The sequence below is a fragment of the Erythrobacter sp. SN021 genome (assembly GCF_021864455.1).
In genome coordinates this window covers 1-55766 of record NZ_JAKKUW010000004.1, presented here as the reverse complement: position 1 = coordinate 55766, position 55766 = coordinate 1, and the positions used below count along the sequence as shown (strand labels likewise).

Here is a 55766-nt window from a genome sequence, read left to right as displayed (position 1 = left end):
TCGTGCGCGGGCGAGAGACCCTGCGCGAGGCCGGCATTGTTCACCAGCAGATCGATGCCCGCGAACGCTTCGGGCAATGCCGCAATCGCCGCGTCCATGGCTTCGGTGTCGCGGACATCGAAACAAGCGGCATGGACCTTGTCCGCGCCAAGCTCCTCCACCAGCGCGTCGAGCCGTTCCTTGCGCCGCCCGGTCGCCACGCAGCGCCAGCCGCTCGCCACCAGCGTGCGCACGGTGGCTTCGCCGATGCCTGCGGTGGCTCCGGTGACAAAGGCAGTCCTTTCGGCTGGGCTCAGGACAGGTTTCATCCGCGCAACTCCGCACCCTGCCTGGCGGCGCTCGCGACCACCTTGTCCGAGATCGCCTTGATCTCGGCGTCGGTGAAGCTCTTCTCACCCGGCTGAAGCGTAACTTCGACCGCGACCGATTTCTTGCCTTCGGGTACGCCCTGTCCGGCGAACACGTCGAACACGCGCGCCTCGACGATCGCTTTCTTGTCTGCGCCACGCACCGCCTTCACCAGGTCGCCCGCCGCGAGATCGGCGGGGACCAGGAAGGCGAAATCGCGCGTGAGCGACTGAAGCGCGAGCGGCGCGTAGTGGGCGCGCGCGAAGCCTGCTCCCTTCTTCGCCGGGATTGAATCGAGGAAGATCTCGACCGCCATCACCGAACCATCGATGTCGAAGGCCTTGAGCGTCTTGGGATGCAGCGCGCCGAAGCGGGCCAGTACGTTCTTGGGGCCGAGGCGCAGCGTGGCCGACTGGCCGGGGTGGAACTGGTCGCCCGCCTCGCCCATCACCATGAGGTTTGCGACCGGCGCACCGGCGGCTTCAAGCAATGCGACGGCCTCGGCCTTGGCGTCATAGGCATCGAAGCCCTGCGCCTTGCCATTGGCCCAGCCGCGCGAAGTCTTGTTGCCCACGAGCACGACGCCGAGCGTCGGCTTCTCATCGCTGGCACCATCCTTGCCGCGGAAATAACGCCGTCCGATCTCGAACAGGCGGCTGCCATCCGCGCTGCGATCGGCGTTGCGCTTTGCCGCCGAAAGCAGGCCAGGAATGAGCGAGGGGCGCATCGCCTTCATGTCTTCGCTGATCGGGTTGTCGAGCACCCATAGCTGCGCACCATCGGCGAAATACTCCGCTTCGGATGTGGGCAGGAAGGACCAGGTGATCGCCTCGTTCAATCCGCGCGCCGCAGCAGCGCGGCGCAGTTTGCGCTCGAGCTTCTGCTGCGGGCTGGCGGTCGGACGGGCCACGCCTTCGACACGCGGCAGCGCCACGCTCTCCACATGGTCGAGTCCGTGGATGCGCACCACTTCCTCGACGAGGTCGGCAGGGCCTTCGATGTCGTGGCGGCGCAGGGGGCAGGTAACCTGCCAGTCCTCGCCGACCTGGAAATCGAGCGCTTCGAGGATCGCGCGCTGCTCGTCCTGCGCCACATCGATCCCGCCGAGGTGCGAGGTGAGGTGCGGGTCGAAGGCGATGACCTTCGGCTCGGCCGGGGCCTCGCCCGCCCGCGCGACCTCAGTGGGCGTGCCGCCGCAGGTCTTGAGGATCAGCGAAGTCAGGATCGCGAGTCCATCGTCGAGGAAGTCCGGATCCACACCACGCTCGAAGCGTGTGCGTGCGTCCGAGGCGAGGCCAAGCTCGCGGCCGGTCACGCCGATCCGCTCGGGGTCGAAATAGGCGATTTCGAGCAACACGTCGGTCGTCGCCTCGGTCGCGCCCGAATGCTCGCCGCCCATGATGCCGGCGATGTCGTGCACACCGTTGTCGTCGGCGATCACGGTCATGGTCTCGTCGAGCGTGTAGGTCTTCTCGTTGAGCGCCTCGACTGTCTCGCCGTTCCTTGCGCGCCGCGCCACAACGGGACCCGACAGCTTGGCGAGGTCATAGACATGCGCCGGACGCCCGAAGGCGAGCATGAGGTAGTTGGTCGCATCGACCAGCGCCGAAATCGGCCGCTGACCCGCCGCGATCAGGCGGCGCTGCATCCATTCGGGCGAAGGCTTGGTATTGTCGACGCCGCGGATGACGCGGCCGTAGAAAGCTGGGCAGCCTTCCGCATCGTCGGTGCGGATTTCGACGGGGCACGGATCGCGCGCCTCTATTTCGGAAACCTCGACCGGCTTGAATGTACCGAGGCCCGCCGCCGCGAGGTCGCGCGCGATGCCCTGAACGCCCATGCAATCGGGGCGGTTGGGCGTGATCGCTACATCGAACACCGGTGAGGCATCGTGATATTCGGCGAAGGTCTGGCCGATCGGGGCATCCTCGGGCAGCTCGATGATGCCATCGTGCTCCTCGCCCAGTTCGAGCTCGCGCACCGAGCACATCATGCCGTTCGATTCGACACCGCGGATCGCGCTCTTGCGCAGCTCCATGCCATTGGCCGGGACGACCGCGCCGGGCAGGCCCAGCACACCCTTCATCCCCGCACGCGCATTGGGCGCGCCGCAGACAACCTGCAGCGGATCGCCCTCGCCCGTATCGACGGTCAGCACCTGCAGCTTGTCGGCATCGGGATGCTTGTCGGCGGTCAGCACCTTGGCAACGCGGAAACCGGCCAGCCTGTCCGCCGGATCCTCGATGCCTTCGACCTCGTGGCCGATCCGGTTGAGCGCGGCAGCGATGTCCGCCACGCTCGCATCGGTGTCGAGGAAGTATTTCAGCCATTCGAGCGAGAACTTCATGCGCTTGCTCCCACACCGGCGGAAAGGGTCGGCTGGTCGAAAGGCGAGAAGCCGTAATGGTCGAGCCAGCGCTGGTCGCCGTCGAAGAAGGCGCGCAGATCATCCATCCCGTATTTGAGCATGGCGAGGCGATCGACGCCCACGCCGAAGGCGAAGCCCTGCCATTCGTAGGGATCGAGCCCGGCGAACTCGATCACGCGGGCATTGACCATGCCGCTGCCGAGCAATTCCATCCAGCCGTGGCCCGGCGCATCGCCGTCACCGCCGAGAACCCGGCGACCCTGCACGTCCTGCCAGCCGACATCGACCTCGACCGAAGGTTCGGTGAAGGGGAAGTAGGAGGGGCGCAGGCGCAGCACGATATCGTCCCGCTCGAAGAAGGCCTTGAGGAAGGTCTCCAGCGTCCATTTGAGGTGGCCGAGGTGGATGTCCTTGTCGATGACGAGGCCTTCGACCTGGTGGAACATGGGCGTGTGCGTCGCATCGCTGTCGCTGCGATAGACGCGGCCCGGCGCGATGATGCGGATCGGTGCGCCCTGCTTGACCATCGAACGAATTTGCACTGGCGAGGTGTGCGTCCTGAGCAGCATGCGCCGCCCGTCGCTGTCGACTTCGGGGAAATAGAACGTATCGTGCATCGCCCGGGCAGGATGCGTCTCGGCCATGTTGAGCGCGGTGAAATTGTGCCAGTCGTCCTCGATTTCGGGACCGGTCGCGACCGAGAAACCGAGGTCGGCGAAGATTTCCGCCAGTTCGTCCATCACCTGGCTGACCGGATGGACCGATCCTTTCGGCACTTCGGGCGCAGGCAGCGTGAGGTCGAGGCTTTCGGTTGCAAGCCGCGCTTCGAGTTCGGCGTCCTCGAGCACTGCCTTTCGTGCGGCGATGGCGTCGGTGGTTTCGGTCCGCAACCCGTTCAGCAGCGGCCCCTGTACCTGCCGCTCTTCCGGAGTCATCTTGCCGAGCGTTTTCATCAGCCCGGAGATCGAGCCCTGCTTGCCGAGGAATTCGATCCGCAGCGCTTCGAGGGCGGCGACATCGGGCGCATTTTCGATCCGCGTCAGCGCATCGGTCTTGAGGTGTTCGAGGTCGGTCATTCTGTCTGGCTTGATATGTCGGGAAGGGATGCCCGCGCCCTCTAGCCGCTTAGGCGCCGCATCCCAAGCCCCGATTGGCCGGGCCGCTCGCTCGAGATGGAGGCAAATGGACCAACGAAATGCGCCCGGTCACAGCGACGGAAGCTTCGAGGACCGGCCCCCTAATCTTGTCGGATCGCGCGCGGGGGCAGAACGAAACTTCGCAAGGCGCGCTGGCGGCGCAGGAAGATGCGCTGCAGGAACCCGGATCGCGGCACGTGTCGCTCATTCACCGCCAAGTGGCCGGGAAGACTTGTGTAGAACCTGCATCGCTTCGCCCGCAATGGCCGCACGAGCATGGGCGGCGGCCATCAGAACCGGATGCGGCAAGCTGGCATATTCGCTGGGCGACATGATCATAAACCGCCTGAAATCGCGAACGAAATGGGCCTGGTCGTGATAGTGAGTGTCGAGCGTGTCGATCCATTTGAGCGAAGGGTCGAGCATGAACTTGGCGAGACTGCGGACGAATCGCTGGCGGCGCAGCAACAGTTGCGGGCCGAAACCGAACACCCTGCTGCAAAACCGCTCCATCGTGCGCGTGCTCATGCCGAGTGTCTGAGCGAGTTCGGTCACGCTATGGAACCGCGGATCGGTAATCGCCTCTTCGATCCGCAGCAATCTCGCCTCACGCTTGCCCTCACCCGCAGCAGGATCGGCCAGCAGCGCATCCAGCTCGCCGACCATGGCGTCGCGCTCGGCGACGAGATCGCCATCTCCATCGAGGACGCAGGCGCACAGTTTGCGCAGACGCTCGAGAGCAGGATCGGTTTCTACGTCGGCGTAGCGATCGGCATAGGCGTTTGCCGGAGCACCTATCAGCCGAACCCAGCCGAGCGGCAGAAAGCCAATACCCCAAGACCTTCCTTTGCGGGCGCGGAAATGCGTGGTCACGCTGGTAGGCCCCGCCATGACCGCCCGGGGTACGCGTTCGAGAGGTCCGTCTCCCATTCCCGCCTCGATCGTGCGATCCGGAATCAGCCGCAGATTGGCCCATTCGGGATGTAGCCAATCCTCCACCGCATCGTCTTCCCCACCGCCCGAGATTTCGAGATGATAAAGCGTCGTGACGAAGGGGCGAAGATGCTCCGGCGGGAGGAAAAATCGCAAGGCAATCGCTGGAGATGCGCCCCCGATCGTCATCATCGCATCACCCCGAGGGCGAGGCGCGCAGCACCCTGATTGGCCGACTTTGGGAACAGATCGTTCATCCTGTCATCATTGCAGATCTGAAGTGTGTCATGATTTTGCTCATGGTGAAACCAGGGTTTGCGCCGGTGCCCCCCAGACCCGTTTGCGATCCGCCATGAATGCAGCCATCACCGGATGTGGTTTAGCCGCATATTCGCTGGGCGAGCAGCGCATGAAAGCGTGGAATTCATGCACGAAATGCGACTGGTCATGATAGTGACCATCGATCACGGCCGACCAACTCGTCCGCGGTTCAAGCATGAAGGCCGCAAGGCTGCGCATCAGCCGCTGCCGCCTCAGCAGCAGGCGCGGGGAAAATCCGAAATGACGGGCACACAGGCGTTCAAGCGTTCGCTTGGACATGCCGCTACGCTGGGCGAATTCATCGACATGGAGCAGGCGCGGATCGATCATGACCTCGTGCACCTTCTGGATCCGCGCACTGTCGCGCGGAGGGTTGGCAAGCTTGCGGAAGAAATCCGTAAGGAATGCAAATTGCTCCTCGTCCGAGTGCTCGCGCGAGCACATTGCCTCGCACAGCGGTGCGAGGCGCGAGAAATGCGGACTCGCTTCGCCATCGACAATCGTATTGGTGTGATCGGCGGCGTGCGCACCCACGAAGCGCGCCCAACCGTGCGGGAGCAGGCCCACGCCCCACATGCGCGTTCTGCCGAGCAGAAAATGTGTTGGGCAGGAAGTCGGGCCGGTTGCCAGAAATCGGGCGCCGGACACGCTGGGTCCTTCAGGAAATTCGGCCTTCGGTGGATTTTCGGCGAAGAAGCGCAGATTGCACCATTCGGGCTGAAGCCAGTCTTCGAGCACCTCGCCTTCGGGCAGGCTCACTTCAAGCCGGTAAACCATCGTGAAGCATCGCGCCAGATCATCCGGCGGTGCGAAAAACCGCACATCAATACAGTTCTGATCGATCAATCGCCCCCTCCCAACATGTAGGGGAATATACCTAGTTGTGGAGCGACGACAAGCGCTTACGAAACAAAAAGGGCGCTCCTCGCGGAGCGCCCTTTGGAATTAGCGGCAGATTGCGCGCTTAGGCGGGCAGTGCCTTCTTCGCCTGCTCGACGATTGCCTTGAAGGCAGCCGCTTCGTTCATGGCAAGATCGGCCATCACCTTGCGGTCGAGTTCGATCCCGGCGAGTTTGGTGCCGTGCATGAACTGCGAATAGGTCAGGCCTTCCGCGCGAACCGCAGCATTGATGCGCTGGATCCACAGCGCGCGGAAGTTGCGCTTCTTAACCTTGCGGTCGCGATAGGCGTACTGGCCCGCCTTTTCGACCGCCTGGCGGGCGATGCGGATCGTGTTCTTGCGACGGCCGCGATAGCCTTTCGCCTGATCCAATAGACGCTTGTGCTTCTGGCGCGTGGTGACGCCGCGTTTGATGCGAGGCATTTCGTATTCTCCTTAGTTCGCGCTCAGTCGAGGCCGTAGGGCGCCCACTTCTTCACCGTTTTGCTGTCGGCTTCCGACAGGACGGTGGTGCCGCGGTTCTGGCGAATATACTTCGCATTGTGGCTGATCAGGCGGTGGCGCTTGCCGGCGACACCATGCTTGACCTTACCGGTTGCGGTGATCTTGAAGCGTTTCTTCACACCGCTTTTAGTCTTCAGCTTGGGCATTTTCATCTCCTACTCGGATATCGGGTCAGAGACACGTACAACCAGCCCTGGCAGCCCTTACGGCCAGACCGGCAGATGAATCACGTGTCGGTGAAGGGCGCGCATCTAGCGGTTCCGCGCGTAAAAGCAAGTCAGAAGTGGGCCAGATAGCCCCCATCGACCGCCAGCGTGTGGCCGGTGATGTAACTTGCCTCGGGTGAGGCGAGGAAGGCAACCGCGCCGGCGATTTCGTTCGGCGCTCCCCAGCGACCGAGCGAGGTGCGGCGTGCGAGATGCTGCGCGATATCGGGATCGGCGACCATCTGCGCATTCGCTTCGGTCGCGAAATAGCCCGGCGCGACGGCATTCACGGTAATGCCGGCAGGTCCGAGTTCGGCGGCAAGCGCGCGGGTGAGCGCCGCCAGCCCGCCCTTGCTCGCGGTATAGAGCACGTCGCCGCGCGCAATATCGGCGGCGATCGAGGTGATGTTGACGATCCGTCCATATTTGCGTGTTCGCATCAGCGGCACGGCACGCCGCGCAAGATCGAACGGGGCAACCAGATTCGTGGCGAGCATCGCCGCCATGTCCTCGCGCCGGAGCTGATCGAGCGGGCGCCGGTCGCGCTGCCCGACATTGTTGACGAGAATGTCGAGCCCGTCCTCTGCCAGCAGAGCGAAGGCCTCTTCGGTTGCGGCAGCGTCGGCAATGTCGAAGGGCAGCGGCCGCGCGCCATCGCCGATCCGCTTTGCCGCCTCTTCCAGCGAAGTTCGGTCGCGGCCGTTGAGCCAGACGGTCGCGCCGTCTTCGATCAGTCGCTGAGCAATTTCGAAGCCGAGCCCGCGCGCCGCTCCGGTAACCAGCGCGATCCGCCCCTCAAGCGTGTCGGTCACACAAGGCACCGGCGCATCAGACAGGCATGGCAGAGACGCTGCACATCTGCTCGAGTCCGTGCTTCATTGCCGCTTTGACGACGAGCAGTGCCAGCGGATTGGGCCACCCCAGTTGAGTGACAAGCAATCCGGCGAGTAGAGTGAGGACCTTCTCGAGATCCCCGCTCTTCGCAAGTTGATCGTATGTGCCGCATACGAGATTTTTCGCCTCGTTCCACAGCTTATGAAAGATCGCCTTTCCCTTTGCCACCACGTCGCTCCACAGGCCCGCGGCGTGCATCTCCCCCATCATCTCCGCCTTCGTAGCGAAGCCACCATTAGCGACACCGGCAATCCCAAATTGCGCGGCAGCGGATGCATCGTGAAGCGCGATGTTTGCCATGAGCTCTTCTTCGCTAAACGACAATAGCTTCGCACGATCCGATGCGCTGATCTCGATCTCGCTCATACCCCGTCTCCTCCCAGCGGCGATCTTTTCATCCGCCTTTACCTCACCCCATCGCTTCGAGCACGTCCTCCAGTCGCGCGGAATCCCCCAAAGCGATCACGCGGCCGTCGCTGTTCGCATCCAGGGGATTGCCCTGCCAGTCGCTCATCACGCCACCCGCACCCTCGACTACAGGAACCAGAGCCGCGAAATCGTGGAGCTTGAGGCCTGCCTCGACGACTACATCGACATGGCCCGATGCGACCAGCGCGTAATTGTAGCAATCGCCGCCATAGATGATCTTGCGTTCGGCCACCGACTTGACCACGCCCATGAAGGCATCGACATCATCGCCTGCAAACTGGTGCGGGGTGGTGGTGGCCAGCACTGCGTCGGACAGCTCTTTGCAGGCCGCGGCCCGCACCGGCTTGCCATTAAACGTCGTGCCTTCTCCAATGCGGCCCACCCACCGCTCTTTGGCGATGGGCTGATCGATCACGCCCAGCACCGGCCAGCCATCCTGCATCAGCGCGATCAGCGTGCCGAAAATCGGTCGACCGGCGATGAAGCTGGTGGTCCCGTCGATGGGATCGAGCACCCATTGGCGGCCTGCGCCTTCGTTCCGGGTTCCGTATTCCTCGCCGATGATGCCGTCATCCGAGCGCTCGGATTCGAGAAGCGCGCGCATCGCCGCCTCGGCGGCACGGTCGGCCTCGGTGACGAAACTGCGATCGGCCTTCTGTTCCTGCGACCATTCGCCACGGAACAGCGGTCGGATCGCTTCGCCCGCCGCCTCGGCCAGGCGGTTAGCCAAGGCAAGATCGGCTGCGGTCGTCATTTCAGTCGAACAGTGAACTGACCGAACTTTCATCGGCGATCCGCCGTACCGCCTCGCCGATCAGCGGAGCGATGGTGAGGATGCGGATGCGGGCGGAATCTTTGGCCGCGTCGGTCGGGCGAATCGAATCGGTAATGACCAGTTCCTTGAGCGCTGACCCGTCGACGCGCGCCACCGCGCCACCCGAAAGCACGCCATGGGTGATATAGGCGGCTACCGATGCCGCGCCCTGGTCGAGCAGCGCTTGCGCGGCATTGCACAGCGTCCCGCCGGAATCGACGATATCGTCGATCATGATGCAATGACGGCCCGAAACATCGCCGATGATGTTCATCACCTCGCTTTCGCCCGGGCGGTCGCGACGTTTGTCGACGATGGCCAGCGGGGCGTTGTCGAGCCGTTTGGCGAGTGCACGGGCGCGAACCACGCCGCCGACATCGGGCGAAACCACCATCAGGTCCTGATCGCCATAACGCGCCTGAATATCCGCCGCCATGACCGGCGCGGCGAAGAGGTTGTCGGTCGGGATGTCGAAGAAGCCCTGGATCTGCCCTGCATGCAAGTCCACCGCAAGAACCCGGTCAGCCCCGGCCTCGGTAATGAGGTTCGCCACCAGCTTGGCCGAGATCGGCGTGCGCGGGCCGGGTTTGCGATCCTGACGGGCATAGCCGAAATAAGGCACCACTGCCGTGATCCGCCGCGCCGATGCGCGTTTGAGCGCATCGATGCAGATCAGCAGTTCCATCAGGTTGTCGTTCGCCGGATAGCTGGTCGACTGGACCACGAAAACGTCTTCGCCGCGCACGTTCTCGTGAATTTCGACGAAAATTTCCTCGTCGGCGAAGCGGCGTACCTGCGCATCGACGAGGGGCATCTCGAGATAGCCTGCAATCGCGCGAGCAAGCGGCAGGTTCGAATTGGCGGCCATGATCTTCATGCGGCGAATCCTTGGGAGTGGCTGGGCTGCCCCCGCCTAGCCGAGCGTCATGGGATTGCAACACGGCGGTGAGGGTTTTGAAGAGTCTTTAGCCCGTGTGTGCTGCCGACACCCGCGACCAGCACGCACCACGAAAACTACTTCGTGTGATGTTCACCCTTGATCCAGCGCACGGTGCCGCTCGATGCACGCATCACCACGCTTTCCGTCGTCATGCGGCCACCGCGCAGATATTTTACACCTTCGAGCAGGGAGCCCGACGTCACCCCGGTAGCGGCGAAGATGCAGTCGCCCTTCACCAGATCGTCACGGGTATAGATACGATCGAGATCGTCTATGCCCCATTTGGCGGCACGCGCCTTCTCATCGTCGTTGCGGAACACAAGGCGGCCGTTGAACTGCCCGCCGACGCAGCGCAGCGCTGCAGCAGCGAGGACACCTTCGGGGGCGCCGCCCTGGCCCATATACATGTCGATCGTCGTATCCTCGTCGGTCACGGCGATCACGCCCGCCACATCCCCATCGCCGATCAGGACCACGCCGCACCCAAGGCCGCGCAATTCGGCAATCAGCTCAGCATGACGTGGGCGGTCGAGAACGCAAACGATGATGTCGGAAGGCTCCACGCCCTTCGCTTCGGCAACCGCCTTGACGTTTTCGGTTGGCGTTTTTGCCAGATCGATAATGCCTTCGGGATATCCCGGGCCGACCGCCAGCTTGTCCATGTAGACATCGGGAGCGTTGAGCAGGCAGCCTTCTTCCGCCGCCGCAAGAACCGCCAGCGCATTGGGGCCGGCCTTGGCGGTGATGGTGGTGCCCTCCAGCGGGTCGAGAGCGATATCGATCTTGGGGCCGCGGCCCGGCGCGCCGCCGACCTTTTCGCCGATGAACAGCATCGGGGCCTCGTCGCGTTCGCCCTCGCCGATCACAACCGTGCCGTCCATGTAGAGCGTGTCGAAGGCCTTGCGCATGGCTTCGACCGCAGCGGCATCGGCGGCCTTTTCGTCGCCGCGGCCGATAAGCTTGGACGCGGCGACCGCCGCAGCCTCGGTCACGCGGACCATTTCGAGTACCAGAACGCGGTCGAGCGGGTTTTCGGCAGGCGAGTTCATAATCGGTTCAGTCCCTCACGTGAGTTTGGCGCGACAGATTGCCGACGCGAGAATTCGTTTGCGGGGCGCGGATAGACAGGGAGCCTTGCATTGTCGAGACGCTGGTGGGTGGCAATTACTACAATCGGCGCGGTCGCATTGCCAGGCGCCGGAGCCGCGCAGCAAGGCCCCGAGCCGCCCGAACGGATCGACATCCTGATCCCGCAGGGCGACTTCGAAGGCCCGCTGGAGGATTGCAGCGCGGAACAGGAAGCCGCGACCATATCGGGAGAAATCATCGTCTGCCGCAAGCGCCGCGACAAGGCCGAATACGGATTCGACGCCGAGCGTGCCCGGCAGCGCTTTGCCGAGGAAACGATGAACAAGGGCGATATCAGAGCGCCCGACGTGGCAGGTGCGGGGATTTTCAGAGGGCCCGCAACTGTCAGCGGCGTATGCGGGATCGGCCTGAACCCCTGCCCGCCCCCACCCGCCTATATCGTCGATTTTTCGGCTCTTCCGGAAGCACCACCGGGATCGGATGCGGATCGCATGGCCCGCGGTCTTGCACCGCTCGGCAATGCCTCCCCCGCCCCGCAGCAACGCAAAGAGATCGACCTCGGCTTGCCGCCCGTCCCGACACCGGACCAAGACGGCGACATCAGTCCTTCAGAATCGGCATCACCAGAGGTGGAGCCGTCAGGCTAGGCGAACCATCGAGCAGGTCGAGCGCCTTGGCCACGCAGCGCTCGGGTCCCTCATGCGTGACCATGGCCACCAGAACTTCCCCACCCTCGTGGTCGCGGCCCCGCTGGATCAGGCTTTCGATCGAAACCTCCGCATCACGCATGGCGGCGGTGATTTCGGCGAGCACCCCGGGGCGGTCGTTCACGGTGAAACGGATGTAGTCGCGGCCTATGCGATTGCCCGGGTCGGCAGGAGCGAATTGTTCGAGCTGTTCCACTGGGACCGAGAACGGAGCGCCGCTATCGCCGCGCGCAATATCGATGAGATCGGCAACCACGGCGCTCGCGGTAGGCCCGGCCCCGGCGCCGGCGCCCTGGAATAACAGGCGTCCGACGAAATTACCCTCGGCGACAACGGCATTGGTCGGCCCGGCGACCGCTGCCAGGGGATGGCCGCGCCCAACCAGACAGGGGCGAACCCGCTGGAGAAGCGTAGGCCGCTTCTCGCTTCGGTCGAGCGAGGCGATACCGACCAGCCGGATGACATAGCCGAGCGATTCTGCCTGGGTGATGTCGGCCGCGCGGACTTCGCCGATACCCGTAGCCGCGACATGATCGAAATCCACGCGCGCGCCAAAACCGATCCCAGCGAGAATCGCCAGCTTGTGCGCGGCATCGACCCCTTCGATATCGAAGGTGGGGTCCGCCTCGGCATACCCCTTTTCCTGCGCCGCGCGCAGCATGTCGCCGAAATCGGCACCGGTGCGCTCCATCTCGGACAGGATGTAATTGCAGGTGCCGTTCAAAATACCGTGGATTCGCTCGATCCGATTGGCCGCGGCGCCTTCGCGCAAGCCCTTCACCACCGGAATTCCGCCAGCAACCGCCGCTTCGAACTTGAGCGGCACACCGCGCAGGGCGGCCTGTTCCGCCAATGCGAGCCCATGATGCGCGATCATCGCCTTGTTCGCGGTGACGAACCCCTTGCCGGCATCGAGTGCGGCCCGTGCCAGAGTGAGTGCGGGACCATCCGATCCACCGACCAGTTCGAGCACGACATCGACATCGCCGCGCTCGGCCATGGCCTGCATGTCGTCGACCCAGATATAAGGGGACAGGTCGATACCGCGATCGCGTGAACGGTCCCGTGCATTGATCGCAACGATCTGGAGTTCACGACCGGCACGGCGTTCGATGGTCGACCGGTTGGTTTCGAGCAATTCAATCACACCGATTCCGACGGTGCCGAGCCCGGCAAGGGCAATGCGGAGAGGTTCAGCCATGGCGCTCGCCTAGCGCAGCCACTGGCGTGGGGGGAACCAGTTTGTCTTGTGGAAGGTGAAGCGTCGCCTGTCAGTCGCGGGTGCGGGGGCAAGCCCCCAACGCCTCGCGAACCAGCGCATAATCCGCGCTGGCAAGAGCACGCGAACGCGGGTCGCGCGACAGGTTGGCGCTGCCGGGCAACGTATCGGGCAACGAACAGGCAAGCCTATACCATTCGAGCGTATCAGGCCGCGGAGCGCGTGCCGACTGATCGACGATCTCTGTCCACGAGACACCCCAGCGCGGAGCCTGCCCCGGACGCCGCACGATGGTGACCGAAACCGGTCCGTCGTTTTCGGTGTCGAGGAAAAGCTGGGTTTCGGATTCGCCAGCAAGGGTACCCTCGACCGCGAGGGCATCGCGGATGCCGATCACCCGCGGAGGTGCATCGGGCGAGAGGAGCGCGGACAGAACCGGCCGCAGCCGCGCCTCGAAAGCCTCGCTGTAGGAAAACTGGGCTCGCGGATCGACCAGCTGGATCTGGTCGGGTCGGTCCGGGACAGGGCGCGCGAACAGGATCACCTCCTGCTTCTTCAGCTTGGGCGCCCTACCCCGTTCGTCCAGCGGCACGTCGACCAGATAGTGCAGCGATTCCCCTACCGGCACATTTCCGGCGATCAACGCCGAAGTCCGCGCCTCGACATAGAGCCGGACGAATCCCTGTTCCAGGCCGGGCGACCGCTCGAGCTCCACCGTAGCTTGACGGCGAATCTGCGCACGCAAGACGAGCGGAGCGCCATCGGCGAGGTCGACGATATCGGCATAGGATAGATTTTCGGCTCCCGCGCGATCCTGCGCCGTACCCGGCACCGATACCGAGATCAGGACGGCGCAGGCGAGCAGAGTTTTCGCTGAATATCGTGTGATTTGCATGATGATGGGCACTTCTGCTTGCGTATGTGGGAGGCGATTCGGTCAACCCATGACCGCCCCCCAAGGTTCCTCCGCACGCGGCACTGAATCCCCGGTTAACCGATAAAGGATTTGCGGTGAAAGGGCATCGTAGCTAAAGGGTCGGGCCGGACCCGAGCGGATGATACATTGTTGCTTGGGGAGAGGTGTCCGGGTTCTAATTGGGAACTTTGGTGCGCCTTCGCCGCTGAGCCTTTCGTAGGCCCTAGCGGCGAGAATGCGTAAACGATGCCCCATGTCACGCCAATCGGGCGGGTCGCAAGTGGGTGTCAAATGGCCCCGGGTTAACCGGGGCGACCGATGGAGTGATGCAACCGAATGGCTTATGCTGACCAACAGATGAGCGGCAATCGCATCGTCGCGATCATCATTGTTGCCCTCATTCATGTCGCTCTCGGTTACGCTCTCATCACCGGCCTCGCATACAATGCGGTGCAGCAGGTGGTCGAGCGCGTGACGACGATCGATATCGAGGAACCACCGCCCCCCGAGGAAGAGCCGCCGCCGCCGCCGCCGGAGAACGTGCCCGACACGCCGCCGCCGCCGGTCGCGCCGCCGCCGCCGCCGTCCAAGGCTCGTAGCGCGACTCCCAAAGGCCAGAATGGCTGGGCTCGTCGCATTCAGAGCAACTACCCCCGTCGCGCAGAACGCGAAGGTACCGAAGGCTCTGTCGGCGTGACAGTTCAGATCGGGGCCAATGGTCGCGTATCTTCCTGCAGCGTGACGCGCTCCAGCGGATCGAGCGACCTCGATTCAGCCGCCTGTGACGGGATGACCCGCTATGCACGGTTCAACCCTGCGCAGGATGCCGCAGGCAATGCGATTTCAGATACCTGGTCGACCACAATCGTCTACCAGCTGAACTAACTCTCCAGGGCCTGCTGCGGCAGGCGGACCACGGAATACTCAAAAGGACCACTCGTTATGACCTTCGAACTTCTTGCAGCTGCCGCCGATGCAGCCCCGCAAAGCTCCTTCGGTTTCATGGAAGCCATGGAACAGGGCGGCTTCGTCGCCTGGTTCATTCTCGGCGTGATGGTGATCATGTCGGTCGGCTCGTTCTACATCCTGTTCACCAAGCTGTTCGAACAGCGCAAGGTGCTGGCCCAGTACAAGGCCGTGCGCACGCAGTTCTGGAAAGCCGGCTCGCTCAAGGACGGCGCAACCAAGCTCGACAAGAACAGCGCATGGCGTCAGCTCGTCGATGATGCGATCCTCGCCGAAAACCAGCACGCCAAGATGACCGACAAGCTCGAAGCGCACGACTGGATGCACGGTTCGCTGCAGCGTTCGGAAGATACGATCAACTCGAAGCTCGCGGGCGGCCTTCCGTTCCTCGCGACGGTCGGCGCAACCGCACCGTTCGTCGGCCTGCTCGGCACGGTTATCGGTATCTACCGCGCACTGATCAACATCGGGATCGCCGGTTCGGCTTCGATCGACAAGGTCGCCGGTCCGGTCGGCGAAGCGCTGATCATGACCGCAATTGGTCTGTTGGTCGCGGTTCCGGCCGTGTTTGCCTACAACTGGCTCCAGAGCCGCAACAAGCGGATCGCCGAGCTGATGCACGCTTTCTCGAACGATCTTCTGGCCAACATAAACTCGAACGGTTCGGTCAAGCCGACCTACATGACCGCGACCTCGACACAGGCTGCCGGCCAGGCCGCCCGTACCGCTCCGGCAGCAAAGCCGGCCGCGACGACCACCACGGTCAAAAAGTAATCGATCGGAATCGGGGGCGGCCATCGGCCGTCCCGGATTTCTCCGCATCGAACCCAAGAATTTCGAACGTTAGGAACTGAACCATGGCGATTTCGACAGGAGGTGGCGGCGAGACGCCCATGTCGGACATCAACACCACGCCACTCGTGGACGTGATGCTGGTGCTTCTGATCATCTTCCTTATCGCGGTTCCGGTCGCGATCCAGACTATCGAGAAGCTGGAAGTCCCGGTCTTCGAATCGCTCGAGTCGAAGGACAAGGTCGAAAACCTCCTCCTCACCGTCAGCACCACCGACGACAATGGTGTGAGCGCTGGCGAGCCCGGTTTCCAAGGTGCATCGCGTAACGGCGAATGCCGCGTCTATTTCAACAATATCGCACCGGTCACCTCAGAAGAACTGTACGATCAGGCTTTCGAGCGTCTCGACGCCATTGTGCAGCGTGCCGGCGGCCCCGAGGCGATCATGGAAGACCCGGAAAAGATTCCGCAGGTGCATATCCGCGGTGACGTAAACGCACCGTGGTCCTGTGTTGCGGGTGCGATCTACAACGTCCAGGCGGCGGGCTACCCAACCGTCGGCTTCATTTCGAACCCGGTCGATCCCAACGCGTGATCGCACGGTTCGGCAAAGAAGATTAGGGAGTAACCCACTATGGCAATGTCAGGCGGCAAGGATGATGGCGCGCCGATGATGGAAATGAACATGACGCCGCTTATCGACGTCCTGCTCGTTCTCCTCATCATGTTCATCATCACCATTCCGGTCGCGACCCATGCGGTAAACATCGATTTGCCGCAGCCCAACCCGACACCGCCCGATGTCTTCGTCGAGCCCGACAAGAACAAGCTCGTGCTCACGGTAGACAACCAGATCCTGTGGAACGGGAACGCGGTCGATATGGGTCAGTTGCGTACGCTGCTCGAGCAGTCGAAGAGCATCAACCCCGAGCCCGAACTGCAGTTCGAGCCCGAGGCGCAGGCCAGCTACGATCTGGCCGCAAAGGTCCTGCAACTGATCAAGGCCAGCGGTGTGACGAAGTTCGGCTTCGTCGGAAACGAACGCTATCGGACGTTCGGGAAGGCCGGCTAAAGCGGTTCCCGGCACGATCGAACGTAAGAGAGGGGCGGAGAAATCCGCCCCTTTTTTCGTTCACTCGCCGTCGGTGTCGGGCACGACTTCCACACGCATCGCAGCGCCTGCGAGACTTTCCGCCTCGAGTAGCAATTCGTCGTCGACCGCCCCTTGAGGTGTCGCCTCGCGGCCGATCATGACCATGACCGGCACGGCGAGCGGGCTGACCCGGTCGAGTTCGACATGCACCAGTTGTTCCGCCGATCGGTCGAGCAGGGCGCCCAGACGGCCGACATCGGTCAAGCGCGTGCGCGCATCGGCCCATGCCGCCTCCAACAGGACGTGATCGGGTTCGTATTTGCGAAGGACGTCGTAAATGAGGTCGGTCGAGAAGGTGACCTGCTTGCCGGTCTTGCGCTTTCCGGGATGCTGCCGTTCGACCAGACCGCCGATCACTGCGACTTCGCGAAACGCGCGGCGCAAGAGGTGCGAACTCTGGACCCAATCGATGAACTCGTCCTGCAGAATGTCGGGGGAGAGAAGCGGTGCCGGGTCGGTAACCGGCTTGAGACCCCAGACCGCGAGTGAATAATCGTTGGCCACGAAACCGCCGGGCAGAAGGCCCCTATCCTCCATCCGCCGCGTAATGAGCATGCCGAGGCTCTGGTTCGCGTTCCACCCCTCGAACGTGTAGTAGACGCTGTAATGCCGTTTGGCGTGGGGGAAGCTCTCCACCAACAATTGGCCCGGCCCTGGCATTTTCGAACGCCAGTCCTGCACTTCCAGCCATTCACGCACATCGTCGGGGAAACGAGCCCAGCCGGCGCGGTCGACCAGCATTTCGCGCACCCGTTCGGCCAGATGCGTGGTGAGCGGCATGCGTGCCCCGCCATAGCTGGGAATCATTGCACTGGTTTTGGCTGCCGTGACCACGACTTCCATGTCCTGAAGTTTGACAACCTCGAGGCTCATGCCTGCGAAGGCGAATGCGTCCCCCGGGCTGAGCGTGGCTGCAAACCGCTCCTCCACCTTGCCGAGGCTGCGTCCTCCCCGCCCTCGTCCCGCATGGATCCGCACATCGAGCATTTCGGAGTCGATGATGATCCCGGCATTCATCCGGTGTCGCTGCGCTTGTTCGGGGTGGGTAAGCCGCCACACACCTTCGCGATCACGGACGATCCGCTTGAACTTCTCGTAAGCCTTGAGCGCGTAGCCGCCGGTCGCGACGAAGGTGAGCACTCGCTGCCACACCTCGCGGTCGACCCAGGCGTAGGACAGGCTCGTGCGAATTTCCGCCAGTAGCTCATCTTCCTGGAACGGTGCCGCGCAGGCGCAAGCCATGACGTGCTGCGCCAATACGTCGAGCCCGCCCGGACGAAATTCCTCGCCATCCCGCTTGCCTTCATCCACCGCTTCCTTGGCGGCAGTGGCCTCGAGGAATTCGAAACGATTGCCGGGAACCAGCAAAGCTCGGCTGGGCTGATCGAGCCGATGGTTGGCGCGGCCGATGCGCTGAAGGAGCCGCGAGGATCCCTTGGGCGCACCCATCTGAACCACCAGATCGATATCGCCCCAGTCGACACCGAGATCCAGGCTTGCAGTTGCAACGAGCGCCCGCAACTCGCCCCGCGCCATCGCCGCCTCGACCTTGCGCCGCGCCTCCTTGCTCAAGCTGCCGTGGTGGACGCCGATCGGCAGGTTGTCCTCGTTCACATCCCACAGGTTCTGAAAAACATACTCGGCCAGAAAGCGCGTATTCGTGAAAATCAGGGTAGTACGGTTGGTCCTGATCCGTTCGTAAAGCTGCGGAATTGCCCAGATCGCCGCGTGGCCGCCCCATGGCACGCGTTCTTCGTCAGGCAGCAGGATCTCGACCTCGGCTGCCGCGCCCGCCTCGCCCTCGACCAGCTCCACGGCATCGACCTCACCCTGTTCGCCCGTAGACAGCGGAGCAAGCCATTCGCGAAAGCCCTGCGGGTTGGCGAGCGTCGCGGACAATGCCGCACGCTGCATCCGCGGCGCGATGGCCTGCAATCTGGAAAGCGCCAGAGCCAGCAGATCGCCGCGCTTGCCGGTGGCAAAGGCATGGACCTCGTCGATGACTATCCGTTTGAGCCCGCGAAACAGCTCGAAACTCTCGGGATAGGAGAGCAGCAGGGAAAGACTCTCGGGCGTGGTCAACAACACATGCGGCGGACGGATGCGCTGACGCTTCTTGCGATCCGAAGGCGTGTCGCCGCTGCGAGTCTCCACGCGGATGGGAAGGCCGATTTCCTCGATCGGAGTCAGGAGGTTGCGCTGCACGTCATGCGCCAGGGCCTTCAGCGGCGAGACGTAGAGTGTGTGAAGACCTTCGGGCGGCTCAGTCCCGTCCAGGCGCGAGGGCGTGAAGTCGGCCAGCGTCGGCAGAAAACCCGCAAGCGTTTTGCCCGCCCCGGTATCCGCGACCAGCAAGGCGTGTCGGCCCGCGTCGCTGGCCGCCAACATGTCGAGCTGATGGCGGCGCACATGCCAGCCGCGCCCGGCGAACCAATCTTCGATTTCGGGAGGAACTGCGGCCATGGAAGGTCAGCGTAGCGCAACCCGCGCGGTTCCCGCTAGAGGCCGACGAACAAGGTCATGGGCGCATCCTCCGAGCAGTCGAGTTCGGCCTTCCGCGCCACATACGCCGCACGGATTTCATCCCTGCACTTGGTCTCGGCGATACCGAGTTCGGCCCAGGGCCAGTCAGTAAAACCGGCTCACCTCCCCTATTCAGAACGGCGCGTCCTTCGCATCCTGCTCCGCGACCTGTCGCATGCCCACTCGCAGGTCTTCTTCGGTGAGGCCGGTCAGGGAGAGGATCCGCTGGCGTTCGGTAGCACCCAGCGCCTCAAAGTCTTTCTTTTCCGGAAGGTCCGCCATCTCCGCCTTCATGTTCTGGCCCATCTCCTCGAAAGTCGCGACCATCTTGGGAAGTTCGCTCATCGCGGCGTGCATGATGCGCGGGTCAGACGTAAGCTGGTAGGACTTGCGCGCATAGGTCGCGCCGACTTCGGTCGAGAAGAATGCAAAAATGCCCTCGAGTTCGGCTTGCGTGAAATTGGCAGCGTATGCCTCCGCCATGCCTCGTTTCATCGCCGGCTCCATAGCGGTCATAAGCTGGCCCATCATAACCTTCGTCAGGTCCATAGTCCGACGCTGGCGCTCGCGCCACTCTGGATCGATGATGGCGGCAATCTCGGCCACTGCCTCGTCATCCAATTCGAGCTCGGTCTCGTCATATCCGATGAAGGTCGAAAGGCTTGGACCTGCCTGATCGGCAAGGTCCATGATCGGACCAAGCATACCATCGAACATCGACTCCATGATCTCGTCCATCGTGCCATCGGGCATGATTTGCTCGATCAGCGAAGCGGCAAGCGGCAGGCGGGCCTGCTGCTCTGGAGTCAGTGGCTCGGCCGGGAACATCTCGGCTATCATGGCGATCGCCTCGGCCTGCTTGTGAGCCTTGGCGTCCTCTTTTTCGTCAGCCACAGCTGGCTGACCAATCAGTGCCAGCGGCGCAGCTATCGCCAGCATCCATTTCTTCATCATGCGAACCCTCCCTTACAAATTCAGTGTCCGACGCTTTCGCCACGCTCGAGGCCCGAGGCGGCCAGTTGCTCGTCGATCTGCGCGACCAAGCGGTCGAGGCCTTCTTGGCTTTCGCTTTCCGCGCGCGCGACGAGGACATCCTGCGTGTTCGAGGCACGCAGCAGCCACCACCCATCGTCGGTCGTCACACGCACCCCGTCGGTCGTGTCCGCAACCGCATCGCTGGCGGCGATGCGTGCGGCGATCTCCTCGATCGCGGCGAACTTGCGGCTTTCGTCGACCTGAAACCGCATTTCGGGCGTATTGACCATCGGCGGCATGGCGCTGCGCAGCTCGGTCACCGACTTGCCGATCCGCGCGGCCGCAGCAATCAGGCGGACACCGGCATAGAGCGCGTCGTCATACCCATAATATTCGTCGGCGAAGAACACGTGGCCGCTCATCTCCCCGGCCAGCGGCGATCCCGTTTCCTTCATTTTGGACTTAATTAGCGAGTGGCCGGTCTTCCACATCAGCGGTTTGCCACCATGCGCCGCCACATGGTCGAACAGGGCGCGACTGGCCTTGACGTCGGCGATGATCGTGACGCCTTTGCGGCGCGCGAGCAGATCTTCGGCATAGACCATCAGGAGCTGATCGCCCCATATCACGCGCCCTTCACCGTCGATGGCGCCGATCCGATCGCCATCGCCGTCGAAGGCCACTCCGAAGTCGAGCGACTTCTCCACGACGAGCGCGCGCAGATCTTCCAGATTCTCCTCGACCGTAGGATCAGGATGATGATTGGGAAAATCGCCGTCGACATCGGTGTAGAGCAGGTGGTGTTCACCGGGAAGGCGCGCGGCGAGCCTTTCGAGTGCCGGCCCCGCTGCGCCATTGCCCGCGTCCCAACCGACCTTGAGGCGATCGAGCACTGCGGTATCGATGCCGTCGAGCGCTTCGAGCATCCGGTCGATATACGCATCGAAGACATCGCGTTCCTCGACCTGGCCCGCACCATCGATCCATTCCCCCGCGGCAGCGCGGCGACCGAGTTCCTGGATATCCGCGCCAAAGAAGGGGCGGCCCTGAAACACCATCTTGAAGCCATTGTAATTGGCGGGATTGTGGCTGCCGGTTATCTGGATGCCGCCATCAATGTCCTCGGCTGAGGCCTCGGCATAATAGAGCATGGGCGTCGCCCCCATGCCGACCCGGGCCACATCGATACCCGAAGCGGTCAGGCCTTCGATCAAGGCATGTTCGAGCATGGGCGAGCTGACCCGACCGTCATAGCCGACCGCGACCTTCTTGCCGCCCGCCTCGGCAAGCATCGAGCCGAAACCCCGGCCGATCGCGCGCGCATCCTCCGCCCCAAGGGTTTCTCCGATAATGCCCCGAATGTCGTATTCGCGCAAAATAGTGGAGTGAAATCTGTGGCTCATTCGGAACGCTCCGTTCGAATACGGGAAAGATGGTCGAGCAAGAGATCGCGCGCCGCGTTCGCTTCCTGCAAGGTGGCGCTGCTACCCCCTCTATCCGGGTGATTTATTGTAGCAATGCGACGGTGCGCCGCGCGAATTTCATCGGCGGTCGCATTTCGGGAAACGTCGAGAATGGCGCGCGCACGCGCAAGCGAGCGATCGGCTGCGCTTTGTGCCCTCAGATACTCCCACGGCCATTTGCCGAAGATCAGGCGGCAGGCCACCGAAACCAGAAGGACGAGGGCAAGCAGGCGGATCACTGTGCGGCTTCCGGAACAATTTCGACGGTATTGTCCGGCAGGCGCAAGCTGGCGACCAGGCCGCGCAGCTCCTGTCGCGCCACGAGGTGGCTGGTTCCCAAATCGCCCAAATGCCCCTTGTCGAGCAGAGTAAGACCCGAGGGGAAAAGCTCGCGATAAATGACGCGCTCCGACAGGCCTTTCGCCACGCGGAACCCGACTCGTTTGGACATTTCGGCCAGAGCCTGGTTGATCCGCCCCATATTGCGCGCCTCGGTGTAACCGGTGCGGTTGCGCACCACGACCCAATCCATCTGGGCGCGGTTCTGCTCGATCGATGTCCGGCTACGCTTGATGCGCGCCTCCCAGATCAGCTCGGCATAGAAGGACAGTTTGCGGACTTTGAAGCTTTCCCCTTCCACCTGTCCGATGAGATCGAAATCGACAAAGCTGTCATTCATCGGCGTCACCAGCGTATCGGCCGTCGTGGCGGCATGGCGAGCCAATGGATCGTCACGGCCGGGTGTATCGACGACCACGAAGTCCGCACCGGCAGTCCGCTCCTCGACAAATCTCTCCATCGCAGCTTCGTTCATGCCTTCGACGACATGGCATCGGGCAGTGGGCAGATCGATGCCGCGGCGCTGCATCGTTTCGGCGCGGTTTTCGAAATAGCGGCACATCGTGCGCTGTCGATGATCGAGATCGAACGCGGCGACATTCGCACCTCGATAGGCAAGCGCCACCGCGACATGCACTGCCGTGGTGGATTTGCCCGTTCCGCCCTTCTCGTTGGCGAACACGATCCTGTGCGGCCGGGACATCATTGGTATGTGACGGTGTAAATCATGCTGCGCTCGTCCCTATCCAACCCGCTGCTCCACGGCAACGCAGGGCCATGGGGCGCACGTTGGTTTTTCCCACAATGGCGGATGTATACTAGCCTGCATTGCAACTTTTGATATTGTGCAGCTCATCCGGGTCGCATTTGACCGGCGAGAAACGACAGCAGGTCGACCGCCGCGAAATGTTCACAGAGGGGGATCCCGGATAATGAAAAAGGTACTTTTCACAGCTCTGGCTGTAATTTCGATGACAGGCATGGCGGCCGAGCCGGTGCTCGCACAAGGGCGCTCATCGGGCCGCAAGGCGCAGGACCGCGCGACAATGGAAATTCCGCGCTGCAACACGAACCTCGGCGCCATCGCGGTGGTCGAGCCCGATGACAAATGGTGGCGCGAACTCAATCTCGGCAGCCCCGAACAGATCATTCGTGTATTTGTCCAGCGCTCCGGTTGTTTCACCATGGTCAGTCGCGGGCGCGCGATGCAGAGCCGGGCGATGGAACGCGCGCTCCAGGAGCAGGGCGAGCTGCAGGATGGGCAGAATGTGGGCTTGGGCCAGGTCCGGACGGCTGATTACTTCCTCCAGCCCGACATAGTCAGCGCGAACAGCAATTCGGGCGGCGGCGGCGGGCTGCTGGGCGGCGTCGTCGGCGGACTGTTCGGGCGGACCGCAGGCGCGATCGCCGGTGGTATCCGGGTCAAGAAAGGCGAAGCGAATGTTGTCCTTTCGCTGGTGAATGCCCGCACCACGGTGGAAGAAGCCCTGGTCGAGGGATATTTCCGCAAGAAGGATCTCGGCTGGGCGGCCGGGGGCGGATTGTTCGGTGGGGGCGGCGGTGCTGCGGGCGGCTTTGGTAGTTATGAGAATACGGCGATCGGCCAGATCATCGTGCTCGCCTATCTCAACGCTTATACCGATCTGGTGACGCAGCTTGGCGGCCTGCCGGTCGATGCCGCGGCGGCGGCGCCCGAAGCGCGCTGATATCGGACGGCTTGCAAGAAGTGGGGCGGGGCGGCACAGATCGCCCCGCCCTTTTCGTTGGCGGAGTGCGAGCGCTGGACACGATCACGACATTGAACGAATTGCGCGGCGCCACCGCCGCCTTGCGCAAGACCGGGTCGCTGGCGCTGGTACCGACCATGGGCGCTTTGCACGAAGGACATCTGACGCTGGTGCGCGAGGCCCGCAGACTTGCGGACCATGTCGCCGTGTCGATTTTCGTCAATCCGCGTCAGTTCGGGGCGAATGAGGATCTCGATGCCTATCCCCGGCAGCTTGCGCGCGATTCGGAGCTGCTCGATAAGGAAGGGGTTGCCCTGCTCTGGGCGCCGCCGCCGAGTGAGGTCTATCCCGAGGGCTATGCGACCAACATATCGGTTGCGGGAGTGAGCGATGGCTTGTGCGGCGCTGACCGGCCGGGCCATTTCGACGGTGTCGCGACCGTGGTCTGCAAGCTCTTCAATCAAGTGCGCCCCGACATGGCCTTTTTCGGCGAGAAGGACTGGCAGCAGCTTGCGGTTATTCGCCGGATGGCACGCGATCTCGATCTTACATCGCCTCATGTCGATGCGATTTACGGCGTGCCCATCATACGCGAGCCGGACGGGCTCGCGATGAGCAGTCGCAACGCCTATCTTTCGACCCAGCAGCGCAATATCGCGGCCGTCCTGCCACACGCCATGCACGAGACAATTGCGCGCCTTTCAAGAGGAGAGGCAGCAAAAGCGGTTCTGGCCGATCTCGCCCGGCGTTTGATCGATTCCGGCTTCGATACAGTGGATTACGCCGAATTGCGGCAGGGCGACAATCTTGTGCCCGCCACCGTTGCAGCTCCTGGAACGCGGCTGTTCGTTGCCGCCCGGATCGGCGGAACGCGCCTGATCGACAATATGGCGGTCGACTGAAACCGGTTGCAGGCCGCCGCTCGGGCAATGGCCACCAAGGATAAACGCGAGTCCGCTGGAACGTCTATCGAGCAGGGTGCCTCCGGGCAGGCGCCCTTCGCTTGGCAAGGGCCGGGTGCGGGGCGCTGTCTGCGGAAGGCATCCGCTGCGCCCGGCCTTGCGCTACCGATAGGGCCATGCACCCCTGCGCGTCGCTTCGTTCGTTTATGGTCGGAAGTTTGGAGCGGGTAAGGGGAATCGAACCCCTCTAGCCAGCTTGGAAGGCTGGAGCATTACCACTATGCTATACCCGCTCGGGCGATGCGCCAATGCCATCGAAGACACGTCGGCGTCAACACGCTATTCTTCGGTCTCGAGGTCTTCTTCCGAACCCTCTTCCCCGGCCGAAGCAAGGCTTTCGGCGAGCGTAGGCTGTTTGCCCTCAGCAGGCTGTTCTTCGCTGCGCACTTCTATTTCCACACGGCGATTGGCGGCCCGCCCCTCTTTATTGGGCGAGCCGTCGGGCAAGGCATTGGGAGCAGCGGGGTTTTGTTCGCCGAATGCAATGACCGTGATCCTCTCGCTCTCTATCCCGTTCTCGACCAGCCAATCGCGCACCGCCTCCGCCCGGGCCTGAGAGGCGCGCAGATTGCCGTCATCGCTGCCTCCGCTGTCGCTGTGCCCCCGCAGAATGATTTCTCCGCCCTCGGCGATCTGAGGCGACGCCAGGACCGTTGCCAGTTCAGCGAGAGCATCCTCGGTCAGTTCGGCTCCGTCTGGAAACAAAACCCGTGTTTCCAGAGTGCCGAGCGTGTCCAGGGTTTCGATCGGCTCGACCTGGAATTCGGGCCTGAAGATCGAACGCTTCTCGCCAGCATCCCCCGAATCCCCGGCGTCGGTGTCCGCCGGGCGCTGCTCGCTGCAAGCCGAAAGAACGAGCGATGCCGCAGCAATCGCGATGATGATTGTCAGCCGGTGGTTCATATCATGTCCCCTGTTCGGCGGCCTTGTTGCGCTTGCGCTCGCGTTTCGCCGCAGCGTCCTGGGCGCTGCGTTCCTGTGGCGGGGCGAAACTGACAATGATGTCCCCTGCCCGCGGTTCAGGCCGCGCCGCATGGGTGAAGAAGCGGAGCGTGCCGCTCTCACGGACCAGCAACAACATTGACGCTGCGTCGGGCAGGCGTTCCTGCGCGGCCTCGAAATCGAATTCTTCCGACAGCTTCGTCTTGCGGAAGACCCAGCCCCGCGCGAGCCGCTCGTTGACGTCTTCGACACCGAAGCCCGATTCGAAAAGGGCGCGGCCGCGGATGCTGCTGGGCAGGGCATGTCGGTCGTCATCGTCGACCGCGTCGCCAAGCTGGAATACCGTATCGCGCCCGATTTCATACGCGAACTCGTTACAAACCAGCGCGTTATAGGCCTCGTTCTCGGTCGCGGCGACCAGCACCGCATAGGGGGTCAGATCGAGATTGTGCTCGGTCGCCTCGTTGAGAATTTCGCCGTGATAAAAGGGCAGACCTTTCTGACGTGCGAGAGCCAGGCGTTGCCAACTGGGATCGACGATCATGACCGGCGATTTCAGTTCCTTCATCATCAGCGCGAGCGAGATCGTCCAGGGCGTGCTTCCGACGATGATGACGCCGGGCCGCTTGCTGCCCTTGAGGTCGAGCAGGCGTGCGACAAGGTCGATCGTGAATCCATGGGCGACGATCGTTGCCACCACCACTGCGAAGCTCAGACCGATCAAGGCCGTGCCATCGTACCCAATGTCCTCAAGGCGCAGGGCAAACAGACCCGAGATAGCGACGAGAACGATACCGCGCGGGGCGATCCAGGCGAGGAACAGCCGCTCGTTCCACGGGACAGAACTGCCGAGCAGACTGAGCAGAATGGTTGCCGGGCGCACGAGAAAGAGCAGCGCGAGCAGGAACAGCCCGAAATTCCAGTTGAGATAGGCCAGTTCCTCGAACTCGAGGCTGGCCGACAACAGAATGAAAATGCCCGAAATCAGCAGGACGGCGATATTCTGCTTGAACGGATGGATGCTCCGAATCGACGTGATGTTCATATTCGCCAGAGCGATGCCCATGACCGTGACCGCGACCAGACCGGCTTCATGTTCGATCTGGTTGGAGAGCACGAACACCACGATGACCGATGTCAGAAGGACGGGCACTTTGAGGTATTCGGGAATGGCCCCGCGCGGAAAGGCCCAGGCGATGGCGGCAGCGGCGACATATCCGATCAGACCGGCGATAATCGCCGCAATGACCAGGGGCGGGACGACCTCTATCAGGCCCGAGCCCGGTGCTTCGGCCACCTTACGGAAATATTCGTAGGAAACGACTGCGAACAGCGCGCCGATGGGATCGTTGACAATTGCTTCCCATTTAAGAATCGCCGCCGGTCGGGCCTTGACCGAGGACTGGCGCAGCAGCGGCATGACGACGGTCGGCCCCGTGACCACCAATATCCCTGCAAACAGGATCGCGACCGGCCATTCGAGTCCGCCGATCGAGTGCGCCGCGAAGGCGCCGAGTACCCAGGCAATCGGCCCGCCCAGCAGTACCAGACGCCAGACGCCGTCGCCGGCATGGCGTAATTCACGAAAATCGAGGCTTAGGCCGCCTTCGAACAGGATCAGGGCGACACCGATGGCTATCATCGGGTCGAGCAGGTCGCCAAAGGCATGTTCGGGATCGAACAGGCCGAGGACCGGCCCGGCCAGGAAGCCCGCCGCCAACATCAGAACGATGGCCGGCCATCCGGTGCGCCAGGCCACCCATTGGGCGCCGATGCCCAATATGCCGACCATCGCGATGACTAAAGACTGTTCCATGCCCCTCCCCGACTGAGCGACGATCCGCTGCTCAAGGCGCGAGTTCTATAAATGCCCGAAGCGGCGAATATATCCAGCCCCGGCTCGGACAGCTCAATCGCCCGCGAATTCCATCAAGGCACGGACGTCCACTGCTTCATCGGCGAGGCGCTTGCTTCCACCGAGATCGGGAAGGCCGATCACGAACGCCGCCCGGCTGACCCGGGCACCCGCCTTGCGAAGCAGTGCGGTCGCAGCCAGAGCGGTACCTCCCGTCGCGAGCAAATCGTCGACAATCGCCACCTGCTGTCCATCGGAAACGGATTGAGGATCCATCTCGAGACGGTCAAGTCCGTATTCGAGCTCGTAATCCACGCCAATCACCTGACAAGGGAGCTTGCCGGATTTGCGGATCGGCAAGAAGGGCAGGCCGAGCCGCGCAGAAACTGCTGCTCCGAAAATGAACCCGCGTGCCTCCATTCCGGCGATGGCCTCGGCCCCGCGCACCTCATCCGCCAGCCATTCGACCGACGCGGCAAACCCCCGCCCGTTACCGAGCAGAGTCGTAATATCGCGAAACTGGATGCCCTTTTTCGGAAAGTCGGGAATGGTCCTGACCAAGGTTTTCAGGTCGGCGGGCGTCATGTCGTCTCTCCCGGAATCGAAAGCGCCCCTTGCATCGATGTGACGCAAGGGGCGCTGGTCATTCGTGTCGACCGAGGGATCAGTCGCCCTTGCGCTTTGCGGCAGCCCAGATCTGCTTCTTGGACATATAGGCAAGCACAGTGGCGAAGAGCAGGAAGATCAGCACCGGCCAGCCGGTCTGCTTGCGCGCCACAAGAGTCGGTTCGGCGGTCCAGGTCAGGAAGGCCGCGACGTCCTCGGACATCTGCTGCACGGTCGCCTCGGTGCCGTCGTCATAAGTCACCTGACCGGCGGTGGTCAGCGGCGGTGCCATGGCGAGGTTGAGGTTGGGGAAATAGGGGTTGTGATAAAGGCCCGGCCCCGGAGCCGCCTCGGGATGCTCTTCGAGCAGTTCGGCCGAAGGTTCGGAATAGCCGGCCAGCAGCGACGCAACATAGTTCGTGCCGTCTCCGCGCGCCTTGGTCATCAAGGAAAGATCGGGCGGGATGGCGTTATTGTTCGCTGCAGCCGCCGCGACATTGTTCGGATAGGGCGACGGGAAATAATCGGTCGGAAGGCCGGGGCGCATGGTCGCTTCGCCGGTGTTCGGGTCGATGCCCGGCACCTGCTTCGACGCGGCAAAGGCCTTCACCTGGCCTTCGTCGTACCCGATCTGCTCAAGGTCGCGAAAAGCGACATATTTGAGGCTGTGGCAGGCGGCGCAGACTTCGTCATAGACCTTGAAGCCGCGCTGAAGCTGCTGGATGTCCCATTTGCCGAACGGCCCGTCAAAAGAATAGGCGATATCTTCCGGCTTTTCATACGGAACGTGTCCGGCGGCTTCCTCCGTGATCGCGGCATAGGCTCCGACAACGAAGGAGTAGAGTGCGATCAGGGCGAAGCCGAGGCCGACGAGAATGGCGACGAGGCGGACGCTGAGAAGTTTGGTCATTTTCTATCTCGTTCTCGCTTAGACGGCCGGTTTTGCGTTTTCGCCGAGCACCGCCTGCTTGTCTTCGCCAAGCACGGCTTCGGTGATCGAATAGGGCAGCGGTTCGGGCTTCTCGATCTGGCTGACAATCGGGAGGATCACCAGGAAGTGCAGGAAGTAGTAAGCCGTCGCGATCTGGCTGAGCATCACATAGGGCTCTTCCGCCGGGGCACCGCCGCAGATGAACAGAACGATCATCGCGGGAATAAGGCCGAACCAGAAGAACTTGCGGAACAGCGGCCGGTAATGGCCACTGCGCACCGGCGACTTGTCGAGCCAGGGCAGGAAGAACCAGATCAGGATCGAGCCGAACATCGCGATCACGCCGAGCAGCTTGGCGGGGATGAACAGGAAGTCGACCGTGAAAGCGCGCAAGATCGCGTAGAACGGCCAGAAATACCATTCGGGCACGATGTGCGCCGGGGTCGAGAGCGGGTTCGCCTCGATATAGTTGTCCGGATGGCCGAGCGCGTTGGGCAGGAAGAACACCATCGCGAAGAACAGCAGCAGCGCGACGCCGAGACCGAAGCCGTCCTTCGCCGTGTAGTACGGGTGGAAGGGCAGCGTATCGCTTTCCTGCTTCACTTCGACACCGGTCGGGTTCGACGACCCCGGAATGTGCAGCGCCCAGACGTGCAGGATCACGACGGCGGCGATCACGAAGGGCAGCAGGAAGTGCAGGCTGAAGAACCGGTTCAGGGCAGCGTTGTCGGGGGCGAAGCCGCCGAGCAGCCAGATCTGGATCGGCTCGCCGACCAGCGGGATCGCGCCGAACAGACCCGTGATGACCTTGGCACCCCAGAAGCTCATCTGCCCCCAGGGAAGGACGTACCCCATGAAGGCGGTCGCCATCATGAGCAGGAAGATCACGACGCCGAGTAGCCAGATCATCTCGCGCGGGGCCTTGTACGAACTGTAGAAGAAGCCGCGGAAGATGTGGAGATAGACGACGATGAAGAAGAAGCTCGCGCCATTGGCATGGGCATAGCGCATCAGCCAGCCCCAGTTGACATCGCGCATGATGTGTTCGGTCGTGGCGAAGGCAACCTGCGCGTTAGCTGCATAGTGCATCGCCAGGACGACGCCGGTGACAATCTGCACCACCAAGAAAAATCCAGCGAGAACGCCGAAATTCCAGAAATAGGACAGGTTGCGCGGAACCGGATAGCCCGCGCCGACCGCGTCGTAGACGAGACGCGGCAATGGCAGCTTCTCGTCGAAGAACTTCATGACCGGATTGGTCGGGGTGTATTCCTTGGCCCAGGGAAAGCTCATCGTTTCGTCTCTTCTCTCTAAGCTCAGCCGACCTGGATGACGGTGTCCGAGGTGAACTCGTATTCCGGCACTTCGAGATTGGTCGGCGCCGGACCCTTGATGATGCGACCGGCGGTGTCGTAATGCGAACCGTGGCAAGGGCAGAAATAACCGCCGAACTCGCCCTTCACCTCGCCTTCGGCCGCACCCAGCGGCACACAGCCGAGGTGGGTGCAGACGCCCATGGTAACCAGCATGTCCTCGCGGCCTTCCTTGGTACGGTCGGCCAGTGTTTCGGGATCGCGCAGCGACGAAAGCGGGCGCGCATTGGCTTCGGCGATTTCCTGCGCGGTCAAACGACGGATGAACAGGGGCTGCTTGCGGAACACCGCCTTGATCGCTTGCCCCGGCTCGACCGCCGAGACATCGACCTCGGTCGTGCTGGCAGCCAGAACGTCCCTCGAAGGCGCCATTTGGCTGACCAGCGGATAGACCACTGCCAGACCACCGATACCGGCGGCACTGACCGCAGCGATGTCTAGAAAATCGCGGCGGCGGATACCATCTTGTGTCTCGCCTGCCGTTTCGTGTGTTGCGGTTGCAGCCGTGTCTGCCATCAGCGCTTTGCCTTGCCTGCTTTGGTAGTGCGCCTCTGCCCTCTCGGGGTTCGACGCGATGTGCGAATCCATCCCGGTCAGCGATAAAGGCCGGAGCGCCCGACGAAATAATACGCGCGCGGAAGCCCCCAACGTGCCCGGTTTGGAGGCGCCTCTAGCCGCTATGCGACAGGTTGCCAACCGCCATTTTGGCAAGCATTGTGCACTGGCATGCAAGAGCCTGGGAATTGGCGCCCCTATGCGGGAGTGCCTGTCGGCCCATACGCATTGCGTGGGGGAGGCTCAGGCGGGCACAGCAATGACGCTGAGCTGCCGCCCCTCATCCGCTTCCGCGCGATGGGTTGCGCGGCGGAACGAGAAGAAACGGTCGGGCTGCGTATAGGTGTCCTCGGCGAGGTCCTCGATCCTGAGGACACCCGCGGCCTGCAAGCGGTGCGCGACATAGGCAGGCAGATCGAACTGGTAGCGGCCTGGGCGGCCGACTGCGAAGAATTGCTCGTCCCCGTCCCCGAATTGTTCGCGGAATTGGTGATCGACCTCGTAACTTGCCTGCGCGATAGTCGGACCGATCGCCGCGCGGATAAGGTCACGACGCGCACCGAGCGAGATCATCGCCTCGACCGTATTCTCCAGAACGCCGGATCGTGCCCCGCGCCAGCCGGCATGCGCCGCGCCCACAACCCCTGCCTCCGGATCGGCGAACAACACCGGCGCGCAGTCGGCGGTGACGATGCCGAGCACAAGGCCGGGCCGATCCGTGCACAAGGCATCGCCCTCGGGCCGCTCCCGCCACGGCTCCGCGACGTGATACACCGTGTTGGAATGCACCTGCTCAAGCCGAACCAGCGGCGCGCGCGGAAGAATCTCGCCGACATCGAGCCCGACAGCGGTCGAGAACCCGTGCGGGATCGCCTGCAGCAGGCCTGCTTTCAGTATCTCCGCCATTCAGCCCCGCCCTAGAGAACGGGCGACCTGTTCGAACGTGTCGCGCGACAGCTTGGGCGCGGCGGCGATCCGTTCGAGCGCCTCGCGCATCAGTTTCGCGCGTTTTTCCTCGATACGCCGCCAGCGTCCCAGCGGCGGGACGAAGCGAGCAGCCGTCTGCGCATTGATCGGGTCGAGTTCGAGAATAAGATCGGCGATCATCGCGTAGCCCTCGCCGTCCTCGGCATGGAAGGCGGCAGGATTGGCGGCGAAGGCCATATAGAGCGAGCGCACGCGGTTGGGATTCTTCAGCGTGAAATCGGGATGGTCGCGCAGTGCCTTCACATGCTCGATCGCCCGCGGATGCAACGAGCCTGCCTGGATCGCGAACCATTTGTCGATCACCAGCGCATTATTCTGATAGCGATTGTAAAAATCGAGCAATTTGCCGGTACGCTCGGCGCTATCGAGCCCGGCCAGCACCATCAACGCGCCCTGCCGATCGGTCATATTGTCCGCGCGATCGTATTGGCGGGCTGCCAGCTCGACCGCCTTGGCGGGATCGCTGGCGGCGATATAGGCGAGCGCCAGGGTCTTCACCTTGCGTGCCCCCTTCGCCCCCGCGTCGAGCGAGAACGGCATGTTCTCCGTGCGGGCGTATAGTTCCTGCAAGGACCCCGCCAGCCGTGTTCCGAGATCGGCTTTGAGCGTCTCGCGCCGGGCATGAATGCGCCCCGGATCCGCCACCAACATCTGTTCGGCGACATATGTCGCACCCGGCATCATCAAGAGCTCACCGCGCATCAGATCGTCGAGCTGGTCGTCCTCCAACACCGACCGCATGGCCCGCGCGATATCTTCACACGCCGCCTCGCGCTCATCGTTATCGAGGCCGTCCGTCACATCCGCGACGAGATGCCCGGTCATCAGTTCCTGCATGGCCTCGTAGCGGGCGAAGGGATCGTCATCCTTTTCCGCAAGAAAAACCAGCTCTTCGCGCGATACGTCCCGCTCGATCGTCACCGGCGCCGAGAACGTCCGGTTGATCGACAGGATCGGCTTTTCGGTAAAGCCATCGAACGTCACCTCGACGCGATCCTCGTCGAGAATCACAAGCTCTTCCCCCCTATGCGCACCGCTTGCACGATCGAACAGAGCGAGCTTGAGCGGGATGGGCATCGGCTGCTTTTCGCTCTGGCCTGGAGTGGCGGGAACGGTCTGCGTCAGCGTGAGCCTGGCCGTTTCACCCTCGTGCTCCAGTGTCACGCCGACCCTGGGCGTTCCGGCCTGCGAATACCAGCGGCGGAACCGAGTGAGATCTAGTGCCGCGCCGTCCTCGATCGAGCTGACGAAGTCTTCGCAAGTCGCCGCCGCTCCATCGTGGCGGTCGAAGTAAAGATCGGTCCCTTCGCGGAAGCGCTCCTCGCCGGCCATGGTGCGCATCATGCGGATCACCTCGGCGCCCTTGTTATAGACGGTCGCGGTGTAGAAATTGCTGATCTCGCGGTAGGAATCGGGGCGGATCGGATGTGCCAGCGGCCCCGAATCCTCCGGAAATTGCACCCCGCGCAGAATCCGCACATCCTCGATCCGCTTGACCGGCTCGCTCCCCATATCGGCGCTGAACAACTGGTCGCGCAGCACGGTGAAACCTTCTTTCAGGCTCAGCTGGAACCAGTCCCGGCAGGTAATGCGATTGCCCGACCAATTGTGAAAGTATTCATGCCCAATAACGCCCTCGACCCCGTCATAATCGCCATCGGTGGCGGTTTCGGGGTCGGCGAGGACGTATTTGGTGTTGAAGATATTGAGGCCCTTGTTCTCCATCGCCCCCATGTTGAAATCGCTCACGGCGACGATGTTGAACAGGTCGAGATCGTATTCGCGCCCGAACACCTCCTCGTCCCACTTCATCGAGCGTTTGAGGCTTTCCATGGCGTGTTCGGTGCGATCGAGGTCGCCTTCGCGCACCCAGACATTCAACTCTACCTCGCGGCCGCCCATCGTGGTGAAGCTGGCGCTGCGCGCGACGAGATCGCCCGCCACCAGCGCGAAGAGATAGGACGGCTTGGGCCAGGGATCGTGCCATTCGGCCCAATGGGTATCGCCCTCCTCGCCGGTCGCCACCCGGTTCCCGTTGCACAGCAGTACCGGGAACCGATCCTTGGAGCCGCTCATCCGCACGCTGTAAGTGCTCAGCACGTCGGGCCGATCGGGAAAGAAGGTGATCCGGCGAAAGCCCTCTGCCTCGCACTGCGTGCACAGCATGCCGCTGGAGGCGTAGAGCCCCATAAGCTGCGAATTGGCACTGGGGTCGATTTCGGTCTCGATACCAATCTCGTGGGCATCGCCCGGAAGTGTCAACACGAGATCATCCCCATCCATCACCCAGCTTTGCGTCGGTTCGCCATCGACGGTGACGCTGGTTGCCTCGATCCCGTCGCCATTGAGCCGGATGGTCGCCGAACGGTCGGCCTTGGCATTGCGCGCGATCGTGAGGGTGGAGCGCACCCGTGTGCAGTCGATGCCGAGGTCGAAGTTGAGCCGCGTCTCCGACACGATCCAGGGAAAGGGCCGATAATCCTCGCGCCGGATTTCGGGCGGATTCTTGGGATCGACGGCAGCGTCGGCCATTTCCGGATTTCCGTCGGGATTGGAGGGGGTGCGCGCGATATCCATGCTTTTCCTGTCAATTGCGGGATCACCGGCTAATACGCTCCGATGGCCCGATTGTTCATCTTCGGCCTCGGCTACACGGCGGGGCGTTTTGCGCAAGAGATGCGCGCCCGCGGCTGGCATGTCGATGCCACGGGAAGCGCGGGAAACATCGATTTTTCGAACAGCAAATCGGTGGTCGCGGCAGCATCGCAGGCAAGCCATGTGCTGAGTTCGGTCCCGCCTTCCGATGGCAGCGACCCCGTACTCGACCGCTATGGCGATGCGTTGACGGACAAATGGCTCGCTTATCTGTCCTCGACCGGCGTCTATGGCGACGCACAGGGGGCTTGGGTCGACGAGGCATCGCCTACCGGTGGCGGACGGCGCACCGCGCGCGCGGATTGCGATGCGCGCTGGTTCGAAGAAGGGGCACGGGTGTTCCGCCTTCCCGGCATTTATGGCCCAGGTCGCAGCGCGCTCGACCGGGTGCAAGGCGGGAACGCCCACCGGATCGACCTGCCCGGCCAGGTCTTCAGCCGCGTGCATGTCGACGATATAGTGTCCGGCGTCGTTGCAGCGATCGAGAGCGATGCGCTGCCGGGCGCCTACAATCTCGCCGACGATCTCCCGACCAGCCAGAATGCCGTAATCGAGGAGGCCTGTCGGTTGCTGAACGTCGCCCCTCCCCCGCTCCAGACCATCGAAGAGGCGAAACTGTCGCCCATGGCGCGCGGCTTCTATGCGGAAAATCGCCGGGTCGCGAATGGCAAGGCGAAGCGCGTCCTCGGCTGGGTGCCGAAATATCCTACATTCCGCGAGGGGCTGGCCGCGCTTACGGTTCGGGCGTAGCGCGTCTTGGCGGGGCGCTGGCACGTCCGCGCATCGCGACGACCATGCCGATCAGGGTGATGATCGCCCCGGCAGCCGGTAGAGCGCCCCACTGAAACCCCTCGAACAGGGTGGAGAGCACCATCGCCACGATCGGAACGATCACCGAACTGTAGGCGGCCTGCCCCGCCCCGACCTTGCGCACAAGCCCGTAATATAGGGGAAAGGTCACGACCGAACCGGCCAGCCCGAGATAGAGAATGCCGAGCGAATAGGAGGGTCGCATGTCGAATTGCGGGAGGCCATCGATCGCGAGGGCATAGACGGTGTTGATTGCCACGCCGATTGCCATCGACCACGCGAGCAGCGCCAGGAAAGGTTGCTTCTTCGCACCGTCCATCGCCTGCGTGATGTTGGCGATGCTCGCCGAGAGAATTCCGCCGACAGTCAATCCCGCGCCCAGCAGGACCTCTTCGAGCGTGGCGGGGGATGAGCGCCATTCATGCGCGAAGAGCAGCGCCACGCCAAGCGCCGCGATCGCCGATCCGAGCACGAAAGCGCCGGTAATCCTCTGTCCGAGCAGAATACGCCCCAGCACTGCATTGGGCACAACCAATAGGGCGAACATCACCGCGACGAGGCCCGAGGTAATGTAGCTTTCCGCATTGTAAACGAACCCGAAATTGAGCGTGAACTGGAACAGGCCGAGCATGACCGCCCAGCGCAGCCCGCCAGGCGCGAGGCGCAGCGGTTCCCGCCGCATCGCGGCAAGTGCGAACATCCCGAAGGAAGCCACGAGAAAACGATAGGAGATCGACCAGCTCGCCGGAACACTCGCTATCTGGTCGCGGATGACCAGCCAGGTCCCGCCCCAGATCAGGCTGACCAGCAGAAAGGCAGCGAAATTGCGCGGGGTGAAGAGGCTTTCGGCCTCGGTCGGCGAGTTCATAAGCTCGCTATCGCTTTGGCGAGCGATAGCGCATCCTCCTCACGCGTGTTCCAGGCGGTGACGAAGCGCGCGGCATTTTCACCCCAGTCATAAAAACCGAAGCCCCGGTCGCGCAGCGCCTCCCTTTCCGCCACCGTGCAACGCACGAAGAGTTCGTTAGCCTCAACCGGATACAGCAGGCGCCCATCGCAGGCCTGCGCGATCTCCTGCGCGGCGGCATTGGCGTGACGCGCATTGTGCAGCCAGATATCGCCTTCGAGCAGTGCGTGGAGCTGCGCCGCCAGGAAACGCCCCTTCGATTGAAGATGTCCGGCGCGTTTGCGCCGATACCGTGCGACATCGGCGAGGTTCTGGTCGAAAAAGACAATTGCCTCCGCCCCGAGCCCGCCATTCTTGATGAACCCGAAGCTGAGCGCGTCGACCGGCCCCGCCGCAGCGGCAGGCGCGCAATCGAGGAAAGCGACTGCATTCGCGAAACGCGCGCCGTCCATATGCAGGCCCAGCCCGCGTTCGCTCGCCAGCGCCGCAATCGCCTCCACTTCTGCCGGTCGGTAGCTGCAACCGTACTCGCTCGCCTGGGTGATCGAAATGGCATGGGGCTGGACTTGATGAACATCGTTGCGGATCGGATCGATCGTATCGCGGATCGCCCGAGGGGAAAGCTTGGCCCCGGCGCCCTCGCACAGCATCAGCTTGGCCCCATGGAGGAAGAAGCCGGGCGCACCCCCCTCGTCTACTTCGATATGTGCGTCTTCGTGACACACGACCGCGCCATGCGGCTGGACCAGTGTAGCCAGCGCCAGGCAATTCGCTGCCGTCCCCGTCGCCGTCCACAGCACGGTACACGGCTTGTCGAACACCTGTGCGAAACGCTCGTCGAGCGCGGCGCTCAGCGCATCGCCATCATAAGGCGAATCGGGCGAATCCGCCGCTTTAAGGGCTTCCCACACGGTTGGGTGGACCGCAGCGGCATTGTCGGACAGGAACTGCATCGGAACGCCCTTAACTGCCGGAGCATTGCTTGCACAGAAGGGAAAGTTCGAAAGGATGAAAGTGGAACGGATCGAAATCGAAAGGCAAAACTCTGCGGATAGCGGAGCCTATCTCGCAGTCGGCGCAAGCGGTACAGAAGCCGGGAAGCTGACCTGGACCTTGCGCGACGGGGCGCGGGACGCACAGCATACGATCGTGCCCTCGCATATGCGCGGCCACGGAATCGCCGCCCGGCTGGTGGACGCCCTGATCGAGGATGCCCGCCGGGAAGGGTTCACCATTATCCCGAGCTGCTCCTACGTAGCCGCGCAGTTCGAGCGCCATCCCGAATGGGCCGATCTGCGCGCCTAGGCGCGAACGGTCTGGCCCTCGACCATCTCGGAGAAATCCTGCTCGGCCATGCTATCGAGCACGGCATCGCGTATTCGGCGGGCTTCCACAAGCGGAAGCCCGCGAATGCTCAAACGCCCACCTGCCAGACCAAACCGCAGGTCGGCATAGCCACGCAGTCGCGCCAGCGGATTGCGGACAATCTCGACCGATTGGAGCTTGCCGCGCGAGGCGATGGCGAGATCCGGCGCGAACCAGCCGCGGCGTGTGTAAAGCTGCCCGGCATCGATCGCATGGCGGCCCCAGCGCCAGGCAAGGTATTCCTGAAGCGCCATCCAGCCTCCGCCTATGAACACCAGCAGCGCGAGTAATCCGTGGCCGAAGGCAAGGACCACTGCCGAAATAGCGAGCATCGAGCCAAGGCCGAGAAGGATATTGTCGGTCCGGTAGGCAGGCATTGCGCGGTGCCAATCGAGAGCGTGGTCAGGCAGCGAAAAGCCGGTCTCCGCGACCACCGGTGCGATTTCCTGCATCTGCGCGAAGGGCACCGCCTCGTGATTGGCCGAGCCGCTGTCGCCGGCAAGGCTCACAAGCTTCAGCGCATGCCAGCCGAACAGGCGGCGGACGAATCCCGTCCTTACCCGCAGCGCCTGCACACGGTGCACCGGCATGACGAGATCGGTCCGCGTCACCAGTCCGCGTCGCCGTCGCAGGCCCTTGTCGGTTCGTTCGAGTCGGAAATCCCATTCGCGCATCACAGTCCGGACCACACCCGTCACCACGCCGACGAGCAGGAGCGACCCGACCGCGAACAGACCACCGATTACTTGCGCAAGAAAACCGAGTCCTGCCAGCCATTGTCCCGGACCGGCCAACTGTTCGCGCCAGGCTCTCCAGTCCCAGATTTCGAACGGCAGCAGGAAATCGATCTGACTTGCGAAGCCGCCGACAACGGCCACGACAGCAAGCGAGAACTCGAACAGGCCGAAGGTGACGACGCGCCGGGGCGACATGGCGAAGAGCAACCGGCTCTCTTCGGTCGACGCGGGCACCTCGTCATCGGATTGCTCCAGCACGGCACCTTCGCGGCGGGTACGCACCAGTTCGCGCAGACGCTCGCCCTCGCTTTCCGGAAGATAGGCCAGCGTGAGATCGTCTCCGCCGCCCGCGCCGGTCTCAAACTTGACCTCGACCAGGCCGAACAGGCGTGGGACCAGTTTCTGCTCGAGGCTGACATCCTGGATACGCTCGTAAGGAACGGAGCGGGCGGCGCGCGACAATACGCCGCTGTCGACCCTTATATCCGCTACGCCCACCGAATAGGTCAGCCTGCTCCATCGCAGATATGCGAACAGGATATTCGCCCCCACCACTGCAAGGACCAGCGGCAGGAAGAACAGGATCATGTCATCGAATTCGCCTTCATCGAGAATGGCGAAGCCGCCGATCATGATCGGAATGACGAGCTGCGACAACAACGAGACCGCACGTACCGCAAAGGTGCGCGGATCGGTCCGGCGCGGTGTATCGTCTGTGTTTCCGCTCACCGCGTGTCGCGCCGGATTGCCGCGCGGATATTCTCGCGCATGGCAGTCGCGTCCTCATGCCTCAGGCCCGGCAGCGACACCGAGGCGTTGTGCGTACCCGCAGTATGCACGGTCAGTGTGGACAGGCCGAAAACGCGCTCGAGCGGGCCTTGGCCGACATCGATATGTTGGACCCGCCCGAAAGGCACCACCGTGTCGGTACGGAAAAAGATGCCGCGTACGACCCGCAGGCGTTCTTCCGCTAGCGAGAAGCCGGTCGCATGGTAGCGCCGCAGGGGAACACGGATCAGCGCGTAGGCAGCCACGAATAGGGCGGGGATCCACACTGCACCGGTCCAGCCGGGAATCGCCATCTCGGCAATCGTCGCCGCGACAAGCAGGACGAGCGCGGCAATCGCCAGCTGCAAGCGCAGCATCGATTTGTAAGCGGGGTCGAGCTGGGTGAGATCGTCGGCGTCGTCCATGGCGTTCTAGCTAGGCAATACAGCCAGGTGATTCAATTGGGTATTGCGCCGACATTCGAGTAGGACTCTGCCCGGGCAGAGGGGAGGATATAGCGATGGATATTTCAAGGCTGATGTTTCGCGAAGGACTGATGGAGGGCGAACGCATCCTCGTCACCGGCGGCGGCACCGGACTTGGCAAGGAAATGGCCGAAGCCTTCCTCAAACTTGGCGCCGAAGTGCATATCTGCGGGCGGCGCCAGGGCAAGCTCGACGAGGCGGCCAGGGAACTCGGCGAGAGGCACGGCGGAAAGATCGTCGGGCATGCTTGCGATATCCGCGATCCCGATGCGATCCACGCCATGGTCGATGCGATCTGGGACAATGGAGCGCTGACCGGCGTAGTGAATAATGCCGCAGGCAATTTCATCAGCCGGACCGAGGATTTGTCGGTCAACGGTTTCAATGCGATCAGCGATATCGTCTTTCGCGGCAGCTTCTACATCACGCTCGATGTGGGCAAACGGCTGATCGAAGAAGGCCGCAAGGCCAGCTTCCTCTCCATCCTGACCACGTGGATATGGAACGGCGGCCCCTTCGTGGTGCCGAGCGCCATGAGTAAGGCGGGTCTCAATGCGATGACCCAGAGCCTCGCGGTGGAATGGGGCCGCTATGGCTTGCGCTTCAATGCCATCGCGCCAGGTCTATTCCCCACCGACGGGATGAGCGCGCGCCTTTCACCCGGCGGTGGGGGCGGCAATTCTCATGATGATATGAACCCGATGGGCCGCCATGGCGAAATGCACGAAATCGCCAATCTCGCAGTGTTCCTGATGGGGCCGGGTGCGGCTTGGGTGAACGGCCAGACGATCGCCATCGATGGCGGCGGTTTTCAGGCGCATGGCGGCACCTTCTATGCCGCGCTCAAGGATATGGGCGACGAGCAGTGGGAAGCGATACGCGCGATGATCAAGGGCACGAATGCCAAGGATAAGGCCGATAGAAGCACCTGATTGCTTTTCGCACCTGCTGCAGGCGGGCGGGCGCCCTTGCCATCCACTAGTCACGGCCGGGGCAACAGCTGAACTGATAGAGGGTGATTTCCGAGCCGAAGGCGAGGCAAGCGCGACTGCGCGCCCGCAGCGACGCGACCTTCAGGTCGCGTGAGCGAGGAAAGCCAAGGCTGCGGATGCAGCCGCCGGCGCCTGAGGCCAACAAGGACGAAAAATGGTGCTGCTGGGGAGGATTGAACTCCCGGCCTCACCCTTACCAAGGGTGCGCTCTACCACTGAGCTACAGCAGCACGTCGTGCCCGCCGGAAATGCCAGCGGGGTGGAGGCGCGCGCTAATGGCAGACGCGGCGCATAAGTCAACCTTCGCTTGCGGCTGGAGCCGATTTTCGCAAAAGGAATGCGCCATGAACGCCCAAAACGACAAGATGGCGCGCGAGGAGCGCCTCGCCGCGAAACTTCGTGAGAACCTGCGCCGCCGCAAGGCGCAGGGGCGGGAAATGCGCGAATCGGACGAGCAGGGCCTTTCCAAGGACGATGCGGCCAGCTAACGCGCCTTGCTCATTGTTGTCCCGCTTACGCGGGGGTGCGGTTCCAGCCCACTCCCCCACCCGGCCACCCGGATAGTATCTTGCCGTGGGTGCCGGGCGGGGGGAGTGGGCTGGAACCGGAAACGGGAGCAGATATGTCGAAACTCATCCTTGTCCGCCACGGCCAGAGCGAGTGGAACCTTGCCAACCGCTTCACCGGCTGGTGGGATGTCGACCTCACGGAAAAGGGTGTGGCCGAAGCGCGCGAGGCAGGCGAGCTGATGAAAGCCAAGAGCGTGCTGCCCACCACTGCATTCACCAGCGTCCAGAAACGCGCGATCAAGACGCTCAACATCGCGCTCGAAGCCTGCGACCGCCTGTGGATCCCGGTCACGCGCGACTGGCACCTGAACGAGCGCCACTATGGCGGGCTGACCGGCCTCGACAAACAACAGACGCGCGAGAAGCATGGCGACGAACAGGTCCATATCTGGCGCCGCAGTTTCGATGTCCCCCCGCCCGAACTCGAAGCGGGTAGCGAATTCGATCTGTCTGACGACCCGCGCTACGCCGGGATCGACGTGCCGCGTACCGAAAGCCTCAAGCTCACCATCGAGCGCGTGCTGCCTTATTGGGAAAGCGCGATCCTGCCGCAACTCGGCAAGGGTGAAACGGTTATCATCTCCGCTCATGGCAATTCCTTGCGCGCGCTGGTGAAGCATTTGTCGAACATTTCGGACGACGAAATTACCGGTCTCGAAATCCCGACCGGCCAACCGATCGTCTATGAATTCGACGGCATGCAGGTGTCGGGCGACCGCTACTATCTGAAGGATGCCTGAGATGAACGCCAAGGTCGCCATCGTCATGGGCAGCCAGTCCGACTGGGACACCATGACCTGCGCCGCCGAGGTGCTCGAGGAACTGGGTGTCGAAAGCGATGTGCGCATCGTCTCGGCCCACCGCACGCCGGATCGCATGTATGCTTTCGCCAAGGGCGCGGCGGATGCGGGCTTCGAGGTAATCATCGCCGGCGCCGGAGGGGCTGCACACTTGCCCGGCATGATCGCCGCGCTGACCCATGTTCCGGTGCTTGGCGTGCCCGTGCAATCGAAGGCTTTGTCGGGCGAGGACAGCCTGCTTTCGATCGTCCAGATGCCCGCCGGCGTGCCGGTCGGAACACTGGCCATCGGCAAGGCGGGCGCGACCAATGCGGGTCTGCTTGCCGCCGCGATCCTCGCCAATCGCGATCCCGCGCTTTCGCGGCGCCTGCAGGATTGGCGCGCGGCGCGCAGCGCGGCCGTGACCGAGCGCCCCGTCGACTGATGCTGCAGCGCGGTTCGACAATCGGTATCCTCGGCGGTGGGCAACTTGGCCGAATGATGGCCGTGAGCGCCGCGCAATTGGGCTATCGCTGCATCGCCTACGCGCCCGAAGGCGACAATGTCGTCAATCAGGTGTGCGACGATCTGTTCGTGAACAAGTGGAACGAAACAGCAGCCCTTGCCGCCTTTGCCGCGCAATGCGACGTAGTCACCTGGGAATTCGAGAACGTACCCGTCGCCACGGCCACGGCCATGCCGGAAGGACGCATTTTTCCGCATCCACGCGCGCTCGAAACCGCGCAGGATCGCCTCGCGGAGAAACGCTTCGTGGAAGGGCTTGGCGGCCGACCCGCCGCTTATGCACGGGTCGACTCGCGCAGCGATCTCGAAGCGGCGGTCGATCGGCTGGGTGCGCCCGGCATCCTCAAAACCCGGCGCGACGGCTATGACGGCAAGGGCCAGTGGCGGATCGGATCGGACCGCGATGCGCAGGGCTTGCATCTCCCTGACGTTCCTTTGATTTACGAAGGGTTCGTCGAGTTCGAGGCCGAATTCTCGATCATCCTCGTGCGCGGACAGGATGGCGAAATCCGGTTTTGGGATTCGGCGCGCAACACGCATGAAGGAGGCGTTCTGGCCGCTTCCACCCTGCCCGCAGGCGACATCATCGAAGCCCAGGTGGACGAAGCGCGCGAGCTGGCCCGCCAGGTCGCCGATGCGCTGAAATATGTCGGCGTGCTGACGCTCGAATTCTTCGCCACGTATGAAGGGCCGATCTTCAACGAGATGGCGCCCCGCGTGCATAATTCCGGCCACTGGTCGATCGAGGGCGCTGTCACCAGCCAGTTCGAGAACCATATTCGCGCGGTCGCAGGTTTGCCGCTCGGCGATACCGCAACAGTCGCGAAGGCCGTCACCATGACGAACATCATAGGCGCGGACATCACGGCCTCGCAGGACCACCTCGCCGCGCCCGACACGCATCTGCACGATTACGGCAAGGCGAAGGTTCGCGAAGGGCGCAAGATGGGCCATGTGACCCGGCTGGAACGGTGAGCCTGTTCCTGATCTATGCCCGCGCGGCCAATGGCTGCATCGGCAAGGACGGCGCGCTGCCGTGGCACCTGCCCGCCGATCTGAAGCGCTTCAAGGCGCTGACCATGGGCCAAGAGAACCAAGGCCTGCCGATGATCATGGGCCGCAAGACCTTCGAGAGCCTGCCGGGCCTGCTGCCGGGCCGCCGCCATATCGTGCTGACTCGCCGCGAGCGCTGGGATTCGACCGGCGCGGAAGTTGTGCGGTCGGTCGAAGAAGCGCTGTCTGTCGCAGGAGACGGCGACGTGGCCGTCATCGGCGGCGCTGCGATATACGACGTGTTCAGGGAACATGCCGACCGCATCGAGCTGACTGAAATTCACGCAGACTTCGAGGGCGACACTTTCATGAAACCGCTCGGTCCGGAATGGAACGTGATCGGCCGCGAGGATTTCGCAAGCGAAGGCGACCTTCCTGCCTATAGCTTCGTCACGCTGGAGCGCGCGGCGTGATGCGCAAGCTGCTCTACGGCCTTCTTGGCGTGATACTCATCGCACTTGCCGGGTTCTTCCTGCTCGTACCGGGAATGGCCGAGCGGGATATGAACCAGATCGACGGCAAGCCGCTCATCGAAGTGTCCGACGAGGCGAAGGCGCTGCATGCAACGCTCGATATCGTCGATCTTCATGCCGACACGCTGCTGTGGAAGCGCGATATGCTCGACCGGGCGGAGCGCGGCCATGTCGATCTGCCGCGGCTGCGCGAAGGAAACGTGGCGTTGCAGGTCTTCTCCAGCGTTACCAAGACGCCGCGCGGGCAGAACTACGATTCGAACTCCGCCGATAGCGACAACATCACCCTGCTGGCGATCGGCCAGATCCAGCCGGTGCGGACCTGGCGCAGCCTGCTCGAACGTTCGCTATGGCATGCCGAGAAACTGGAGCGTGCGGCGGCAAGCTCGCGCGAGGAACTCCGGCTCATCCGCTCTCCGGCCGACCTCAAGGGGCTACTCGGTCGCCGCGCGGCAGAGAACAAGGGCATTGGCGCCCTGTTCAGCGCCGAGGGCCTGCAGAGCCTCGAAGGCGATCCCGACAATCTCGACCGGCTTTATGCGGCAGGCATGCGCATGGCGGGCCTCACCCATTTCTTCGACAACGAACTTGCCGGATCGATGCACGGGATCGAAAAAGGCGGGCTCACCCCGATGGGACGCGATGTGATCCGCCGGATGGAGCGCATGGGGATGATCGTCGACATCGCCCATTGCAGCCACCAGTGCGTCGCCGAAGTGCTCGCCATCGCGACACGCCCCGTAGTCTCCAGCCATGGCGGCGTGCAGGCGACCTGCGAGGTCAACCGCAACCTCACCGACGAAGAAATACGCGGCGTCGCCGACACCGGCGGGATCATCGGCGTCGGCTATTGGGAAGGGGCGGTGTGTGACACCTCCCCGCGCGCGACCGCGAAGGCGATGAAGCATATTCGCGACCTCGTGGGCATCGAGCATGTCGCGCTGGGCAGCGACTATGACGGCGCGGTCACCGTGCGCTTCGACACCTCGCAGCTAACTCAGATGACGCAGGCGCTGATCGACGAAGGGTTTGCCGAGGACGAGATTCGCGCGGCAATGGGCGGCAATGCGCTGCGTGTGATCGGCGAAGGGCTGGTGCCGCAGGAGACCACGCGATGAGATGGCTCGATCACCGCGAACCGCTGCCCGAGAGCCTGCGCGGCGCGATCATCGCATTGGGCAATTTCGACGGCTTCCACCTCGGGCACCAGGCCGTGGCGGGAGAGGCGATCCGCTGGGCGCGCGCAGAGGGCCGCCCCTCGATCATCGCGACCTTCGATCCGCATCCGGTGCGGCATTTCAAACCCGATGCGCCGCCCTTTCGTCTGACCACGCTCGAACAGCGGCAGGAGCACTATATCGCCGCCGGGGCAACCGCGATGCTGGTATTCCATTTCGATGGCGAACTGGCCGGAACCACGGCAGAGGATTTCGTGGGCAAGCTGCTCGGCGATCATCTCGGCGTCGCGGGCGTCGTTACCGGCGAGGATTTCACCTTCGGCAAGGCGCGCGGCGGCAATTTCGACAAGCTGGTGAGCCTCGGCAGGGATGCGGGGATCGAGGCGCGCGCAGTGCCGCCGGTGATGGATGGCGGCGAGCCCGTATCCTCCAGCCGCGTGCGCGATGCGCTGCGCGAGGGCGATCCGCAGGAGGCCGCGCGCCTGCTCACCCGCCCCTTCGCCATTCGCGGCGTGGTTCAACACGGCGACAAGCGCGGGCGCGAGATCGGCTATCCCACGGCGAATCTGCCGGTCGAGCATTATCTGCGCCCGAAATATGGCGTCTACGCAGTGACCGGGCGCATCCTGTCGACCGGGCAGGAACTCAAGGGCGCGGCAAATATCGGCGTGCGCCCGCAATTCGACCCGCCCAAGGAATTGCTCGAGCCCTATTTCTTCGATTTTTCCGGCGATCTCTACGGGCAGGAAATCGAAGTCGCCTTCCACCACTTCCTGCGCGGCGAGGCGAAGTTCGATTCGCTCGACGCCCTGATCGCGCAGATGGAGCGGGATTGCGACGAGGCGCGACGCCTGCTCGGCTGACCGAAACTCTTTCCACCGCGCGCCAATTCGGTTAGCGGCGCACCTCATGTCCGAGAAGCGCGATTACAGAGACACGGTTTTCCTCCCGAAGACCGATTTTCCCATGAAGGCCGGCCTCCCCGCAAAGGAGCCGAAGATTGCCGCGCGCTGGGAAGAGGAAGGCCTCTACCGTCAGATGCGCGAGGCGCGCGCCGGGCGCGAGAAATTCATCCTGCATGACGGCCCGCCTTACGCCAATGGCGACATGCATATCGGCCATGCGCTCAACCACACGCTCAAGGACATGGTCTGCCGCACGCAGAACCTGATGGGCAAGGACGCGCCCTATGTGCCGGGCTGGGACTGCCATGGCCTGCCGATCGAATGGAAGGTCGAGGAGCAGTACCGCAAGAAGAAGCGCAGCAAGAACGAGGTCCAGCCGAAGGAATTCCGCGCCGAATGCCGCGCCTATGCCCAGAAATGGGTCGATGTGCAGCGCGAGCAGTTGAAGCGGCTCGGCATCATGGGCGACTGGGACAATCCCTACCTCACCATGCAGTTCGAGAGCGAGGCAACGATCGTCGCCGAGCTGATGAAGTTCGCCGAAGCGGGCAATCTCTATCGCGGTTCGAAGCCGGTAATGTGGAGCCCGGTCGAGGAGACCGCGCTGGCCGAGGCCGAAGTCGAATACGAAGACCTGACCGACAGCCCGCAGATCGACGTAGCGTTCGAAATCGTGGAAAGCCCGATCCCGGAACTGGTCGGCGCGCATGCGGTGGTGTGGACCACCACGCCGTGGACGATCCCGGTGAACCAGGCTTTAGCCTATGGGCCGGAGGTAAGCTACGGAATTGTCGAACCCACAGGTATCTCTCGAACCGGACGAGGCGGTGATCGCGAAAAGGACATGGCAGACGCTTGGAACCGAGCGTCTCCCATCCTCGGGAAGAGATTTCTCATTGCCACTTCGTTGCTACCAGAATTTCAGAAGAGATTGGACGCCGCGGTAGGCGCAACTGTACTGATCACCGGCACTTCTCGGCATAGGGGCTCCGACCTCGCCGGGACCGTTGCCCGCCATCCGATCTACGACCTCCTCAAAAATCGTCAGCCCGGACTTGATCCGGGCCAGGGCTTCTCTTCTTCGAGCGATACGCCCGAAGGCCGCACCACCCCGGATCAAGTCCGGGACGACGACGGAAGTGAGGTCGCGGCGTGGGAAAAGGCGCTCGCATTCTACGCCAAGCCCCGCCCCTTCCTGCCGGGCGATTTCGTCACCACCGATAGCGGCACGGGCCTCGTCCATATGGCACCCGACCATGGCGAGGACGACTTCCTGCTGTGCCGCGAGCATGGGATCGAGCCGGTTTTCGCGGTCATGGCCGATGGGCGCTATCGCGACGACTGGCCGTGGCTCGGCGGCGAGGACGAGCGTCGGCGCAGCGTCATCAACAAACCGTTCAACGCGCCCGAAGGCCCGATCTGTTCGGACCTGCGCGAAGCGGGCGCGCTGCTATCGGCGAGCGCCGATTACGAACACTCCTACCCGCATAGCTGGCGCTCGAAAGCCAAGGTCATCTATCGCTGCACGCCCCAATGGTTCGTGCCGATGGACAAGGATCTCAGTACCGCAGCTCCCCTCCCCGCTGGGGAGGGGCCGGGGGTGGGGGGGGCCGCGCCCGCGACCGCCGAACACCCATCCCCAACCCCTTCCCTGGAGGGAAGGGGCTCGACGCTTCGTGAAATCGCCATGTCCGAGATCGAGCGCGTGCGCTTCGTGCCCGAAAAAGGGCGCCGCCGGATCGGCTCGATGGTCGAGGGCCGCCCCGACTGGGTACTCAGCCGCCAGCGCGCCTGGGGCGTGCCGATCACGCTCTTCGTGCGGCCTGACGGTTCCTATCTGCAAGACCCGGACGTCAACGCCCGCGTCGTCGCCGCGGTGCGCGAAGAGGGCGTCGATGCTTGGGATGAAGCACGCAAACCCGAATTCCTCGGCCCCGAGCACGATCCGGACGAGTTCGAGATGGTCACCGACATCCTCGACGTCTGGTTCGATTCGGGCTGCACCCACGCCTTCACGCTGGAAAGCGGGCGCTGGCCGGCGTTGAAATGGCCCGCCGATCTCTATCTCGAAGGCAGCGACCAGCATCGCGGCTGGTTCCAGTCCTCGCTGCTCGAAAGCTGCGCCACGCGGGGCCGCGCGCCTTACGACCAGGTGCTGACCCACGGCTTCACCATGGCGAGCGACGGGCGCAAGATGTCCAAGAGCCTCGGCAACACGATCGATCCGCTCAAGGTCATGGAACAGTACGGCGCGGACATCATCCGCCTCTGGGCTCTCAGCGTCGATTCGACCGAGGATCACCGCATCGGCGACGAGATCCTCAAAGGCACGGGCGACCAGTACCGGAAGCTGAGGAACACCTTCCGCTATCTGCTCGGCGCGCTCGACGGCTTCGTCGGCGATATGAGCGATGTCGGCGAAGTGCCCGAACTGGAGCTCTATGTCCTCGCGCTGCTCGCCGATCTCGACGGCAAGCTGCGCCAGGCGGCGGAGAATTACGACTTCACCGCCTATACGCGGCTGCTGGTCGATTTCTGCAACGAGGACCTTTCGGCCTTCTACTTCGATATCCGCAAGGACGTGCTCTATTGCGAGGGGCCGGACAGCGTGAAGCGCAATGCCTATCGCACCGTGCTCGACCTGCTGTTCCACGCGCTGGTACGCTACGCCGCGCCGGTGCTGGTGTTCACTGCCGAGGAAGTGTGGTCGACCCGCTATCCCGATGGGGGCAGCGTCCATCTGCTCGAATGGCCACAGGTTCCCGGGGTCGGCGCAGATGGCGCCAAGTGGGACAAGCTGCGCGCCCTTCGCGAAGATGTGATGGAAGCGATCGAGCCGCTGCGGCGCGAAAAGGTGATCCGCTCGGGGCTGGAGGCCGACGTGGTCGTGCCCGCCGCGGCGGTGCCCGAAGGGTTCAGCGACGCCGATCTGGCCGAACTGTTCATCACCGCGTCAGTCACGCGCGGCGATAGCGATATGGTGACGGTCACGCGGACAAACGAAAGCAAGTGCGGGCGCTGCTGGCGCCTGCTACCATCGGTCGAGGAAGATGGCGATCTGTGCGATCGCTGCGAACCCGTCGTCGCGCAATGGGATGCCGCCCGATGAACGCCGTGCTGAAAAACCGCCTGATCGGCTGTGTGGTCGCGCTGGCGATCTTTGCCGCCGATCAGTGGAGCAAGAATTACGTTACCAAGGTGCTCGGTATCGACCGGGTCGGCGACGCCATGGAACTTCTGCCGATCTTCGACCTGCGCTTCACGCGCAATTTCGGCGTGTCGCTGGGTATGTTCGAGGCGACCAGCCCCGAAATGCGCTGGGGCCTGGTCCTCGTCACCGCGCTGATCGCGCTGGTCGTGACGGTGTGGATGCTGCGCGAAAAACTGCTCGGCGATATCCTGGCCCTGTCGCTGATCCTCGGCGGGGCTCTGGGCAATATCAAGGACCGGTACGCGTTCGGCTATGTCGTCGATTTCGCCGATCTGCATTTCGGGGATTTCCGCCCCTTTCTGATTTTCAACGTCGCCGATGCGGCTATCACCATCGGCGTAGTCATCGTCCTTGCGCGGGCCTTCTTCATGCGCGACAAGGATGAACAAGAGGTCGATGGCCTCATGAACAACAAGGCGGCCGACGCCGCGGAGAGCAAGCAATGACCCAATACGCCCGTATCGCCCTGATCGCCGGCCTCGGCGCCATGACCGCAGCCTGCGGTGGCGGGGGCCTGCTCAACCGTGACCGGCCCGACGAATTCGCCGTGCAGCGCCAGGCTCCCCTGGTGGTGCCGCCCGAATTCAACCTCGTTCCTCCGCAGCCCGGCGCCCCGCGCCCGGCCGAAGGCAGCGCCGCACAGCAGACACTCGAGGCGCTGTTTGGCGGCCCTCAGGCACGCAGCGGCGTGGAGACGAGCCTGCTCGAACGCGCCGGAACCGCGGCACCTGGAATCCGCAGCGCGGTGGGTGACCCGGATACCGCGACTGTCGCCAAGGGCAGCGTGACCCGCGACATCATTGCCGCGCCCGAAGGCGACGGTGCGAGCGCGAGCGCGGTGATCCCCGGGTAAGGGGGTTTGTTTTGCGAACCCGCCTCCGCGGGTTCGGCTTCGCTAGACGTGCAGCAAGCTGCACCCGCTGCGGTGCGGCCGCGTGGCCTTGCCGGGCCTCCCCCGGCCCGGATCTGGTGCGAATCCTCATGTTGGCGAAAGTTCCGAACCATAGGCGAGGCAAGAGCGACCGCCTGCCCGCAGCGATGCGACCGTCAGGTCGCGTGAGCGAGGATAGCCTAAGGGCCCGGTCGGGTCCGCCGGCGCTTGAGGCCAAATAAAAAACCCCTCTTCTCTTACCCTACCGACCCTGGAACGGCATCGTTCTCGCGGCTCACCAGCAGCTTGTCGATTCGTCGACCATCCATATCGATCACCTCGAAACGCCAGCCCTGATCGGTAAAGTAATCGCCTTCACCCGGAAGGCGCTTCAGGACATGCAAAGCATAACCGGCAGCCGTGCCAAATTCGCGGTCCTCGCCATATTCGATCGCCAACCGATCAGCGAGAACATCGGCCGAAAGCGAACCTGAGACGAGAAGGCTGCCATCCTCACGTTCGACGATGCCCGGCGCTTCGCCCGGATCCTGATCGCTGACAAAATCGCCGACCAGCGCGGTCAGCAGGTCGACCGGAGTGACGATTCCGTCGAGATGTCCATATTCGTCGTGGACCATGGCCATGGCGACTTCCGCCTGCTGCAACACGCGCAGCGCATCGACCGCGTCGAGCTGGTCGGGCACGACCTCCGCCTTGATCATCAGCGACTGCAGATCGATAGGCTGCTTCGCCACGAGCCGGGTCAGGATCTCGCGCACCTTCACCACGCCCAGGACCTTGTCGGGCGACCCTTCCGCCACCGGCAGCAGCGAATGAGGGCTTTCATCGAGCACGGCGCGAATCGCATCTTGATCGGCCTCGATGTCGATCCAGTCGACTTCGGTACGCGGCGTCATCAATTCACGCACGGGCCGCTGCGCGAGGCGAACGACGCCCTGCAACATCTGATGCTGCTCATGCTCGATCACACCCGAGCGCGTCGCCTCGGCGAACAGCATATGGAGTTCTTCGGCGGTCACGGCGCTCTGACCCGCCGGCCTTACGCCAAGCAAACGAATGAGTGCGCCAGAGGATATATCCAGCAACCACACCACCGGCGCGGCGATTCGCGCCAACATCTCCATGGGCCGTGCCATGACAATCGCGATCGGCACCGCAGCGCGCAGCGCGACCTGTTTGGGCACCAGCTCGCCGACCACGAGGCTGAGATAGGTCGTCACGGCAATGACTGCGGCAAAGCCCGCCTCCTGCGCCCAGCCGGTCGGGAAACCGATAGCGGCCAGACGCTCGCCCACGGGGCCGCCAAGGCTCGAGCCTGAATAAGCACCGGCGACGATCCCGATCAACGTGATCCCGATTTGCACGGTGGAAAGGAACTTGCCTGGCTCCGCCGCCAATTCCAGCGCAATCTTCGCGCCGCCGTTCCCCTGCTGCGCCGCCGCCCTGAGGCGGGCGGTACGGGCAGAGACGATGGCCAGTTCGCTCATGGCAAACACGCCGTTCAAGACGATCAGCCCGGCAATGATCAGCAGGTCGGTCCAGGGAAAGGGTGTCACAGGGCGGGGGCTAGCACAAAACCTGCCTCGTGCCAGCGGGCTGCGCGACTTATCTGCAATTGCGCTGGAACGCTGCGGTGACTGAGCGGTTTGGGGAGATGTGACGCGGGTGGGCGCGTCCGGTACCGTTCGCCCGGCCTCGGCCCCCTAATTCGGGCCTGGAGCTACACATGATGGGGAATATCATATGAAAAAGTCGCGCATTCTTACCGCCAGCCTGGCCGTCGTATCGCTTATGACCGTTTCGGCCTGTGTCACCGATCCCAATACCGGCGAGAGAAAAGTCTCGCGCACCGTGCTCGGCGGGGCCGGGGGCGCCATCGTCGGAGGCCTGCTTGGCGGGGTGATCGGGGGCAAGACCGGGCGCATCATCGGCGCGGCCGCAGGCGGCGTTGCCGGCGGCGCGGTCGGTTACAAGATGGACCAGCAGATCAAGGAACTGAAAGAACAGACCGCCGGGTCCGGCGTCGACGTTTCGGAAACCGATGGTGGGGAAGCGATCCTCGTCAACCTGCCCGACGGCGTGACCTTCGCCACCGGAAGCTATACCATTTCTCCGGGCTTCCGCGATTTGCTCGACCGTGTGGCCAGCAGCCTCACGCAATATCCCAACAGCCTGATCGATGTATACGGCCATACCGACACGGTCGGTTCGGCGCAGTCAAACCAGCGCCTGTCCGAACAGCGTGCGCAAGCGGTGTCGAACTATCTGATCTCGCGCGGAGTCAGCTCTTCGCGAATCCGCTGGATGGGTTTCGGCGAGACGCGGCTCAAAGTTCAGACCGGTGACAATGTGAACGAACCGCTCAACCGGCGTGTCGAAATCAAAATCATTCCTTTCGACGAGCAAGATGTGCAGGCAGCGCAGGGACAGGGATACTAGACGCCCGCCCTTCGCAATATCCGCAACCATTCGGGGTCGGCCTTCGGGTCGGCCCTTTTTGCGTGGGGTCAGGACCTCCGTCCTGACCGTTCTGCACCGGCCCACCCCCCACCCGGCCACCCATAAGTCACCGTGCCGTGGGCGGCCGGGTGGGGGGTGGACCGGTGCAGCCGCAAGCTATCGACGGAGGTCGGTGGCGCACCTCATATCAGCCTACCCAAGCCGCTTCGCCAGGCGCTCGACAGCCGCTCCATGAATATCGGGCGCGCTGACCAGCACTCCGAAAGCACGCGGATCGCGCTTGTTGTAATCCAGCTTGTTGCCATAGGCGTCGCTAACCGCGGCCCCCGCCTCGCGCGCGATCATTCCGGCAGCGGCGATATCCCATTCGAATCCCCAGCGCACCGTCGCGACAAGGTCGGCCTCGTCGGCGGCGACCATCGCAATACGCAGCGCAATCGAATTGGGCTGGTCGACCGTGATCAGATCGCCATCTGTCTTGGGCAAAGCAAGCGCGGGCACGCGCGATCCGGAAAATTCCTGTCGCTTGCTGGCATGGAGCCTCTCGCCGTTGCGAAATGACCCTTGACCGGCAACGGCCTGCCAGACTTCCCCTCGCGCCGGCGCGCACAGCGTACCGATGAGCGGCCGACCGGCGCTGATCAGGGCGACGGAGACCGCCCAGCCGGTTCGTCCGCGAATGAAATCGCGCGTACCGTCCACGGGATCGACCAGCCAGATCAGGTCATGGTCGAGACGAGACGAATCGTCGGCGGTTTCCTCGGACAGCCATCCGGCCGAAGGGAGCAGCGCCCCCAGCTCTCGCTTGAGAAAGGCATCGACCGCCAGGTCCGCCTCGCAAACCGGATCGCCGGGTTTCTTCTCCCATGAATCCAAGGCGTTCCCCGCCCCCGGCCACAGGCCGAAGGCGATCCGTCCCGCTTCGGAGACGATGGATTCCAGGCGCTTGCTGTCGATCATGGGTGCTCGAGCCGCCAATGTACCGGAAAGTCGGTCTTTTCAAGCGCGCCCAGACATGCTTATGGCCCACGCGACACTCACCTCCCCCACGCGCATCACGCGAAGGACGACGCTTCGACATGAACATTCACGAATATCAGGCCAAGGAACTGCTCGCGAAATACGGTATCGGCATCCCCGCCGGTCATGCCGCGCTGACCGTGGAGGAAGCGGTCGAAGGTGCCAAGCAGCTGCCGGGTCCGCTTTATGTCGTCAAGGCGCAGATCCACGCGGGCGGCCGCGGCAAGGGCAAGTTCAAGGAACTCGGCCCGGATGCGAAGGGCGGCGTGCGCCTTTCGAAGAGCATCGAGGAAGTCGAAGCCAACGCCAAGGAAATGCTCGGCAACACGCTGGTGACCATCCAGACCGGCGATGCGGGCAAGCAGGTCAACCGCCTCTATGTCACCGACGGCGTCGACATTGCCTCGGAATATTACCTCTCGATGCTGGTCGACCGCGCCACGGGCCGCGTCGCCATGATCGTTTCGACCGAAGGCGGCATGGACATCGAGGAAGTCGCGCATTCGACGCCGGAAAAGATCACCACCATCACCATCGACCCGGCACAGGGCTTCATGCCGCACCATGGCCGCGCGGTGGCCTTCGCGCTCAAGCTGACGGGCGATCTCAACAAGCAGGCGCAGAAGCTGGCCAGGCAGCTTTACACCGCCTTCATGGATCTCGATTGCGAAATGCTCGAGATTAACCCGCTGGTCGAAACCGAGGACGGCAACCTGCTCGTCCTCGACACCAAGATGAGCTTCGACGGAAACGCGCTGTTCCGCCACAAGGATGTCGAAGCGCTGCGCGACGAGACCGAGGAAGACCCGGCCGAAGTCGAAGCGAGCGAATACGATCTCGCCTACATCAAGCTCGACGGCAATATCGGCTGCATGGTCAACGGCGCAGGCCTCGCCATGGCGACGATGGACATCATCAAGCTGAACGGTGCTTTCCCCGCCAACTTCCTTGACGTGGGCGGCGGCGCGACGACCGAGAAGGTCACCGCGGCATTCAAGATCATCCTCAAGGACCCGGCGGTCGAGGGCATCCTCGTCAATATCTTCGGCGGCATCATGAAGTGCGACGTTATCGCCAACGGTATCGTCCAGGCAGCCAAGGACGTGAATCTCTCGGTGCCGCTGGTCGTGCGCCTCGAAGGCACCAATGTCGAAGAGGGCAAGGCCATCCTCGACAATTCGGGCCTCCCGATCGTCAGCGCCGACGATCTGGGCGACGCTGCCCGCAAGATCGTTGCCGAGGTGAAGCAGGCGGCCTGACCGGCCGCCACGCTTCGGCTCAGTTCATCCGCTCGAAGCGGAAAATCAGTTCGTTGATCTCGCCGCCATCGCTCTTCACGCGCACGGCGGCGAGTAACCCGTTCTCGCCCTCACAGCGCAAGGTCAGGGAGCGGAAATAGGCCGCGCATGGCTCCATGGCGATGAGGCGGAAGGTGAGCATGTCATCCTTCTCCTCCCATCCGGTCAGGTCGGCATTGAAGTGCTTGAGGCGCAGGACCAGCGTGCCCGCCTCTTCCATCAGGTAGAGATGCTCGGTGAAGCGAATCGTCTCCGCATCGGCTTGCTGGACGAAGGTGCCGACCATCGTTCCACCTGTCGGCGGAAGCCAGCTTTCATAGGCAGGCTGGCCGCCAATCCCCTCTCCTGCCCACTGGCCTATCAGCCAATCCATTTGCTCCAGCGTTGCCGGAGGCGGTACGTGATCCTTCGGGACCGTGCGGGTTTCCTGACTCAAGGCGGGAAAGGAAACCAGTGCCGCGGCACTCGCCACGATAAGGGGCCAAACGCGCATGAAGCACCTCCTGTCTTGGACCGCGAAACTATGCGTCGTTCCGACCATAGTAAAGACTGACCCATACGCGGCTTGACCTGCCCTGCGCGCCGCGCGAGGGATCGGTAAAGTGTCATGTCCCGCCTCCCCGCGTTACTTGACGTTTACGTAAACGCAAGTTAGGCGGGCGGCACAGGTTTCAAGTCGAGAGGAAGGTATTGCATGAAAATCCTCGTCCCCGTGAAGCGGGTGATCGATTACAACGTCAAGCCGCGCGTGAAGGCGGATGGGTCTGGCGTTGATCTTGCCAACGTCAAGATGAGCATGAACCCGTTCG

At 63.2% G+C, this 55766-nt stretch carries 56 protein-coding genes, 2 tRNA genes and 1 pseudogene (1 of these 59 running past the window's edge); 23 read left to right on the top strand and 36 right to left on the bottom strand.

The window, feature by feature from the left end:
• From L5849_RS10495 to glpX, 12 genes are all read right to left on the bottom strand, one after another.
• Positions 1 to 308: the 5' portion of an SDR family NAD(P)-dependent oxidoreductase gene (locus L5849_RS10495; protein WP_236925530.1), read on the bottom strand. 466 nt of this gene lie to the left of the window's left edge; the window shows 308 of its 774 coding nt (coding positions 1-308); its start codon is at positions 306 to 308; the stop codon falls past the left edge of the window.
• A complete protein-coding gene (pheT, locus tag L5849_RS10490) occupies positions 305 to 2695 on the bottom strand; it encodes a phenylalanine--tRNA ligase subunit beta (RefSeq protein WP_236925529.1) in 2391 nt (796 codons plus the stop codon). Before pheT ends, L5849_RS10495 begins: the two co-directional genes overlap by 4 nt.
• The gene (gene pheS / locus L5849_RS10485; protein ID WP_236925528.1) at positions 2692 to 3792 is read right to left on the bottom strand and encodes a phenylalanine--tRNA ligase subunit alpha; all 1101 of its coding nucleotides are present in this window, start codon (positions 3790 to 3792) and stop codon (positions 2692 to 2694) included. Before pheS ends, pheT begins: the two co-directional genes overlap by 4 nt.
• A gap of 264 nt (positions 3793 to 4056) precedes the next feature.
• A complete protein-coding gene (locus L5849_RS10480) occupies positions 4057 to 4977 on the bottom strand; it encodes an AraC family transcriptional regulator (RefSeq protein WP_236925527.1) in 921 nt (306 codons plus the stop codon).
• 105 nt (positions 4978 to 5082) lie between these two features.
• Positions 5083 to 5952 (bottom strand): AraC family transcriptional regulator, encoded by an 870-nt coding sequence (locus tag L5849_RS10475; RefSeq protein ID WP_236925526.1) that lies wholly within the window; start codon positions 5950 to 5952, stop codon positions 5083 to 5085.
• Positions 5953 to 6070: 118 nt separating this feature from the next.
• A complete protein-coding gene (gene rplT, locus L5849_RS10470) occupies positions 6071 to 6430 on the bottom strand; it encodes a 50S ribosomal protein L20 (protein WP_115415670.1) in 360 nt (119 codons plus the stop codon).
• A 23-nt stretch (positions 6431 to 6453) separates the two neighbouring features.
• Positions 6454 to 6657, bottom strand: coding sequence for a 50S ribosomal protein L35 (rpmI, locus tag L5849_RS10465; protein ID WP_067693021.1), 204 nt, complete (start codon positions 6655 to 6657; stop codon positions 6454 to 6456).
• Positions 6658 to 6788: 131 nt separating this feature from the next.
• Positions 6789 to 7529: an SDR family oxidoreductase gene (locus L5849_RS10460; protein WP_199798587.1), complete on the bottom strand. Its 741-nt coding sequence runs from the start codon at positions 7527 to 7529 to the stop codon at positions 6789 to 6791.
• A gap of 16 nt (positions 7530 to 7545) precedes the next feature.
• A complete protein-coding gene (locus tag L5849_RS10455; protein ID WP_236925525.1) occupies positions 7546 to 7977 on the bottom strand; it encodes a hypothetical protein in 432 nt (143 codons plus the stop codon).
• A 43-nt stretch (positions 7978 to 8020) separates the two neighbouring features.
• Complete coding sequence (gene hisN, locus L5849_RS10450) at positions 8021 to 8794, bottom strand: histidinol-phosphatase (protein WP_236925524.1); 774 nt, start codon at positions 8792 to 8794, stop codon at positions 8021 to 8023.
• A gap of 1 nt (position 8795) precedes the next feature.
• The gene (locus tag L5849_RS10445; RefSeq protein ID WP_115415667.1) at positions 8796 to 9731 is read right to left on the bottom strand and encodes a ribose-phosphate pyrophosphokinase; all 936 of its coding nucleotides are present in this window, start codon (positions 9729 to 9731) and stop codon (positions 8796 to 8798) included.
• A gap of 137 nt (positions 9732 to 9868) precedes the next feature.
• Entirely contained in the window at positions 9869 to 10843 is a 975-nt protein-coding gene (gene glpX, locus L5849_RS10440) for a class II fructose-bisphosphatase (RefSeq protein WP_115415666.1), read from the bottom strand.
• 90 nt (positions 10844 to 10933) lie between these two features.
• Here glpX and L5849_RS10435 point away from each other — a divergent pair, with 90 nt between their 5' ends.
• The gene (locus tag L5849_RS10435; protein ID WP_236925523.1) at positions 10934 to 11530 is read left to right on the top strand and encodes a hypothetical protein; all 597 of its coding nucleotides are present in this window, start codon (positions 10934 to 10936) and stop codon (positions 11528 to 11530) included.
• On the opposite strand, the gene L5849_RS10430 is transcribed toward L5849_RS10435, so the two are convergent.
• Positions 11484 to 12791, bottom strand: a complete 1308-nt coding sequence (locus tag L5849_RS10430; RefSeq protein WP_236925522.1) for a homoserine dehydrogenase — start codon at positions 12789 to 12791, stop codon at positions 11484 to 11486. The two genes, L5849_RS10435 and L5849_RS10430, sit on opposite strands and share 47 nt — an antisense overlap.
• 70 nt (positions 12792 to 12861) lie before the next feature.
• The gene (locus tag L5849_RS10425; RefSeq protein ID WP_236925521.1) at positions 12862 to 13704 is read right to left on the bottom strand and encodes a hypothetical protein; all 843 of its coding nucleotides are present in this window, start codon (positions 13702 to 13704) and stop codon (positions 12862 to 12864) included.
• Between the two features lie 357 nt (positions 13705 to 14061).
• On the opposite strand from L5849_RS10425, the gene L5849_RS10420 reads away from it, so the two are divergent.
• The 4 genes from L5849_RS10420 (at position 14062) to L5849_RS10405 (ending at position 16556) form a co-directional block, all read left to right on the top strand.
• Positions 14062 to 14610, top strand: coding sequence for an energy transducer TonB (locus L5849_RS10420; protein WP_236925520.1), 549 nt, complete (start codon positions 14062 to 14064; stop codon positions 14608 to 14610).
• Between the two features lie 57 nt (positions 14611 to 14667).
• Positions 14668 to 15465, top strand: coding sequence for a MotA/TolQ/ExbB proton channel family protein (locus L5849_RS10415; RefSeq protein ID WP_115415661.1), 798 nt, complete (start codon positions 14668 to 14670; stop codon positions 15463 to 15465).
• Between the two features lie 83 nt (positions 15466 to 15548).
• Complete coding sequence (locus L5849_RS10410; protein ID WP_174223717.1) at positions 15549 to 16079, top strand: biopolymer transporter ExbD; 531 nt, start codon at positions 15549 to 15551, stop codon at positions 16077 to 16079.
• A gap of 39 nt (positions 16080 to 16118) precedes the next feature.
• Positions 16119 to 16556 carry a biopolymer transporter ExbD gene (locus L5849_RS10405; RefSeq protein ID WP_236925519.1) on the top strand — a complete coding sequence of 146 codons (438 nt, stop codon included), beginning with the start codon at positions 16119 to 16121 and terminating at the stop codon, positions 16554 to 16556.
• Between the two features lie 60 nt (positions 16557 to 16616).
• Here the strand turns inward: L5849_RS10405 and L5849_RS10400 are convergent, their stop codons facing one another.
• The 5 genes from L5849_RS10400 to L5849_RS10380 form a co-directional block, all read right to left on the bottom strand.
• Positions 16617 to 19100, bottom strand: a complete 2484-nt coding sequence (locus L5849_RS10400) for a ligase-associated DNA damage response DEXH box helicase (RefSeq protein WP_236925518.1) — start codon at positions 19098 to 19100, stop codon at positions 16617 to 16619.
• A gap of 192 nt (positions 19101 to 19292) precedes the next feature.
• Positions 19293 to 20114, bottom strand: a complete 822-nt coding sequence (locus L5849_RS10395; RefSeq protein ID WP_236925517.1) for a DUF2059 domain-containing protein — start codon at positions 20112 to 20114, stop codon at positions 19293 to 19295.
• 20 nt (positions 20115 to 20134) lie between these two features.
• On the bottom strand, positions 20135 to 21538 hold the full coding sequence (gene pgmG, locus L5849_RS10390; protein ID WP_115415657.1) for a phosphoglucomutase/phosphomannomutase PgmG: 1404 nt from the start codon (positions 21536 to 21538) through the stop codon (positions 20135 to 20137).
• Entirely contained in the window at positions 21535 to 21837 is a 303-nt protein-coding gene (locus L5849_RS10385; protein WP_236925516.1) for a DnaJ domain-containing protein, read from the bottom strand. Before L5849_RS10385 ends, pgmG begins: the two co-directional genes overlap by 4 nt.
• Positions 21834 to 22643: a division plane positioning ATPase MipZ gene (locus L5849_RS10380; RefSeq protein WP_370459224.1), complete on the bottom strand. Its 810-nt coding sequence runs from the start codon at positions 22641 to 22643 to the stop codon at positions 21834 to 21836. The genes L5849_RS10385 and L5849_RS10380 overlap by 4 nt, the downstream gene beginning before the upstream one ends.
• Before the next feature lie 226 nt (positions 22644 to 22869).
• On the opposite strand from L5849_RS10380, the gene L5849_RS10375 reads away from it, so the two are divergent.
• Positions 22870 to 23643: a CsgG/HfaB family protein gene (locus L5849_RS10375; RefSeq protein ID WP_236925515.1), complete on the top strand. Its 774-nt coding sequence runs from the start codon at positions 22870 to 22872 to the stop codon at positions 23641 to 23643.
• Between the two features lie 74 nt (positions 23644 to 23717).
• Positions 23718 to 24566: a pantoate--beta-alanine ligase gene (gene panC / locus L5849_RS10370; RefSeq protein WP_236925681.1), complete on the top strand. Its 849-nt coding sequence runs from the start codon at positions 23718 to 23720 to the stop codon at positions 24564 to 24566.
• Between the two features lie 219 nt (positions 24567 to 24785).
• Here panC and L5849_RS10365 read toward each other — a convergent pair.
• The 9 genes from L5849_RS10365 to pepN all read right to left on the bottom strand — a co-directional run bounded on the left by L5849_RS10365 (position 24786) and on the right by pepN (position 34452).
• A tRNA-Gly gene (locus L5849_RS10365) sits at positions 24786 to 24859 on the bottom strand.
• Between the two features lie 46 nt (positions 24860 to 24905).
• Positions 24906 to 25529, bottom strand: coding sequence for an OmpA family protein (locus tag L5849_RS10360; protein WP_236925514.1), 624 nt, complete (start codon positions 25527 to 25529; stop codon positions 24906 to 24908).
• Between the two features lies 1 nt (position 25530).
• Positions 25531 to 27384, bottom strand: a complete 1854-nt coding sequence (locus tag L5849_RS10355; RefSeq protein WP_115415653.1) for a sodium:proton antiporter — start codon at positions 27382 to 27384, stop codon at positions 25531 to 25533.
• Between the two features lie 93 nt (positions 27385 to 27477).
• A complete protein-coding gene (locus L5849_RS10350) occupies positions 27478 to 28008 on the bottom strand; it encodes an adenine phosphoribosyltransferase (RefSeq protein WP_236925513.1) in 531 nt (176 codons plus the stop codon).
• Positions 28009 to 28087: 79 nt separating this feature from the next.
• Positions 28088 to 28939, bottom strand: coding sequence for a cytochrome c1 (locus tag L5849_RS10345; protein WP_236925512.1), 852 nt, complete (start codon positions 28937 to 28939; stop codon positions 28088 to 28090).
• 18 nt (positions 28940 to 28957) lie between these two features.
• The gene (locus tag L5849_RS10340) at positions 28958 to 30253 is read right to left on the bottom strand and encodes a cytochrome b/b6 (protein WP_305040841.1); all 1296 of its coding nucleotides are present in this window, start codon (positions 30251 to 30253) and stop codon (positions 28958 to 28960) included.
• Between the two features lie 23 nt (positions 30254 to 30276).
• On the bottom strand, positions 30277 to 30849 hold the full coding sequence (gene petA, locus L5849_RS10335; protein WP_236925511.1) for a ubiquinol-cytochrome c reductase iron-sulfur subunit: 573 nt from the start codon (positions 30847 to 30849) through the stop codon (positions 30277 to 30279).
• Between the two features lie 282 nt (positions 30850 to 31131).
• A complete protein-coding gene (gene pgeF / locus L5849_RS10330; protein WP_236925510.1) occupies positions 31132 to 31794 on the bottom strand; it encodes a peptidoglycan editing factor PgeF in 663 nt (220 codons plus the stop codon).
• Complete coding sequence (gene pepN, locus L5849_RS10325; protein WP_236925509.1) at positions 31795 to 34452, bottom strand: aminopeptidase N; 2658 nt, start codon at positions 34450 to 34452, stop codon at positions 31795 to 31797.
• Between the two features lie 42 nt (positions 34453 to 34494).
• Here pepN and L5849_RS10320 point away from each other — a divergent pair, with 42 nt between their 5' ends.
• Positions 34495 to 35280, top strand: a complete 786-nt coding sequence (locus L5849_RS10320) for an SDR family NAD(P)-dependent oxidoreductase (protein WP_236925508.1) — start codon at positions 34495 to 34497, stop codon at positions 35278 to 35280.
• Here the strand turns inward: L5849_RS10320 and L5849_RS10315 are convergent.
• Positions 35264 to 36208, bottom strand: a complete 945-nt coding sequence (locus L5849_RS10315; protein WP_236925507.1) for a DMT family transporter — start codon at positions 36206 to 36208, stop codon at positions 35264 to 35266. The two genes, L5849_RS10320 and L5849_RS10315, sit on opposite strands and share 17 nt — an antisense overlap.
• Positions 36205 to 37200: a low specificity L-threonine aldolase gene (locus L5849_RS10310; RefSeq protein ID WP_236925506.1), complete on the bottom strand. Its 996-nt coding sequence runs from the start codon at positions 37198 to 37200 to the stop codon at positions 36205 to 36207. Before L5849_RS10310 ends, L5849_RS10315 begins: the two co-directional genes overlap by 4 nt.
• A gap of 55 nt (positions 37201 to 37255) precedes the next feature.
• Between L5849_RS10310 and L5849_RS10305 the strand changes: the two genes are divergently transcribed.
• Positions 37256 to 37552 (top strand): GNAT family N-acetyltransferase, encoded by a 297-nt coding sequence (locus L5849_RS10305; protein WP_115415644.1) that lies wholly within the window; start codon positions 37256 to 37258, stop codon positions 37550 to 37552.
• Here L5849_RS10305 and L5849_RS10300 read toward each other — a convergent pair.
• Together L5849_RS10300 and L5849_RS10295 are read right to left on the bottom strand one after the other, a co-directional pair.
• Positions 37549 to 39078 carry a PH domain-containing protein gene (locus tag L5849_RS10300; RefSeq protein ID WP_236925505.1) on the bottom strand — a complete coding sequence of 510 codons (1530 nt, stop codon included), beginning with the start codon at positions 39076 to 39078 and terminating at the stop codon, positions 37549 to 37551. The two genes, L5849_RS10305 and L5849_RS10300, sit on opposite strands and share 4 nt — an antisense overlap.
• Complete coding sequence (locus L5849_RS10295) at positions 39075 to 39542, bottom strand: PH domain-containing protein (protein ID WP_115415643.1); 468 nt, start codon at positions 39540 to 39542, stop codon at positions 39075 to 39077. The genes L5849_RS10300 and L5849_RS10295 overlap by 4 nt, the downstream gene beginning before the upstream one ends.
• 95 nt (positions 39543 to 39637) lie before the next feature.
• Here L5849_RS10295 and L5849_RS10290 point away from each other — a divergent pair, with 95 nt between their 5' ends.
• The gene (locus tag L5849_RS10290; protein WP_236925504.1) at positions 39638 to 40534 is read left to right on the top strand and encodes an SDR family oxidoreductase; all 897 of its coding nucleotides are present in this window, start codon (positions 39638 to 39640) and stop codon (positions 40532 to 40534) included.
• A gap of 215 nt (positions 40535 to 40749) precedes the next feature.
• Here L5849_RS10290 and L5849_RS10285 read toward each other — a convergent pair.
• A tRNA-Thr gene (locus tag L5849_RS10285) sits at positions 40750 to 40824 on the bottom strand.
• A gap of 114 nt (positions 40825 to 40938) precedes the next feature.
• On the opposite strand from L5849_RS10285, the gene L5849_RS10280 reads away from it, so the two are divergent.
• The 10 genes from L5849_RS10280 to L5849_RS10235 all read left to right on the top strand — a co-directional run bounded on the left by L5849_RS10280 (position 40939) and on the right by L5849_RS10235 (position 50140).
• Positions 40939 to 41082, top strand: coding sequence for a hypothetical protein (locus tag L5849_RS10280; RefSeq protein ID WP_236925503.1), 144 nt, complete (start codon positions 40939 to 40941; stop codon positions 41080 to 41082).
• A 134-nt stretch (positions 41083 to 41216) separates the two neighbouring features.
• On the top strand, positions 41217 to 41903 hold the full coding sequence (gpmA, locus tag L5849_RS10275; protein ID WP_236925502.1) for a 2,3-diphosphoglycerate-dependent phosphoglycerate mutase: 687 nt from the start codon (positions 41217 to 41219) through the stop codon (positions 41901 to 41903).
• Between the two features lies 1 nt (position 41904).
• On the top strand, positions 41905 to 42387 hold the full coding sequence (gene purE / locus L5849_RS10270; protein ID WP_236925501.1) for a 5-(carboxyamino)imidazole ribonucleotide mutase: 483 nt from the start codon (positions 41905 to 41907) through the stop codon (positions 42385 to 42387).
• Positions 42387 to 43442 carry a 5-(carboxyamino)imidazole ribonucleotide synthase gene (locus L5849_RS10265; protein WP_115415639.1) on the top strand — a complete coding sequence of 352 codons (1056 nt, stop codon included), beginning with the start codon at positions 42387 to 42389 and terminating at the stop codon, positions 43440 to 43442. The genes purE and L5849_RS10265 overlap by 1 nt, the downstream gene beginning before the upstream one ends.
• The gene (locus tag L5849_RS10260) at positions 43439 to 43933 is read left to right on the top strand and encodes a dihydrofolate reductase (RefSeq protein WP_236925500.1); all 495 of its coding nucleotides are present in this window, start codon (positions 43439 to 43441) and stop codon (positions 43931 to 43933) included. The genes L5849_RS10265 and L5849_RS10260 overlap by 4 nt, the downstream gene beginning before the upstream one ends.
• On the top strand, positions 43933 to 45111 hold the full coding sequence (locus tag L5849_RS10255) for a dipeptidase (RefSeq protein ID WP_236925679.1): 1179 nt from the start codon (positions 43933 to 43935) through the stop codon (positions 45109 to 45111). Before L5849_RS10260 ends, L5849_RS10255 begins: the two co-directional genes overlap by 1 nt.
• Positions 45108 to 46034 carry a bifunctional riboflavin kinase/FAD synthetase gene (locus tag L5849_RS10250; RefSeq protein ID WP_236925499.1) on the top strand — a complete coding sequence of 309 codons (927 nt, stop codon included), beginning with the start codon at positions 45108 to 45110 and terminating at the stop codon, positions 46032 to 46034. Before L5849_RS10255 ends, L5849_RS10250 begins: the two co-directional genes overlap by 4 nt.
• Before the next feature lie 46 nt (positions 46035 to 46080).
• Positions 46081 to 49185: an isoleucine--tRNA ligase gene (gene ileS / locus L5849_RS10245; protein WP_236925498.1), complete on the top strand. Its 3105-nt coding sequence runs from the start codon at positions 46081 to 46083 to the stop codon at positions 49183 to 49185.
• The gene (gene lspA / locus L5849_RS10240) at positions 49182 to 49733 is read left to right on the top strand and encodes a signal peptidase II (RefSeq protein WP_236925497.1); all 552 of its coding nucleotides are present in this window, start codon (positions 49182 to 49184) and stop codon (positions 49731 to 49733) included. The genes ileS and lspA overlap by 4 nt, the downstream gene beginning before the upstream one ends.
• Positions 49730 to 50140 carry a DUF3035 domain-containing protein gene (locus L5849_RS10235; protein WP_067691920.1) on the top strand — a complete coding sequence of 137 codons (411 nt, stop codon included), beginning with the start codon at positions 49730 to 49732 and terminating at the stop codon, positions 50138 to 50140. The genes lspA and L5849_RS10235 overlap by 4 nt, the downstream gene beginning before the upstream one ends.
• Positions 50141 to 50415: 275 nt before the next feature.
• Here the strand turns inward: L5849_RS10235 and L5849_RS10230 are convergent, their stop codons facing one another.
• Positions 50416 to 51735 carry a hemolysin family protein gene (locus L5849_RS10230; RefSeq protein ID WP_115415634.1) on the bottom strand — a complete coding sequence of 440 codons (1320 nt, stop codon included), beginning with the start codon at positions 51733 to 51735 and terminating at the stop codon, positions 50416 to 50418.
• Between the two features lie 187 nt (positions 51736 to 51922).
• Between L5849_RS10230 and L5849_RS10225 the strand changes: the two genes are divergently transcribed.
• The gene (locus tag L5849_RS10225; RefSeq protein WP_236925496.1) at positions 51923 to 52618 is read left to right on the top strand and encodes an OmpA family protein; all 696 of its coding nucleotides are present in this window, start codon (positions 51923 to 51925) and stop codon (positions 52616 to 52618) included.
• A gap of 213 nt (positions 52619 to 52831) precedes the next feature.
• On the opposite strand, the gene L5849_RS10220 is transcribed toward L5849_RS10225, so the two are convergent.
• On the bottom strand, positions 52832 to 53599 hold the full coding sequence (locus L5849_RS10220; protein ID WP_236925495.1) for a 3'(2'),5'-bisphosphate nucleotidase CysQ: 768 nt from the start codon (positions 53597 to 53599) through the stop codon (positions 52832 to 52834).
• A 119-nt stretch (positions 53600 to 53718) separates the two neighbouring features.
• On the opposite strand from L5849_RS10220, the gene sucC reads away from it, so the two are divergent.
• Complete coding sequence (gene sucC, locus L5849_RS10215) at positions 53719 to 54918, top strand: ADP-forming succinate--CoA ligase subunit beta (RefSeq protein WP_236925494.1); 1200 nt, start codon at positions 53719 to 53721, stop codon at positions 54916 to 54918.
• A 19-nt stretch (positions 54919 to 54937) separates the two neighbouring features.
• Here the strand turns inward: sucC and L5849_RS10210 are convergent, their stop codons facing one another.
• On the bottom strand, positions 54938 to 55450 hold the full coding sequence (locus tag L5849_RS10210) for a DUF6265 family protein (RefSeq protein WP_236925493.1): 513 nt from the start codon (positions 55448 to 55450) through the stop codon (positions 54938 to 54940).
• A gap of 201 nt (positions 55451 to 55651) precedes the next feature.
• On the opposite strand from L5849_RS10210, the pseudogene L5849_RS10205 reads away from it, so the two are divergent.
• A pseudogene (locus L5849_RS10205) lies at positions 55652 to 55766 on the top strand (electron transfer flavoprotein subunit beta/FixA family protein); the annotation flags it as partial.

Bases quoted from the DNA above. Each gene is read 5' to 3' on its own strand.
- pheT (WP_236925529.1), bottom strand. From the start codon at position 2,695: ATGAAGTTCTCGCTCGAATGGCTGAAATACTTCCTCGACACCGATGCG.
- pheS (WP_236925528.1), bottom strand. From the start codon at position 3,792: ATGACCGACCTCGAACACCTCAAGACCGATGCGCTGACGCGGATCGAA.
- L5849_RS10480 (WP_236925527.1), bottom strand. From the start codon at position 4,977: ATGATGACGATCGGGGGCGCATCTCCAGCGATTGCCTTGCGATTTTTC.
- rplT (WP_115415670.1), bottom strand. From the start codon at position 6,430: ATGCCTCGCATCAAACGCGGCGTCACCACGCGCCAGAAGCACAAGCGT.
- rpmI (WP_067693021.1), bottom strand. From the start codon at position 6,657: ATGCCCAAGCTGAAGACTAAAAGCGGTGTGAAGAAACGCTTCAAGATC.
- L5849_RS10455 (WP_236925525.1), bottom strand. From the start codon at position 7,977: ATGAGCGAGATCGAGATCAGCGCATCGGATCGTGCGAAGCTATTGTCG.
- hisN (WP_236925524.1), bottom strand. From the start codon at position 8,794: ATGACGACCGCAGCCGATCTTGCCTTGGCTAACCGCCTGGCCGAGGCG.
- L5849_RS10445 (WP_115415667.1), bottom strand. From the start codon at position 9,731: ATGAAGATCATGGCCGCCAATTCGAACCTGCCGCTTGCTCGCGCGATT.
- glpX (WP_115415666.1), bottom strand. From the start codon at position 10,843: ATGAACTCGCCTGCCGAAAACCCGCTCGACCGCGTTCTGGTACTCGAA.
- L5849_RS10430 (WP_236925522.1), bottom strand. From the start codon at position 12,791: ATGGCTGAACCTCTCCGCATTGCCCTTGCCGGGCTCGGCACCGTCGGA.
- L5849_RS10425 (WP_236925521.1), bottom strand. From the start codon at position 13,704: ATGCAAATCACACGATATTCAGCGAAAACTCTGCTCGCCTGCGCCGTC.
- L5849_RS10420 (WP_236925520.1), top strand. From the start codon at position 14,062: ATGGCTTATGCTGACCAACAGATGAGCGGCAATCGCATCGTCGCGATC.
- L5849_RS10415 (WP_115415661.1), top strand. From the start codon at position 14,668: ATGACCTTCGAACTTCTTGCAGCTGCCGCCGATGCAGCCCCGCAAAGC.
- L5849_RS10410 (WP_174223717.1), top strand. From the start codon at position 15,549: ATGGCGATTTCGACAGGAGGTGGCGGCGAGACGCCCATGTCGGACATC.
- L5849_RS10405 (WP_236925519.1), top strand. From the start codon at position 16,119: ATGGCAATGTCAGGCGGCAAGGATGATGGCGCGCCGATGATGGAAATG.
- L5849_RS10400 (WP_236925518.1), bottom strand. From the start codon at position 19,100: ATGGCCGCAGTTCCTCCCGAAATCGAAGATTGGTTCGCCGGGCGCGGC.
- L5849_RS10395 (WP_236925517.1), bottom strand. From the start codon at position 20,114: ATGATGAAGAAATGGATGCTGGCGATAGCTGCGCCGCTGGCACTGATT.
- pgmG (WP_115415657.1), bottom strand. From the start codon at position 21,538: ATGAGCCACAGATTTCACTCCACTATTTTGCGCGAATACGACATTCGG.
- L5849_RS10380 (WP_370459224.1), bottom strand. From the start codon at position 22,643: ATGATGTCCCGGCCGCACAGGATCGTGTTCGCCAACGAGAAGGGCGGA.
- L5849_RS10375 (WP_236925515.1), top strand. From the start codon at position 22,870: ATGAAAAAGGTACTTTTCACAGCTCTGGCTGTAATTTCGATGACAGGC.
- L5849_RS10360 (WP_236925514.1), bottom strand. From the start codon at position 25,529: ATGAACCACCGGCTGACAATCATCATCGCGATTGCTGCGGCATCGCTC.
- L5849_RS10355 (WP_115415653.1), bottom strand. From the start codon at position 27,384: ATGGAACAGTCTTTAGTCATCGCGATGGTCGGCATATTGGGCATCGGC.
- L5849_RS10350 (WP_236925513.1), bottom strand. From the start codon at position 28,008: ATGACGCCCGCCGACCTGAAAACCTTGGTCAGGACCATTCCCGACTTT.
- L5849_RS10345 (WP_236925512.1), bottom strand. From the start codon at position 28,939: ATGACCAAACTTCTCAGCGTCCGCCTCGTCGCCATTCTCGTCGGCCTC.
- L5849_RS10340 (WP_305040841.1), bottom strand. From the start codon at position 30,253: ATGAGCTTTCCCTGGGCCAAGGAATACACCCCGACCAATCCGGTCATG.
- petA (WP_236925511.1), bottom strand. From the start codon at position 30,849: ATGGCAGACACGGCTGCAACCGCAACACACGAAACGGCAGGCGAGACA.
- pgeF (WP_236925510.1), bottom strand. From the start codon at position 31,794: ATGGCGGAGATACTGAAAGCAGGCCTGCTGCAGGCGATCCCGCACGGG.
- pepN (WP_236925509.1), bottom strand. From the start codon at position 34,452: ATGGATATCGCGCGCACCCCCTCCAATCCCGACGGAAATCCGGAAATG.
- L5849_RS10320 (WP_236925508.1), top strand. From the start codon at position 34,495: ATGGCCCGATTGTTCATCTTCGGCCTCGGCTACACGGCGGGGCGTTTT.
- L5849_RS10315 (WP_236925507.1), bottom strand. From the start codon at position 36,208: ATGAACTCGCCGACCGAGGCCGAAAGCCTCTTCACCCCGCGCAATTTC.
- L5849_RS10310 (WP_236925506.1), bottom strand. From the start codon at position 37,200: ATGCAGTTCCTGTCCGACAATGCCGCTGCGGTCCACCCAACCGTGTGG.
- L5849_RS10305 (WP_115415644.1), top strand. From the start codon at position 37,256: ATGAAAGTGGAACGGATCGAAATCGAAAGGCAAAACTCTGCGGATAGC.
- L5849_RS10295 (WP_115415643.1), bottom strand. From the start codon at position 39,542: ATGGACGACGCCGACGATCTCACCCAGCTCGACCCCGCTTACAAATCG.
- L5849_RS10290 (WP_236925504.1), top strand. From the start codon at position 39,638: ATGGATATTTCAAGGCTGATGTTTCGCGAAGGACTGATGGAGGGCGAA.
- L5849_RS10280 (WP_236925503.1), top strand. From the start codon at position 40,939: ATGAACGCCCAAAACGACAAGATGGCGCGCGAGGAGCGCCTCGCCGCG.
- gpmA (WP_236925502.1), top strand. From the start codon at position 41,217: ATGTCGAAACTCATCCTTGTCCGCCACGGCCAGAGCGAGTGGAACCTT.
- purE (WP_236925501.1), top strand. From the start codon at position 41,905: ATGAACGCCAAGGTCGCCATCGTCATGGGCAGCCAGTCCGACTGGGAC.
- L5849_RS10265 (WP_115415639.1), top strand. From the start codon at position 42,387: ATGCTGCAGCGCGGTTCGACAATCGGTATCCTCGGCGGTGGGCAACTT.
- L5849_RS10255 (WP_236925679.1), top strand. From the start codon at position 43,933: ATGCGCAAGCTGCTCTACGGCCTTCTTGGCGTGATACTCATCGCACTT.
- L5849_RS10250 (WP_236925499.1), top strand. From the start codon at position 45,108: ATGAGATGGCTCGATCACCGCGAACCGCTGCCCGAGAGCCTGCGCGGC.
- ileS (WP_236925498.1), top strand. From the start codon at position 46,081: ATGTCCGAGAAGCGCGATTACAGAGACACGGTTTTCCTCCCGAAGACC.
- lspA (WP_236925497.1), top strand. From the start codon at position 49,182: ATGAACGCCGTGCTGAAAAACCGCCTGATCGGCTGTGTGGTCGCGCTG.
- L5849_RS10235 (WP_067691920.1), top strand. From the start codon at position 49,730: ATGACCCAATACGCCCGTATCGCCCTGATCGCCGGCCTCGGCGCCATG.
- L5849_RS10225 (WP_236925496.1), top strand. From the start codon at position 51,923: ATGAAAAAGTCGCGCATTCTTACCGCCAGCCTGGCCGTCGTATCGCTT.
- L5849_RS10220 (WP_236925495.1), bottom strand. From the start codon at position 53,599: ATGATCGACAGCAAGCGCCTGGAATCCATCGTCTCCGAAGCGGGACGG.
- sucC (WP_236925494.1), top strand. From the start codon at position 53,719: ATGAACATTCACGAATATCAGGCCAAGGAACTGCTCGCGAAATACGGT.
- L5849_RS10210 (WP_236925493.1), bottom strand. From the start codon at position 55,450: ATGCGCGTTTGGCCCCTTATCGTGGCGAGTGCCGCGGCACTGGTTTCC.